At 64.2% G+C, this 51,055-nt stretch carries 52 protein-coding genes, 1 tRNA gene and 1 pseudogene; 13 read left to right on the forward strand and 41 right to left on the reverse strand.

Features of this window, described 5'->3' with window-relative positions:
* Positions 1-265: ATP-binding protein (locus AX756_RS21315; RefSeq protein ID WP_197431106.1), on the forward strand; the 265-nt coding region annotated here is incomplete at its 5' end.
* Positions 266-710: 445 nt separating this feature from the next.
* Here the strand turns inward: AX756_RS21315 and AX756_RS21320 are convergent.
* The 7 genes from AX756_RS21320 to AX756_RS21345 all read right to left on the reverse strand — a co-directional run bounded on the left by AX756_RS21320 (position 711) and on the right by AX756_RS21345 (position 4,515).
* The gene (locus tag AX756_RS21320; protein WP_068316859.1) at positions 711-1,004 is read right to left on the reverse strand and encodes a transposase; all 294 of its coding nucleotides are present in this window, start codon (positions 1,002-1,004) and stop codon (positions 711-713) included.
* A 38-nt stretch (positions 1,005-1,042) separates the two neighbouring features.
* Complete coding sequence (locus tag AX756_RS25800; protein ID WP_156461602.1) at positions 1,043-1,228, reverse strand: hypothetical protein; 186 nt, start codon at positions 1,226-1,228, stop codon at positions 1,043-1,045.
* A gap of 27 nt (positions 1,229-1,255) precedes the next feature.
* Positions 1,256-1,510, reverse strand: a complete 255-nt coding sequence (locus AX756_RS21325) for a hypothetical protein (protein ID WP_068316861.1) — start codon at positions 1,508-1,510, stop codon at positions 1,256-1,258.
* Between the two features lie 27 nt (positions 1,511-1,537).
* Positions 1,538-2,383, reverse strand: coding sequence for an SDR family oxidoreductase (locus AX756_RS21330; protein WP_068316863.1), 846 nt, complete (start codon positions 2,381-2,383; stop codon positions 1,538-1,540).
* Between the two features lie 53 nt (positions 2,384-2,436).
* Positions 2,437-3,036 carry a protein-methionine-sulfoxide reductase heme-binding subunit MsrQ gene (locus AX756_RS21335; RefSeq protein ID WP_068316866.1) on the reverse strand — a complete coding sequence of 200 codons (600 nt, stop codon included), beginning with the start codon at positions 3,034-3,036 and terminating at the stop codon, positions 2,437-2,439.
* Between the two features lie 108 nt (positions 3,037-3,144).
* Positions 3,145-4,149 carry an MBL fold metallo-hydrolase gene (locus AX756_RS21340; protein ID WP_068316868.1) on the reverse strand — a complete coding sequence of 335 codons (1,005 nt, stop codon included), beginning with the start codon at positions 4,147-4,149 and terminating at the stop codon, positions 3,145-3,147.
* Between the two features lie 63 nt (positions 4,150-4,212).
* Positions 4,213-4,515: a DUF2218 domain-containing protein gene (locus AX756_RS21345; protein ID WP_068316871.1), complete on the reverse strand. Its 303-nt coding sequence runs from the start codon at positions 4,513-4,515 to the stop codon at positions 4,213-4,215.
* A 96-nt stretch (positions 4,516-4,611) separates the two neighbouring features.
* Here AX756_RS21345 and AX756_RS21350 point away from each other — a divergent pair, with 96 nt between their 5' ends.
* Complete coding sequence (locus AX756_RS21350) at positions 4,612-5,493, forward strand: LysR family transcriptional regulator (protein ID WP_068316874.1); 882 nt, start codon at positions 4,612-4,614, stop codon at positions 5,491-5,493.
* A 116-nt stretch (positions 5,494-5,609) separates the two neighbouring features.
* On the opposite strand, the gene AX756_RS21355 is transcribed toward AX756_RS21350, so the two are convergent.
* A complete protein-coding gene (locus tag AX756_RS21355) occupies positions 5,610-6,434 on the reverse strand; it encodes an IclR family transcriptional regulator (RefSeq protein ID WP_068316876.1) in 825 nt (274 codons plus the stop codon).
* A 250-nt stretch (positions 6,435-6,684) separates the two neighbouring features.
* Here AX756_RS21355 and AX756_RS21360 point away from each other — a divergent pair, with 250 nt between their 5' ends.
* The 6 genes from AX756_RS21360 (at position 6,685) to AX756_RS21385 (ending at position 12,345) form a co-directional block, all read left to right on the forward strand.
* A complete protein-coding gene (locus AX756_RS21360; protein WP_068316879.1) occupies positions 6,685-7,782 on the forward strand; it encodes a TRAP transporter substrate-binding protein in 1,098 nt (365 codons plus the stop codon).
* Between the two features lie 80 nt (positions 7,783-7,862).
* Positions 7,863-8,474 carry a TRAP transporter small permease subunit gene (locus AX756_RS21365; protein WP_068316882.1) on the forward strand — a complete coding sequence of 204 codons (612 nt, stop codon included), beginning with the start codon at positions 7,863-7,865 and terminating at the stop codon, positions 8,472-8,474.
* Positions 8,471-9,835, forward strand: coding sequence for a TRAP transporter large permease (locus AX756_RS21370; protein ID WP_068316885.1), 1,365 nt, complete (start codon positions 8,471-8,473; stop codon positions 9,833-9,835). The genes AX756_RS21365 and AX756_RS21370 overlap by 4 nt, the downstream gene beginning before the upstream one ends.
* Positions 9,832-11,184 (forward strand): amidase, encoded by a 1,353-nt coding sequence (locus tag AX756_RS21375; RefSeq protein WP_068316889.1) that lies wholly within the window; start codon positions 9,832-9,834, stop codon positions 11,182-11,184. The genes AX756_RS21370 and AX756_RS21375 overlap by 4 nt, the downstream gene beginning before the upstream one ends.
* Position 11,185: 1 nt before the next feature.
* Positions 11,186-11,386 carry a hypothetical protein gene (locus AX756_RS21380; protein ID WP_068316892.1) on the forward strand — a complete coding sequence of 67 codons (201 nt, stop codon included), beginning with the start codon at positions 11,186-11,188 and terminating at the stop codon, positions 11,384-11,386.
* A complete protein-coding gene (locus AX756_RS21385; protein WP_068316895.1) occupies positions 11,383-12,345 on the forward strand; it encodes a 2-hydroxyacid dehydrogenase in 963 nt (320 codons plus the stop codon). Before AX756_RS21380 ends, AX756_RS21385 begins: the two co-directional genes overlap by 4 nt.
* A 150-nt stretch (positions 12,346-12,495) precedes the next feature.
* On the opposite strand, the gene AX756_RS21390 is transcribed toward AX756_RS21385, so the two are convergent.
* Together AX756_RS21390 and AX756_RS21395 are read right to left on the reverse strand one after the other, a co-directional pair.
* Positions 12,496-12,918 carry a GlcG/HbpS family heme-binding protein gene (locus AX756_RS21390; RefSeq protein ID WP_068316898.1) on the reverse strand — a complete coding sequence of 141 codons (423 nt, stop codon included), beginning with the start codon at positions 12,916-12,918 and terminating at the stop codon, positions 12,496-12,498.
* Positions 12,919-12,921: 3 nt separating this feature from the next.
* The gene (locus tag AX756_RS21395) at positions 12,922-15,072 is read right to left on the reverse strand and encodes a malate synthase G (RefSeq protein ID WP_156461603.1); all 2,151 of its coding nucleotides are present in this window, start codon (positions 15,070-15,072) and stop codon (positions 12,922-12,924) included.
* 99 nt (positions 15,073-15,171) lie between these two features.
* Between AX756_RS21395 and AX756_RS21400 the strand changes: the two genes are divergently transcribed.
* From AX756_RS21400 to tspO, 3 genes are all read left to right on the forward strand, one after another.
* A complete protein-coding gene (locus tag AX756_RS21400; RefSeq protein ID WP_068316903.1) occupies positions 15,172-15,969 on the forward strand; it encodes an IclR family transcriptional regulator in 798 nt (265 codons plus the stop codon).
* A 148-nt stretch (positions 15,970-16,117) separates the two neighbouring features.
* Entirely contained in the window at positions 16,118-16,648 is a 531-nt protein-coding gene (locus tag AX756_RS21405) for a peroxiredoxin (protein WP_068316905.1), read from the forward strand.
* A gap of 348 nt (positions 16,649-16,996) precedes the next feature.
* Positions 16,997-17,473, forward strand: coding sequence for a tryptophan-rich sensory protein TspO (gene tspO / locus AX756_RS21415; protein WP_068316910.1), 477 nt, complete (start codon positions 16,997-16,999; stop codon positions 17,471-17,473).
* 86 nt (positions 17,474-17,559) lie between these two features.
* Here the strand turns inward: tspO and AX756_RS21420 are convergent, their stop codons facing one another.
* The gene (locus AX756_RS21420) at positions 17,560-18,447 is read right to left on the reverse strand and encodes a dienelactone hydrolase family protein (protein ID WP_068316913.1); all 888 of its coding nucleotides are present in this window, start codon (positions 18,445-18,447) and stop codon (positions 17,560-17,562) included.
* Positions 18,447-20,085: pseudogene (locus tag AX756_RS26470) on the reverse strand (alpha/beta hydrolase). Before AX756_RS26470 ends, AX756_RS21420 begins: the two are co-directional and overlap by 1 nt.
* 746 nt (positions 20,086-20,831) lie before the next feature.
* Between AX756_RS26470 and AX756_RS21440 the strand changes: the two are divergent.
* Positions 20,832-20,908: transfer RNA gene (locus AX756_RS21440), tRNA-Met, on the forward strand.
* Positions 20,909-21,557: 649 nt separating this feature from the next.
* Here AX756_RS21440 and AX756_RS21445 read toward each other — a convergent pair.
* Positions 21,558-22,586: an AraC family transcriptional regulator gene (locus AX756_RS21445; protein WP_068316923.1), complete on the reverse strand. Its 1,029-nt coding sequence runs from the start codon at positions 22,584-22,586 to the stop codon at positions 21,558-21,560.
* A 301-nt stretch (positions 22,587-22,887) separates the two neighbouring features.
* On the opposite strand from AX756_RS21445, the gene AX756_RS21450 reads away from it, so the two are divergent.
* Positions 22,888-24,246 carry an amidohydrolase family protein gene (locus tag AX756_RS21450; protein ID WP_068316925.1) on the forward strand — a complete coding sequence of 453 codons (1,359 nt, stop codon included), beginning with the start codon at positions 22,888-22,890 and terminating at the stop codon, positions 24,244-24,246.
* A 452-nt stretch (positions 24,247-24,698) separates the two neighbouring features.
* Here the strand turns inward: AX756_RS21450 and AX756_RS21455 are convergent, their stop codons facing one another.
* The 28 genes from AX756_RS21455 to AX756_RS21590 form a co-directional block, all read right to left on the reverse strand.
* Positions 24,699-26,087: a sialate O-acetylesterase gene (locus AX756_RS21455; protein ID WP_068316927.1), complete on the reverse strand. Its 1,389-nt coding sequence runs from the start codon at positions 26,085-26,087 to the stop codon at positions 24,699-24,701.
* A complete protein-coding gene (locus AX756_RS25805; RefSeq protein WP_068316930.1) occupies positions 26,084-26,311 on the reverse strand; it encodes a hypothetical protein in 228 nt (75 codons plus the stop codon). Before AX756_RS25805 ends, AX756_RS21455 begins: the two co-directional genes overlap by 4 nt.
* Complete coding sequence (locus tag AX756_RS25810) at positions 26,308-26,559, reverse strand: hypothetical protein (RefSeq protein ID WP_068316933.1); 252 nt, start codon at positions 26,557-26,559, stop codon at positions 26,308-26,310. Before AX756_RS25810 ends, AX756_RS25805 begins: the two co-directional genes overlap by 4 nt.
* A complete protein-coding gene (locus AX756_RS21470) occupies positions 26,556-27,635 on the reverse strand; it encodes a DNA cytosine methyltransferase (protein WP_068316936.1) in 1,080 nt (359 codons plus the stop codon). Before AX756_RS21470 ends, AX756_RS25810 begins: the two co-directional genes overlap by 4 nt.
* A 157-nt stretch (positions 27,636-27,792) precedes the next feature.
* Positions 27,793-28,869, reverse strand: coding sequence for a DUF2793 domain-containing protein (locus AX756_RS21475; RefSeq protein WP_068316940.1), 1,077 nt, complete (start codon positions 28,867-28,869; stop codon positions 27,793-27,795).
* 12 nt (positions 28,870-28,881) lie between these two features.
* Complete coding sequence (locus tag AX756_RS21480) at positions 28,882-32,850, reverse strand: baseplate multidomain protein megatron (RefSeq protein WP_068316944.1); 3,969 nt, start codon at positions 32,848-32,850, stop codon at positions 28,882-28,884.
* A 3-nt stretch (positions 32,851-32,853) separates the two neighbouring features.
* Complete coding sequence (locus AX756_RS21485) at positions 32,854-33,288, reverse strand: C40 family peptidase (RefSeq protein WP_438938419.1); 435 nt, start codon at positions 33,286-33,288, stop codon at positions 32,854-32,856.
* A complete protein-coding gene (locus AX756_RS21490; RefSeq protein ID WP_068316948.1) occupies positions 33,288-34,172 on the reverse strand; it encodes a phage/gene transfer agent baseplate hub protein in 885 nt (294 codons plus the stop codon). The genes AX756_RS21485 and AX756_RS21490 overlap by 1 nt, the downstream gene beginning before the upstream one ends.
* Positions 34,169-34,375 (reverse strand): hypothetical protein, encoded by a 207-nt coding sequence (locus AX756_RS21495; RefSeq protein ID WP_068316949.1) that lies wholly within the window; start codon positions 34,373-34,375, stop codon positions 34,169-34,171. Before AX756_RS21495 ends, AX756_RS21490 begins: the two co-directional genes overlap by 4 nt.
* Entirely contained in the window at positions 34,372-35,001 is a 630-nt protein-coding gene (locus AX756_RS21500; RefSeq protein WP_082739256.1) for a lysozyme, read from the reverse strand. Before AX756_RS21500 ends, AX756_RS21495 begins: the two co-directional genes overlap by 4 nt.
* Before the next feature lie 130 nt (positions 35,002-35,131).
* Positions 35,132-35,491, reverse strand: coding sequence for a hypothetical protein (locus tag AX756_RS21505; protein WP_068316951.1), 360 nt, complete (start codon positions 35,489-35,491; stop codon positions 35,132-35,134).
* Positions 35,488-36,114 carry a DUF2460 domain-containing protein gene (locus AX756_RS21510; RefSeq protein WP_068316954.1) on the reverse strand — a complete coding sequence of 209 codons (627 nt, stop codon included), beginning with the start codon at positions 36,112-36,114 and terminating at the stop codon, positions 35,488-35,490. The genes AX756_RS21505 and AX756_RS21510 overlap by 4 nt, the downstream gene beginning before the upstream one ends.
* On the reverse strand, positions 36,114-38,132 hold the full coding sequence (locus tag AX756_RS21515) for a phage tail tape measure C-terminal domain-containing protein (protein WP_068316956.1): 2,019 nt from the start codon (positions 38,130-38,132) through the stop codon (positions 36,114-36,116). Before AX756_RS21515 ends, AX756_RS21510 begins: the two co-directional genes overlap by 1 nt.
* Positions 38,125-38,331, reverse strand: a complete 207-nt coding sequence (locus tag AX756_RS21520; RefSeq protein WP_082739258.1) for a DUF7697 family protein — start codon at positions 38,329-38,331, stop codon at positions 38,125-38,127. The genes AX756_RS21515 and AX756_RS21520 overlap by 8 nt, the downstream gene beginning before the upstream one ends.
* 11 nt (positions 38,332-38,342) lie before the next feature.
* A complete protein-coding gene (locus AX756_RS21525; RefSeq protein ID WP_068316959.1) occupies positions 38,343-38,798 on the reverse strand; it encodes a hypothetical protein in 456 nt (151 codons plus the stop codon).
* An 8-nt stretch (positions 38,799-38,806) separates the two neighbouring features.
* Positions 38,807-39,760, reverse strand: coding sequence for a phage tail tube protein (locus AX756_RS21530; RefSeq protein ID WP_068316961.1), 954 nt, complete (start codon positions 39,758-39,760; stop codon positions 38,807-38,809).
* A gap of 22 nt (positions 39,761-39,782) precedes the next feature.
* Positions 39,783-40,220, reverse strand: coding sequence for an acyl-CoA transferase (locus tag AX756_RS21535; protein WP_068316963.1), 438 nt, complete (start codon positions 40,218-40,220; stop codon positions 39,783-39,785).
* Positions 40,220-40,879: a DUF6441 family protein gene (locus AX756_RS21540; protein ID WP_068316966.1), complete on the reverse strand. Its 660-nt coding sequence runs from the start codon at positions 40,877-40,879 to the stop codon at positions 40,220-40,222. Before AX756_RS21540 ends, AX756_RS21535 begins: the two co-directional genes overlap by 1 nt.
* Positions 40,876-41,190, reverse strand: coding sequence for a head-tail joining protein (locus tag AX756_RS21545; protein WP_068316968.1), 315 nt, complete (start codon positions 41,188-41,190; stop codon positions 40,876-40,878). The genes AX756_RS21540 and AX756_RS21545 overlap by 4 nt, the downstream gene beginning before the upstream one ends.
* Complete coding sequence (locus AX756_RS21550; protein ID WP_068316970.1) at positions 41,190-41,528, reverse strand: DUF2190 family protein; 339 nt, start codon at positions 41,526-41,528, stop codon at positions 41,190-41,192. The genes AX756_RS21545 and AX756_RS21550 overlap by 1 nt, the downstream gene beginning before the upstream one ends.
* Before the next feature lie 91 nt (positions 41,529-41,619).
* Positions 41,620-43,668, reverse strand: coding sequence for a prohead protease/major capsid protein fusion protein (locus AX756_RS21555; protein ID WP_068316972.1), 2,049 nt, complete (start codon positions 43,666-43,668; stop codon positions 41,620-41,622).
* A 4-nt stretch (positions 43,669-43,672) separates the two neighbouring features.
* A complete protein-coding gene (locus AX756_RS21560; protein ID WP_231701132.1) occupies positions 43,673-45,190 on the reverse strand; it encodes a phage portal protein in 1,518 nt (505 codons plus the stop codon).
* A gap of 26 nt (positions 45,191-45,216) precedes the next feature.
* The gene (locus AX756_RS21565) at positions 45,217-45,426 is read right to left on the reverse strand and encodes a phage head-tail joining protein (protein ID WP_068316977.1); all 210 of its coding nucleotides are present in this window, start codon (positions 45,424-45,426) and stop codon (positions 45,217-45,219) included.
* Position 45,427: 1 nt separating this feature from the next.
* Entirely contained in the window at positions 45,428-47,413 is a 1,986-nt protein-coding gene (locus AX756_RS21570; RefSeq protein WP_068316980.1) for a phage terminase large subunit family protein, read from the reverse strand.
* A complete protein-coding gene (locus tag AX756_RS21575) occupies positions 47,400-47,999 on the reverse strand; it encodes an elements of external origin (protein WP_068316983.1) in 600 nt (199 codons plus the stop codon). The genes AX756_RS21570 and AX756_RS21575 overlap by 14 nt, the downstream gene beginning before the upstream one ends.
* A gap of 1 nt (position 48,000) precedes the next feature.
* Positions 48,001-48,732 (reverse strand): phospholipase D-like domain-containing protein, encoded by a 732-nt coding sequence (locus tag AX756_RS21580; RefSeq protein WP_068316985.1) that lies wholly within the window; start codon positions 48,730-48,732, stop codon positions 48,001-48,003.
* On the reverse strand, positions 48,729-49,298 hold the full coding sequence (locus AX756_RS21585; RefSeq protein ID WP_068316987.1) for a hypothetical protein: 570 nt from the start codon (positions 49,296-49,298) through the stop codon (positions 48,729-48,731). The genes AX756_RS21580 and AX756_RS21585 overlap by 4 nt, the downstream gene beginning before the upstream one ends.
* Positions 49,298-50,665 carry a site-specific DNA-methyltransferase gene (locus AX756_RS21590; protein WP_197431107.1) on the reverse strand — a complete coding sequence of 456 codons (1,368 nt, stop codon included), beginning with the start codon at positions 50,663-50,665 and terminating at the stop codon, positions 49,298-49,300. Before AX756_RS21590 ends, AX756_RS21585 begins: the two co-directional genes overlap by 1 nt.
* Positions 50,666-51,055 lie beyond the last annotated feature (390 nt).

The raw sequence follows: 51,055 nt of genomic DNA on the forward strand, positions 1-51,055 counted from the left end.
TCCAATCCGAAAAACGCTCAAGCGTCCCAAATTATCTGACGACGGACACGGAGCCGAGTTGCTGTTCGAACTGATCTCCCAGCGATACGAACGCGGCTCCATCCTGATTACATCGAACCTACCGTTCGATGAATGGACCGAAACCTTCGGATCGGAGCGCCTCACAGGGGCCTTGCTCGACCGCCTGACCCATCATGTCTCAATCCTGGAGATGAACGGCGACAGCTATCGCCTCGCTCAGAGCAGGGCCCAGCAGAACTCCTGAACCGCGCTCGGATTGGTCCTTGCGGACCAAGGCGCCTTGGCAACCGTCAGCTATATGAGGAGCACGTTTGCCAAGGCGCCAGTCACGCCCAGACTGGCCGAATTTTGCTCCGCCCCGTGGCCGGATTTTGCACCGCCGTTGACACGTGTGCTGGTGTTCCCAAAACGACTGCGTTCGACTGCTGTGACGGTTAAACCAGGAGCCAACTCTCGGCAGAGACGGGCCACTTCTTCAAGACGCTCAGCTTGAGGTTTGGTTATAGAGAGCCGTTTTGGGCGCCCGTGGTTCTGGAGAACCGGGTAGGTCGTTCTGCCGGGAATACTGCCTTCTCCCACGCAGTGTCGTTGCCTCCTGGCAAGAAACGGTGCCAGCATGTCAGACAAATCCCGCCTCGCGGTGCGGGAAAGCGCTGTCGCTGCGGTATCGATGGCTGTCAGTTCGTCGGTTAGTGTGAACTCTGGCTCGGTTCAACCACAAGCGCCGCGAAGGCTGGCTCGGAAACCGCATCCTCCGACAAGGCCAGCTTGCCTGCCGCCAACTTCCTACGCCAGTCGTAAACCTGCCAACGCGTCAAACCGTGCCGCCGCGCCACATCCGCCACCTTCACGCCAGGTACATGGCTTTCAGCGGCAATACGCGCCCGTTCAGCCTCGCTCCGCCGCCGCCGCCCGCTGTGTCCTTCGATGACTTCCATGCTGCCCGCGAAACCATCGGTCGAGCCGTCCAAATAGCCGTCCATTTTGACGTCCCATGTTCTGTCTCATCGCGACAGGAATCTCACGTCAAACGCGGAAACGGCAGGAGGGGATCGGCGAAGCGCTTACGAATGAACTGCCCTTTCGGTTCAATGACATCGCCCACGAGATCAATTGAATCATCGCGATACAGCGATAAACGCGGCGGGCCTTTCGCCAATGCATTCATGCGCTTAGGCCAGCCCTTCAGAAAATCCGTCTCTGTCATCATGGTCAACTTGGCGGCTACGCTGCGTCACAATCCGAGTTCTGGATTCGAGATCCTCTTATCCATCATTCGCAAAAGGGCCGCGTGCATCCCCTGCTTTAAGTCCTCATCAGGGGCATGCTTCTTGTGGAGGCCGATCTCCCTTCGCCATCCCGTCCGCAATGCTTTCTCAAACAAGACCTCGCTCGCAATCTTCCTGTTCTCAGGATCTTGGTTCTCCACGACTTTCTCTCTGAATGCGGGATCATTCATCGCGTGTTTCAGAGTGTTGACGAGCTTCATCCGTTGTTCCTCGGGTGTGGTCAGGCCCTATCCTTTGAGCGAAGCGAAATAGTCGTCCCAACTTCTGTGCGGGCGACCGGCGGCTGTTTCGAAATCGCTGGGGGCATCGAGAGCACCATCGTGGATGCCCCGGTAGATCCCGGCGATAACCGTGCCGATGAACTCTCCCAGCTCGGCGATGCGGTCGGCCTTGTAGTCGTCGTGAGACATCGGACGATAGGTAAGGTCCGTGCCGAAAGTTCGGTTGAGATATTCCGCCAATTGCGCCTGTGTGAGCGCCTCGCCATGCAGCAGATAGGTCTGGCCGTTGTGCTCAGCCCCGATCAGCATCCGGGCATAGGCGAAGGCCAACTCGGGGCGGGTGGTGTATCCGCAACGGCCGTTACCGGCGGAGTTGGCGATCTCACCGGCCTTCCTGTAGGTCTCAATATATTCCACATCCGGCTCGATATAAATGCCGTTGCGGCCGATGACCCAGTCAAGACCACTGTCACGGATGTCCGCCTCGGTCTGACGATTGCTCTTGATGATGGGCGAGAAGCTCGTGCCTTCGTCTGCGCCCTGAACGGAGGTGTAGACGATCTTTGACACCCCGGCTGCCTTGGCGGCATCGATCACGTTGCGGTGCTGACCGATCCGGAGATCGGGAGCCGCCATGCCGGAAATCAGAAGCACGGTGTCCACCCCGGCCAGAGAGGCGCGCAACTGTTCCGCGTCGTCATAATCGCCGGGGCGAAGCTCGATCCCGAGATCTGGTGCCTTTTCGGGCGTGCGGGCGAGGCCGATGACGGGTTCGCCGGTATGCATTTCGACGAGGGCCCTGGCGATGGAGGTGCCGAGTTGGCCGGAAACGGCGGTGACAGCAATGGTCATGTTACGAATTCCTGTTTCTTGAGAGCTTGGCGCAACCGGATGCAGGTGCGATTTCAGGCGGCGTGTTGGGGCCTTGGGCGCAGGTACCAATACCAGACCCGGTAAGCCTCGAGCAGTCCCAGCGGCACGAAGTGAACGAGGGCGGCAGATGTTTCCGCCCAGTCATGCAGCGCCGCCCAGTGCAGCAGGGTCAGAACAGCGGCCACGTAGGTCGCGCGTTGCAACGGCTTCCAGGTTGTCCCGAGGGCCCGCACCCAACCGTCTGTCGAGGTGACCGCAAGCGGGATGAAGACAAGGAAGGCGATCCAGCCGGCCCAGATGTAGAATTTCGGCAGGTCGGAGACGACCTTCGGAAGCGCGCCGAGGTCGACGAGATAGAGGATCGTGTGGGCCAATGCGTAGAAAAAGGCCGCGACGCCGAAGTAGCGGCGGTTCTTCTGCAACCAGCGCGGACCGCGCCAGCCGCGAAACACGAGCGCCAGGGGCGAGGCCAGCATGGCGATGATCATGAACCGCGCGGCGAACTCACCGGTCGGGTGAAGGGCGTCGTACACGGCCTCGGCGTCCGTCGCGTTGAGCAGCCCCATCAGGGCGCCGAAGCCAGGCAGGGCGAGTAGCACCCAGAGCCAGTAGGGAGAAAATCGCGCGAGCATATTCGTGGTCCTTTGGTGATCTTTGCGCATGGCGCTAGGGGAAAGGCGCAGGTGGGCGTCACGAATGTCGCTTCCCGCGATGCCCGAGGGGCAGGTTTGGGCTGGGTCCTACGGATCGAGCACGATCTGGTGCATGAACATGGTCTGGCAGTTCTCAACCATGTTCAGCGGCGCATTGCGCAGCGTGCCGTCCCATTTTTCGATCATCTGTTCGGCGCAGGCATTGGACGCGGTCATGATTCCGGCCTTGTAGATGTAATGCGCCGCGCTTTCGTCGTAGCGCGTCTGCACCGCAGCCATCTCCTTGTGGTACCAGTCGCTCTGCACGATGCCACCGATGGTTTGCTTCATGTCCTTGATGAAGGCCGAATAGAGCTCCATGTGCTCCGGCGTGCCAACGATGCGCTCATGTCCGGTGATAACGAAGTTGAAGTCGTATTCGGCCAGCAACCGGTCCGGCAGGCCGAAGGCAAACCATGGATCGGTACTTTCGCCAAAGTGGATCCACGGCGCGGCATCGGGGTGGAACATGTCGATGGCCCAGAGGATCTTCTGCTCCGGCGCCCAGATCAGCATGTCGCTCTGCGAATGCCAGTTGCGCTCCAGGTCCCGCAGTTCCAACGTCAGCCCGCCGGTTTCCAGGGTGTATTCGGTCTCGAACACGACATCCGGCATCGGACGTTTGGGGTCGTTGGCCTCCGCCAGCAGATCGGCGGTTTCCTTCGAGGCGATCAGCACGGCCTCGTCGGGGAAGAGATGCGCGCCCTGGCTGTGATCGCGGTGGTGGTGGGAATAGATCACATGGGTGATCGGCTTGTCTGTCACCTGCGGGATCACCTCGAGCGCGAAGGGCGAGACGTCCGGTTTCGGATCGACCACGACGACGCCATCGTCTGTTTCGAAGAACACCATGTTTTCGAAGTCGTCATAGACGAACCAGGCATTCGCGGCGATCTTGTAATAGCCGTAGCCTTCCTCCGGGAGCGGTTCGTAGACGAAGTCGCGGGAGCTGTACCGGGCCTTGGTGGCCTCGTAGTCGAACGGCTCTTCTGCCAGTACGACGAGGGGCAAAAGGCTCAATGTGAGGGTCGTTGCTGCAAGTAGCTTGCGCATCTGTCTTTCCTCGTTGGTGGGTTGGAGTGGGGGCGTCGGCCTTTTGCCCGGCCGCCTCGGGGCTTAGCTGCCTGCGTCCTTGTCAGGGGCTGGTTGCCAGATGATCTCGGGGTTTTCACGGAAGGCGAAGCGTTCAAGGTGACTGCCGAGTACCTCTGCCGCCTTGTCCAGTTCCGCCCGGCTTTCAGCGGTAACGGCGAGTTCCAGAACGTCGTCCCGGGCCGTCAGCAGGCAGAGGCCGAATGGAAGCTCGATCCGGCCAGATTGGCGGCTGGTCTTCACCGGGACCTTGCGCCCGAAATGCTTGCACAACGACGCGATATATTGCGCGCCCTTGGCTGTGTGAAATTCAGCGCGTGTTTCCATATGACTGCTCCTTGATGTCTCGAAAGGACAGTATTTGCGGTGTATTGATTTGAGTATCTGGTGATATTGGAAGATATAGTTCCGTTAGGCAGAACAATGATTGATCATCTCAGGCACATGGCCATCTTCGCGCGGGTCGTGGATGAAGGCTCCTTTCGCGCTGCCGCGCATGCGATCGGCATTTCCCCGTCGCGGGTCAGCGAAACCGTGTCCGACCTCGAAAACTACCTCGGAATTACATTGCTCTACCGGACAACGCGCCGGATCGCGCTGACTAACGAGGGGCGGATCTTCTATGCCCGCGTGGCCGACATGCTGCGCAGCGCCGAGACCGGCCTGAACGAGCTGAACGCGCTTTCCCTCGAACCGGCGGGCGCGCTTCGGATCTCCATGCCGGCCTTCATGTCGTCCTCGGGGATCTCGACCGCCATCGCCAAGTTCATCCGCCTGCATCCGCATGTGGCGCTCTCGGTCTCCTACACGGACTATCCGGTGGGGCTGCTGGAAGACGGCTATGATGTGAATATCCGGGCCGGATGGCCGGAGGACAGCTCGATGATGTCCCGCAAGCTGGGAAACATGGAGCGCGTTGTTGTTGCCGGCACTCAATATGCTGCGTCGCGACCGACGCCACGCACCCCGGCCGATCTGGAAGACTGGGACTGGATCGGGTTCGAGCATCGCCCGGATGCCGTGGACCTCACCTCGGTCTCTGGTGAAACCGCAAAGGTCACCGGGCGGTCGCAACTCCAGGTCGACAGCGCTGAAGCGCTCGCCTATTTCACCCGGCTGAATGTCGGCGTGACGGTCCTTCCGTCCTATCTCGTGGAACGCGGAGAGGCATCGGGCGAGCTTGTCCGCCTGCTACCGGACTGGTGCCCGCGCCCGCTCGGCGTCCATGCGCTGTGGCCCGACACGTCCCGTCGAGAGAACCTGACGCTGTTGTTCGTCCGGTTCCTGGCCGACCATCACATTTAGTTTGCGCCGCCGCGACCTTGGCGGCCTATTTGGACTGTCCAGCTCAAATGCGGCCGGACGAAGAGATCTTCGGCTGGGCGCCTCGACCCCAGCACATGCTCCGGCACAGTCCAGCGCTATTCGATGAGCCGACCATTGAAGGCGTCGGTCACGCGCTGACAGGCCTCATTCACCAGCCGCCCCATACGCTCAAGCGAGTCATCGGGCAGTCTCAGGGTCAGGCCGGAAACCGAAACCCCGGCCACGGCCTCGTCGAAGGAATTGAAGACTGGAGCAGCGATGCAGCGCATTCCGATGAACCGCTCTTCATCGTCGAGTGCCCATCCGCGAGTTCGTACCACTTCGAGTTCTTTCCGGAATTTCTGCCTGTCCACGATCGTGTTGGGCGTGAAGGACGGAAGCCCTTTGGATTGCAGGATCGCATCGACCTGCGCCGGGCTCATATGCGCCATCAGGGTTTTTCCAATGCCGGACGCATGCATGAAACCGCGGGTGCCGGTCCGGAAAAAGACGCGGATCGGATTGTCCGATTCGACCTGGCAGAGAAACACCACGTCGCCGCTGTTCTCCACCGCGAGATTGCAGGTCTCGCCAGTCAGCTCGGAAAGCTCACGCATGATCGGGCGTGCCGCTTCCACGATATTCGACCTGTTCAGGTAAGCGTTGCCGATCCGGAACGCCTGTGTGCCAATAAACCATTTCTGGAGCGTGTCGGAAAACTCGACCATTCCGCGGAGTTTCATCGTCGCGAGGATGCGATGCATCGAAGCCGCCGGGATCCCCGTGGCTCGGGACAAATCTGACAGCGATGCGCCGCCGCTTGCGGCGATATGTTCGAGCACGCGCATTCCCCGATCGAGCGCTACGATCACGGTCTGGCCAGGTTCCGAGAACGCATTTGCAGGCCTGCCGCGCGGCCCGAAGTTCTTGCCATGCGTCATGTCCATCCTCCAGAATCCGCTTGGGTCGCTTGATACCGAACAAAGTTCGACCCTTCCATTCGAAAGTTGAAATCACATATATTCAATAAATTCAATTTATTACGTGGAAATTCCGTATATAGATGAATTTTTTCGGAAAAATTGAAAAACCTGTCGGATCCGTTAAGCTCAACGGGAGCCCACACAAGGCTCAGCGGTTTTCGGCCTTCGTGGTCGGACCGACAACAAACTATGATTCTGGGAGGAAATCATGACAAACCAAACCAGCCGCAGGAAATTCCTGCGCGGATCCGCAATTGCTGGTGCAGCCGCTCTCGCCGCTCCTTCGATCGCTCAGGCTCAGGGCACAACGACGCTGAAGATGCAGGCCGCCTGGGGGGGAGGCATCTGGCTCGAGAACGCAAAGACCTTCGCGCAGCGCGTGGCAGAGATGAGCGGCGGATCGCTGCAGATCGAGGTCCTTCCGGTGGATTCGGTCGTCAAGACAAGCCAGATGCAGGACGCGGTGCACCGCGGCGTGCTCGATGCGGCGCACTACGTCTGCGCCTACTGGTATTCCAAATCCAAGGCGGCGTCGCTGTTCGGCACGGGCCCGTGCTTTGGTTGGTCGAGCCAGGAAGTGCTCGGCTGGATCCATCACGGTGGCGGGCAGGAGCTGTTCGAAGAACTGATGGCCGAGCTCGGGCTCAACGTCGTGTCGTTCTTCAACTCGCCGATGCCGGCGCAACCGCTGGGGTGGTTCAAGGAAGAGATCACCGACGCAAGCCAGATGGAGGGCCTGAAATACCGCACCGTCGGTCTTGCCGCCGACGTTCTGCTTGAGATGGGCATGTCGGTCGTTCAATTGCCGGGCGGCGAGATCCAGCCGGCGATGAAGTCCGGCCTGATCGACGCGGCTGAGTTCAACAACCCGACTTCGGACCGTGAATTCGGCATGCAGGACGTCTCCAAGCACTACCACCTGGCCTCGTTCCACCAGAGCCAGGAATTCTTCGAGATCACCTTCAACAAGGACAAGTTCGAAGCCCTTTCCGACGCGCACAAGGCGATCATCAAGAACGCTTCGATGGCGGAGAACTCAAACTTCTGGTGGAACAACACCACCCAGTACGCCAAGGACCTCAGAACCCTGCGTGAAGAGCAAGGCGTGAATGTCTACCGGACGCCCGACAGTGTCATGGAAGCCCAGCTGGCGGCATGGGACAAGGTCGTGGATCGGATCTCCGCCGAGGAACCCTTCTTCGCCAAGGTCGTCGAGTCCCAGAAGGCCTATGCCAAGGACGTGATGTTCTACCTGGGGCTGAACCAGCCCGACTACCGGCTGGCCTACAACCACTACTTCGGCTGACACGGGTTCAGGCACGGACTGGAGCGAAGGCCGCCTGACCGCGGCCTTCGCGTCACGACTATTGCGGTGAGGGTGAGCCGTTGATCAAGACAATCCATGCCATCGAGGGGCTGAGCCAATGGGTCGGCAAGGCTTTCGGATGGTGCATTCTTATTTTGACCCTGTCGGTGTCATACGAAGTGTTCGTGCGCTACGTGCTGAACTCACCGACCGTCTGGGCCTTCGACATGATGGTGCAGATGTATGGAGCGCTATTCCTGATGGCGGGCGCTTATGCGCTGGCGCAGGACGCACATGTGCGCGGGGACGTCGTCTACCGGCTGTTCTCGGTCCGCTGGCAGGCGCGCATCGATTTCGTGCTCTACATCCTTTTCTTCTTCCCCGGCATGTTCGCGCTGTTCTGGTATGGCTGGGAAATCGCCTCCGACAGCTGGCGCTACAAGGAAGTGAGCTGGAACAGCCCTGCACGAATTCAGATCTACTTCTTCAAGACGCTGATCCCGATCGCCGGCGCGTTGTTGATGCTGCAGGGGGCAGCGGAAATGATGCGTTGCTGGCTGGCAATGCGCAGCGGTGAGTGGCTTGCCCGCATCGACGACGTCCGAGAGACCGAAGACATGCTGATGCACATGCAGGAAGATCACCCGGAAATCTATGGCAACGCCGACGAGACAAGAGACATAACAAAATGACGGATCCACATGTTGCTATCCTGATGCTGTGCCTGTTCATCCTACTGGTACTGCTTGGGTTTCCCATCGCCTTCACGCTTCTCGCGATGGGCGTCGGCTTCGGCTACTACGCCTATTACAACGGCCCGCCAGAGACGTTTTCGGACATCTTCAACAACAACATCTTCTACCTGCTGAACCAGAATACCTATTCGGTGATGGAGAACGATACGCTGGTGGCGATCCCGCTGTTCCTTTTCATGGGATACGTGGTCGAACGGGCCAACATCGTCGACCGGCTGTTCTTTTCGCTCTACATGGCGGCGCGCAACCTTCCGGGATCGCTGGCAATCGCGGCCCTGCTGACCTGTGCGGTGTTTTCGACGGCCTCGGGTATCGTGGGCGCGGTGGTGACGCTGATGGGGCTTCTGGCCTATCCGGCTATGGCGCAGGCCGGCTATAACCGCAGCTTCGCTTCCGGGGTGATTTGCGCGGGCGGCACGCTGGGGATCCTGATCCCGCCGTCGATCATGCTGATCGTCTATGCCGCCATCGCCGAACTGTCGCCCTTGCGGCTTTACGCGGCGGCGGTGTTCCCGGGGCTTTTGCTGGCTGGGCTCTATATCGTCTACGTGATCGTTCGGGTCATGCTGAACCCGTCTCTGGCCCCCAAGCCCTCCGACGAGGACGTTCCGCCCCCCTCGAAGATCTATCTCGATCTGCTGATTTCCTTTGTACCGTTGACGGTGCTGATCGCGCTGGTTCTGGGCTCGATCCTGGGCGGGCTGGCAACGCCGGCAGAGGCGGCGGCGATGGGCGCTCTTGGAGGCCTCGTGTTGGCAATGTTGTATCGATCCCTGACATGGGAGCGGGTGAAGGAAAGCGTCTTTCTGACGGCCAAGGCCACGGCCATGGTGTGCTGGCTTTTCGTCGGGTCGTGGACCTTCGCGTCGATCTTCTCCTATCTCGGCGGGCACGACGTGATCGAGCACTGGGTGGTCGGCATGGACCTGAAACCCTGGCAATTCCTGATCATGGCACAGCTCATCATCTTCCTCCTCGGCTGGCCGCTGGAATGGTCCGAGATCCTGATCATTTTCGTGCCGATCTTCCTGCCGATGCTCGATACCTTCGGGGTCAACCCCTACTTCTTCGCAATGCTGGTGGCGCTCAACCTCCAGACTTCGTTCCTGACACCGCCGATGGCGATGTCAGCCTATTACCTGAAGGGGGTTCTCAAGAACCAGATCGAGCTGATGGAGATCTTCCGCGGGATCATTCCGTATCTGGGCATCGTCATCCTTTGCATGGTGCTGATGTACCAGTTCCCGGGTATCGCGCTCTGGCTGCCTGATGCGCTGTTCGGAGTCTATGTACCGTGAACGGACGAGATCTGACCCAACTCCCGGCCGCACAAGCGGCCGCGGAGATCCGATCCGGCGTTCTGACCTCGGAGGCGCTGGTGCAGGCCTGTCTGGCACGCATCGCCGAAACTGACGGCACCATTCAGGCCTGGGAATATCTGGATCCCGAGGCGGCGCTGTCCCAGGCGCGAGAGATGGACGAGATCCGTCGAGCGGGGCGGGCGACCGGGCCGCTGCATGGCGTGCCGGTCGGGCTGAAGGATATCGTGGATACCGCTCACGCCCCGACGGCCTTCGGCTCTCCGATATTTGACGGCAACCGCCCAGCAGCGGATGCCTGCATCGTCGAGCGACTGCGCGAAGCCGGGGCGGTAATCCTCGGCAAGACCCGCACCACCGAATTCGCCTTCGCCCACCCGACCACCACGACAAATCCTTGGGATTCCAGTCGCAGCCCGGGCGGTTCCTCCAGCGGTTCCGCCGCGGCTGTCGCTGCGGGCCAGGTTCCGCTCGCGGTCGGCACGCAAACTGCCGGTTCGGTCATTCGTCCGGCCTCGTTCTGTGGCGTTTTCGGCTTCAAGCCGACACGTGGCACCATCTCGCGGCGGGGCGTGCTCCAGACATCCCAAACACTCGACCAGGTCGGGGTCTTTGGCCGAACGCTGGAAGATGTCGCGCTTCTGGCCGAGGTTCTCGGCAGTTATGATCCGAGCGACCCCCTGAGCCTGCCACGTCCGCGCCCTGCGATGGTAGCTGGCGTGGAGGCCGAGCCGCCCGTGGCCCCAGACATCGCCTGGTTCGACCTCGCCTTCCACGACCGGCTCGATCCGGATGCGCGGGAGGGGTACGAGCAGGTGATCGAGGCGCTTGGGCCGCGGGTGCAACGCTTCGACGTGGCGCCCCAACTGTCCGATCTCGGGCAGGTGCAGCAGACGATCCACGAGTATGAGTTCCTGCAGAATTTCCGGGAACTTATCGAACGGGATCAGGATCGGCTCAGCCCGACCCTGCGCGCCGTGATCGAACGTGCGCGCGCGATCAGCCAGGCGCAGTACGAGGATGCACTTGCGGTCAAGGCGTCGGCAGAGACGTTTTTTGCAGAACACTTCAAGGATTTCGACGCGATCCTGGCGCCGAGTGCCACGGGTGAGGCGCCACTCCTTTCCGCTGGAACTACCGGAGATCCGGCCTTCTCCAGGATCTGGACCCTGGCCGGGCTGCCCTGCGTGAGCCTACCGATCCTTGTCGGCGCGCAGGGTTTGCCGATCGGCACGCAACTGGTTGGCGCCTGTGAACTGGACGACCGGCTCCTGCGTACGGCGTCCTGGCTTTTGAAGAGCCTTTCCGAGAACGAGGAGGATATCTGACATGTCCCGACTGACCAATTTCACCATGGGCCTTATCGGCACATCGCTCTGGGCAATCTTCATCATCGGCCTCGCCCACAGCATTTCAACCGGCTTCGCCGGTTTCTGGGGCGGGCTGCCATTCACCATCATCGCCGGCTTCGTGATCTGTCTCGCCCTCTACAACTTCTGGGAGGAAACGATACGGAAGACGAAGAAATGAGCGCAAAGCCCGTTCTCTGGCTCCCACGGCGCGTATCGGATGCCACGATCGCGCGGGCGCGCGAAAGCTATGACGTGATCCTCAACGAGGCGGACGTTCCGGCGAGTGCCGACGAGATTGTCGCCATGAGCGCCCGTGCCGATGCGGTCATGCCCTGCCATTCGGAGAACTTCAGTGCCGAGGTCGTGGCGCGCCTCGATCCGCGGTTGAAGATCGTTGCCAATCATTCGGTCGGTGTCGACCATTGCGACCTGCCCGCGCTAAAGGAAAAGGGCATCGCGGTGACCAATACGCCCGATGTGCTCTCCGATGCGACGGCCGAGATCGCGATGCTGCTGATGCTCGGGGCCGCGCGCCATGCCGTGGCGGGCGATCACATGGTACGGACCGGATCCTGGAAGTTCTGGAGCCCCTCCTTCATGGTCGGCAAGCAGGTGACGGGTTCCCGGATCGGCATTGTCGGCATGGGACGGGTCGGTCGCGTCATGGCCGCCCGCGCGCGCGGGTTCGGGATGGATGTGCACTACTGCAACCGGACCCGGCTCCCCCCGGAGCTCGAAGCCGGGGCGACCTTTCACGCCGATCTCGACAGCCTGCTGGCAGTCTCGGAATTCCTGTCCCTGCATTGCCCCGCGACACCCGAGACAGAGAACCTGATGAACGCCGACCGGCTGGCGAAACTCCCGTCGGGCGCGATCCTGATCAATACCGCGCGCGGTGCTCTCGTTGACGAGGCGGCCCTGCTGGAGGCGCTGGACAGCGGCAGGCTGGCGGCGGCCGGGCTCGACTGCTTCCGCGTGGAGCCGGGCGGCAACCCGGCCTTCGCGGAGCATGAGAACATCTTCATGTTGCCGCACATTGGCAGTGCCACGACCCGCACCCGGGACGCGATGGGCTTCCGTGCTCTCGACAACCTGGATGCGTTTTTCGCTGGCGAAACGCCCGGCGATCTTCTCTGACCTGCCGCAGGTCCGAACAGGCGAGACCGGCGCGCTTGCGGCCCTGTCGCCCGTAAATGTTCGGTGGGCAGGCCGGAGCCGAGAATGGCCCAGTCGTGGTGATGCGCGGCTGCAAGTAACGGGCGGCCTCGCTGCCGCCCCCTTTTCGTTTCAGATCCCTGCGAGGAACGCGTCGATGCCGGCTTGCGCGACCTCGAGATCCTGAGACGGCAGGCCAGAGCTTACACCGATGCCGCCGACGACATTGCCATCGACCACCACCGGCAGCCCGCCCCCGACCACGACAAGCCGGCCACCAAGGGTGGACTCGATGCCCCATGCAGCGGCGCCGGGCTGGCTCGCGGCGCCGTATTCATGAGTGGCCTTGCGGGCGGCCGAGGCGGTGAAGCTCTTGTCGATGGCGATTGTCACGCTTGTGACCTTGCCGCCATCCATGCGCTCAAATGCAATCAGGTTGCCGCCCTCATCGGTGATCGCGATGCACATCGGCACGCCGATCTCTTCGGATTTATCCCGTGCGCCGGCGATCAACACGCGGGCATCGGCGATATCCAGTCTGGGAATTGTCAGCATGTCTCATGCTCCCTGCAATTTCTTGGCCTGCCGACGATACGCGTGCAGCAGGGGTTCGGTATAGCCCGAAGGTTGGTCGACGCCTTTCAGGATCAGGTCGCGCGACGCCGCAAAGGCCGGCCCGTCAAACTCCGGCGCCATCGGGCGATAGGCCGGGTCGCCGGCATTCTGACCGTCCACCTTCACCGCCATGCGCTTGAGACTGTCGATCACTTCGGCTTCCGAGATCACGCCATGAACCAGCCAGTTGGCGAGTATCTGTGAACTGATCCGGAGCGTTGCGCGGTCCTCCATCAGCGCCGCGTCGTTCAGGTCCGGCACCTTGGAGCAGCCGATGCCCTGGTCGACCCAACGCACGACATAGCCCAGGATCGACTGACAGTTGTTGTCGAGCCCATGGCGGATTTCCGCGGCCGAGAGGTTGCGCCCCGACAGGATCGGGGGGGTGAGCAGGTCGTCGAGGCTTGCCGTCTGCCGGCCGGCCAGTTCCTTGAGCCGGGCGAAGACGTCCACGTGGTGGTAATGCGTCGCGTGCAGCGTCGCGGCGGTGGGTGACGGCACCCAGGCCGTGGTGGCGCCGGCCTGCGGGTGAGCGATCTTGGCCGTGAGCATCTCCGCCATGTCGTCCGGCCTGGCCCACATGCCCTTGCCGATCTGGCCGCGCCCGACAAGGCCGGTCGTGATGCCGGCATCGACATTCCGGTCCTCGTAGGACAGCAGCCAAGGCGCGTTTTTCATGTCTTCCTTGGGGATCATTGGGCCGAGGAACATGCTGGTGCGAATCTCGTCCCCGGTGCGATCGAGAAAGCCAGTATTGATAAACACCAGCCGATTTCTCACCGCGCGAATGCATTCCACCAGGTTGGCCGAGGTCCGGCGTTCCTCGTCCATGATACCAAGCTTCACGGTATTGCGGGGCAGGCCGAGCACATCCTCGACCCGGCCATAGAGGCTGTCGGCCAATGCGGCTTCTTCCGGCCCGTGCATCTTGGGCATTACGACATAGACGGAGCCGGTAGCCGAGTTCGTGTTCTCGTTGCGGGCACGATCATGCATCGCCGCGGTCACGTTGAAGAACGCGTCCATCATGCTCTCGGGGATCTCGGCCCCGTCCAGCAGAACAGCGTCGGTGGTCATCAGGTGACCGACATTGCGCACCAGCGCCAGCGAGCGTCCCTTGAGCGTGATCGGCGTGCCATCGGGTGCGGTCAGCGCGCGGTCGGGAGCGAGGCTGCGTTCGACCGTCTTGCCGCCCTTCTCGAAGGTTGCCGTCAGCGTCCCGTCCATCAGCCCGAGCCAGTTGGAATAGACCAGAACCTTGTCCTCGGCATCCACCGCGGCGACCGAATCCTCGCAGTCGTGGATCGCCGTCATTGCGCTTTCCAAAACAACATCGCGTAAGCCCGCAGCACTCGCAGCCCCCACAGGAGTGTCGGGGTCGATCGCCAGTTCTATGTACAGATCGTTGTTGCGCAGAACGTAGGAGGCTTTCTTCTCCGCCTCGGAATACCCGACGAACGCCTTCGGATCGGCGAACCCGACAGGCTCCCCGGCAATATCCGCCACAAGTTCGGTCCCGTCGCGGAAATACCGCGCAACGTCCTTGTGCGATCCGCGCGCCAGAGGCACCGCGCTGTCCAGAAAATCGGCGGCCCAGGCAACCGCCTGCGCACCCCGTTCAGGGTCGTACCCGCGCCCGGAAGGCGCGCCCGGCAAGGCATCGGTGCCGTAAAGCGCATCGTAAAGCGACCGCCACCGCGCGTTTGCGGCATTCAACGCGTAACGCGCATTCATCACGGGAACGACAAGCTGCGGCCCGGCGATCGTGGCGATTTCCGGGTCGACGTTTTCCGTCCCGATCCGGAACGGCGCACCCTCCGGCACGAGGTAGCCGATTTCCTCGAGGAAGGATCGATACTCGGGGAGATCGAATACCTGCCCCTTGTGAGCGCGCGCCCAGCCGTCGAGTTTCGCCTGAAGTTCCGCTCGGTGGGCAATCAACTGACGGTTTCTAGGCGCCAGGTCCCGCAACAAGGTTGCGAACCCGGTCCAGAAACTCTCCACCGACACGCCGGTTCCCGGCAACAGCCGGGTCTCAGCAAATTCCACCAGAACGTCGGTGACCTGCAATCCTGCGCGTTCGAGATAGGCCATGTCGATGTCTCCCATGAGTTTCGGAAAAGGTAGATTTCCTCGAAGTATTCGTCCAAAATTCGGAAAATGTTTTCCACGATACGGAAATGACCTCCGCTGATGCCGAAAACTGCGCCGACAATCGACACACCCAGATCGGGCACGGTACAGGCCGTGGACCGGGCGCTCAGACTGCTGGAGGTTCTGGCCGATGGCCCGGGTGGTGCTGGTCTTTCGGAGCTTGCCGGGCATGTTGGCCTGGCGCCATCTACCGCGCACCGTCTTCTCACCACGTTGCAACAGCGCGGTTTTGTCCAGCACGACACAAGGAGCGGTCGCTGGCTTGTCGGGCACCGGGCGTTTTCGGTAGGCGAGGCCTTTTCGCTTCGTCGCAATCTCGTGGCGCCGGCATATCCCTTCCTGCGACAGCTGCGCGACCGGACGCGGGAAACCGCCAATCTCGGGGTGATCGAGGCGGAGGAGGCGGTGACCATCGCCCAGGTGGAGAGCCGTGAAATCATGCGTGCCATCGCGCCGCCCGGCGGGAGCGTTCCGGTTTTGAACTCCGGCATGGGAAAGGCCATCGTCGCAACCTGGCCCGATGCCGCCATCGCAAGACTGGTTGAACGGCAGGGCTTGCGCCCGATGACGTCGAAGAGTCTCGGCAGCCGGGAAGCGGTGATGAGGGAAATCCAGCGGATCCGCTCCCAGGGATTTGCCGTCGACAACGAGGAATACGTGGTCGGAATGCGCTGCGTCGCGGCCGTGGTCTGGTCGGCAACGGCTGAACCGATTGCCGCGATTTCCGTGTCGGGTCTTGCAGCGCGGCTGACCGCAGATGCCACCGACGACATTGCCAAGGAAGTGCGATCCGCGGCAGACCAGTTGACGCGGGCGATCGGAGGGACCCCGCAGTGACCGGTTGATACACAGGCCGTTCCACCGGGGGGGCGGGGAGGCTTCGGCACGTCACACCGATCGGGCCGAAAAGAGGAAATCGGTCAGGCTTACGGGACCAACATGACGGGCGCTGCTTCGACAGTCGTTCATTGGATAGGAGAAATCGATGTATCCCAAACGTGTACCGGAGGTAGTCTTCCACACTCGCGTTCGCAACGACGCTCTGGCGGGGCCGAACCCGTTCGAATGGAGGCAGGTTTCATCCCGGGAGATATTCGCGAACCGTCGTGTCGTCCTGTTCGCGCTTCCAGGAGCCTTTACGCCCGCCTGTTCCGAGAGCCACCTTCCCGGGTTCGAGGCCCATTACGACGACTTCATGGCTCTTGGCATCGACGACGTGGTCTGCCTGGCCGTGAACGACGCATTCGTCTTGCATCAGTGGGCAAGGCACCTGGGCATCGAGAAAGTGTCGATGCTTCCGGACGGTAACGGTGATTTCAGCATGGGAATGGGAATGCTGGTAAACCGGACCAATCAGGGCATGGGGAGCCGTAGCTGGCGGTATTCCATGTATGTCCAGAACGGAGAGATCCGGAAGGTCTTTGCGGAACCCGATTTTCAGGACAATCCCACGGGCGTTCCGGTGCAGGTATCTGACGCGGACACGATGCTGGCCTACTTGCGATCCCGCCAATAGCATTCGTGGGTTCGGTGGCCGGTTCAACGAGAGAAGGTCAGGGGCGCCGCGTTTTTTGTCCAGTGCCTCTCCTGTTGGAGCGAGAGCGTTGTCGAATTCCTGCAAAACGAATGCCCCGATCAATGAGCCTTGCGACAATCTCAGGCAGAATTTTACGCTCCAGACTCCTTGGCGGACCCATGTTGTCTGCGCCGTGAAGGGCGGGGTGTCGCCGCAAATGGTCTGCGCAATTGGGTATGTTGGCTATGGCCGGAATCACAGCGCGGATGTTTCAATGCCCGAGATTGGCGTCTTCCGTGACGATGCCGTTGCGCGACCGCTGTCCGGTCAAATCTAGGATACGAGACCATGACGTTGCTTTTATTCGCGATCTTTTTGGCAGCCTGCTTCGCGGCAGGTTCGACCGGTGCCCTGTTCGCGCCGGGAGATTGGTATCGAGACCTGCGAAAGCCCACGTGGACCCCACCGGGGTGGATGTTCTCGGTGGTGTGGACGGTCCTGTACCTATTGATGTCCTGGGCGGCCGCACGTGTTGCAGTCTCCGAAGGAGGCGGTCTCGCATTGGCGCTTTGGGCGCTCCAGATCGCGCTAAACACGTTGTGGACGCCGGTTTTCTTCGGGCTGCACCGTGCGCGCGTCGGGATGGTCATCATCATTCTGCTCTGGGTCTCGGTCGCCGCGACGAGCGTGGCGTTCTATCTCGTCGACAGTTTGGCGGGCGTGTTGATGGTCCCGTATATCGCGTGGGTCTCGGTCGCCGCCTGCCTGAACTATTCGATCCTGAGGCTGAACCCCGAACTTTCCGCGGCGAACCCGGCCCCTTGATCGACCTCGGTTGCCCGGAAGGCGCGTCATCAGCCCAGGGATGCGGCCTCACGGCTACTGAGATTTGAAGAAGGCAACCCTGCGCATCAGCGCTTCGTGACCTTGCCAAGAAAGCGCAGCATGATTTCTGCCGCTTCCCTTGTCGCTTCCGGCGAGAACTCCAGGTTGCTCAGCGCATTCTTGTCCGCCTGATCGAAGCCGTGCGTCGTTCCCTTGAACAGATGCGCTTCTACCGGTCGCCCGGCTTCCTTCATCCGTTCGATCACCCCGATGCAGGAATCCTCGTTGACGATGCTGTCATCCTCGACCAGCAGGAACAGCCCCGGCACGTCGTCCCGCCAACCGTGGCTGTAGACCTGGCTCGCCCCCCCGCAATAGGGATAGAGCAGGACCATCCCGACAATCCCCTCCAGACCGTTTTTCCGGATCGATTCCGGCCAACGGGTCAGGTTGTGAGGCGGCTTTCCCTGTCCGTGCAGCGAGAGCATGTCGAGCACGGACCAGCCGCCATGAGATGCGCCGATCAGAACGATCCTGTTCGGATCCACGAAATCCATCGCGCGGGCATCCTCGACCGCGACCGCGACATCGCCGGCCCGTTCGGGACCGGGCATCAACTGTCCGATACAGACAATGCGCCATAGCTGGGCATCGTCATAACCCCGCGGACCGTGGCTATCGACGATCAGTACGGCATAGCCCTCGGCGGTCAACTCCTTTGCCCAACGTTCCATGTTGTCCTTGGGGCCATCGCACCCCGAGAACAGCAGCGCCGTGGGCCAGGGGCCGTTCCCTTGTGGCGAATAACTGCGATAGGCCGGTTTGAGGCGCGCGGAGAGAGCTTCTGGCCGCATTTCGGAGGCCCCAAAGCCGTGATAGCGCGCCAGCACATTACAGCCAATCAGCCCGACGGAGATGAAGGCGACGAGCGCCCCCCAGAGAACCCATTTGCTGATCTTTGCGACCATGATCATCAGAACGGCGCCGGATGGCGTTCGAAGATCGCCTTCAACGCGGCGGCGCGCTCCGCGTTCCAATTCTCCGGTTGCACGACCTCGGCCCAGGCGTCGATATAGTCCGGCGCTATGTAGAAATGCCCGTAGCGCGGTACCTGAAGCGATATCGCCATATCGAGTGCCAGTTGGAACATCGTCACCACCGGAAACCATCGAAACTCCTCCGAGACGTCAAAGGCGCGCTCCTCCCGCATCCAGTCCGGCTTACGGAAGGCGGATCCGAAGGTGAACGCCACGATCGGATCGGAAGCGTAATGCAGGAAGACAAGGCGGATCGGCCCCCAGGGCGCAGCGGCAATGCCTGCGGTATTCTCCTGGTTGGTCACCCGGGCGAGGGAGCCGTTGCCAAAGATCGGGCGCCAGGCCGGGCTGCCCGGCTGGCGTTCGTCCCGCACATGCTGCCACATCAGGCTCAGGAAGGGAGAGCCGGCCCAGAGGGCGCCGTTGATCGGATCGCCCAGCACATCGAGCAAGGGAATGGTGCTCTGGGAGTTAAATGCCCCCTGGCTCAACCCGTGCACATAGAGTTCGGGACGGCCCTGCTTGGGCAGTTCGGTCCAGTACTTATAGACCACTTCGAATAGCTCGCGCGCTGGTCCGATAGGAATACTGCACCGCCACGGTGGCCACATCGCCTCCGAGCATGAAATCAAGCGTGTCATGCCCGCCGGGGTCCATCCAACCGGAGCCGACAGGGACCACGACCACGACAGCCGAGCGCTCGAAGCCGCCGGCCCGGATCAGTTCTCGCAGAGCCAGTTCAGCCTTGGCACGCGCGGTCCGCGCGGAGCGACGCCCGACACAAACCCGCACCGGATCCATCGCCCTCTCGCCGGCGAATTCCGAGATCTCTTCGGCCGTTGGCGCGCGCGCAACGAAGGAACGCCCCCAACGTCCCATTTCCTGCCAATCCACCAGGGATTGCGGGCCGCCGGTCTTCTCCGCCACCTGGGGTTGGGGGATGTCGGGTTCAATCAGCATGTCGGCTGCCTCGAAGGACGCATCCGCGGCCTGGAAGGCTTTTCGAATGAGCACACCGTCAACAAGGGCCCAGAACAGGTAAAGGACCAACAGGAAAACGGTGACCATGCCAATCCGAGGCGGCAGAATCCGGTTCAGATGGCGTGCAAGGCGCCACATCACGAAGCCGAAGATTCGCCCGGCCAGTAGCAGGACAAGGAAGCTCGCACTCGCAACGGCCGCGATCGTCATCGGGTAAGACGTCTCGACTGGATCGAGTTCCATGACCGCGCGGGTCGCGTTCTGCCAATCCGCAGTCTTCCAGAGAAACGCCGCCGAGATGCCGATAGCGATCAGAAAGGTGATAACGCGGAAGCGCGGCCGGTGCCTCTCCGATGGCATGGGAAGTTGCAGGAACCGCCAAAACCACAGCCCGTACATGCCGAGCCAATAGCCGAGGATGGCCACGATCCCGCCAAGCCCGCCTTGCATCACTGGATCGCGTGGGATCAGCGAAGGGGTAAGCGAGACTCCAAAGAACACGGCTGCGAGCAGCATGCCGGGCACGTGCAGGCCCCAGCCGTGCTCTGGTGGCTCGAGAGTGCCCAAAATCTTTCTCTCGCCTTCCATGGTCATCTTCCGAACGATTCATGATTTCAGTGCGATGGAACAAGAGGGACCATAGCCAACCGCGTCTTGCCTGTCGTCGGAGAATACCAACCAACCCGCCTCTGACAGACTCGGCGCGGTTCAAGCCTTCAATCCGCAACGCCTCGGCGACTTTGCACTAGCCATTCCTTCCATAGCGCGTTGCCATGCAGATCATGGTAAGCCGAAGGGCATCGTCGTTCCTCTCTACGGCCTGTTACTGCATGGAACAGCGCAAGAGCCCGATTACCTTGCAGATTGGGCGCTCCAACGCGACAAGCTTCTGGCAGTTGCGAGTGGCGGCCCGACGAAACCGACTCGTCGCCAAGCCCTCGGATAACTCAGGTTATGCTTGAGGATCTGCCTGTCGAGTTCCAAAGGTGCCATGATCCTCTTGAGCGGGGCGTTATATTTCTCAAGACTGCGCAACTCCGATAGCTGCGACCTGAACACTCCACCGAACCGACACCAACTGCTGCAGGTCGCATCGTGGACACCGACTGAGCAACAGGCCGCCCGAATTTCAGGGCCATCCGCAAGCTCCAACTTGATCTCACGCAGCAACTTCAGACTGCCTTCGTCCGAATGCCGCTGGTGAACCATTTCCCAACCCTCATTGCTTGCCAAACTGGTGACTTGGTTATGGTGAGCAATGACGTGTGAAGTTTTTTGATTTTTCCGGCGTTTTTGCTCTTGCGGCCCATGTGGTTCAGGCCTAGATAGTCACCTCTTGGCGCGGGGTGGAGCAGCCCGGTAGCTCGTCAGGCTCATAACCTGAAGGTCGTAGGTTCAAATCCTACCCCCGCAACCAGAATTCTACGGAAAAACAAACACTTACGGACGCGCCCGCAACGGCGCTCGTAAGTTGTTTTTTCTTGCTCACCACTTGCTCACCAAATCGCCCGTTCTCCAGTCGAGGCGCTGGCGATCGTGCCACGTGTCTCGGAAAGTAGGCGAATCGGTCGTGACGAGACGCGTGTGAGACTTGGTGAAGCTCGAAGCACTTGGCCGGGTGAATGCTCGGCCTTCGATAGCCGCAAACTGCGCATTCCTGCCGTTGGGCCATTCGAGCCACTTCGCAGATGCAGCATCATCCTGCAAACTGGAAGCTGCCATTCGTGGTCGGCGCGGCGAGGGACCGTGAAGAGCCCAGAGCGGAAGTGCTCCGTTGCTGATTCTCGCAGATGCAACAAAGCACTCGATTGGAAGCATCAGTTGCAATGCAGAGAGAAAAACGGCCGTTTATGCAAGACGCGCAGATATTTCAGGCATGTGTGACCGCCTATGCCATAGATGGAGCCTCACAGGTCGCAGCGTTGGATTGGTTTCCTGAGATTTCGGCGTGCAACGCCGTCGATCCGCTACGATCGGATCCAAATCAGCTACCCACGGTCCCGAGGTACTGTCTGAGATCCGTCACCGATGCGCTGCATAGGTGATGTCTCCGTGCAGGACGGCCATCACTTTGGTGGGACATCCGAGCCCGGGTCGTCGGAATTCGAAGCCCGGCGATATTCGGAGGGGGACATGCCAAACGCCGCTCGAAACGATTTGGACAAGGCTTGGGAGGAGGAAAAACCGCAGGCCTCTGCAATCTCCCGAATAGATTGCCGAGTCGTCCTCAGTAGTCTGGAGGAATGGCGCAATCGCTCCTCTTGTAGCAACTTGCTGAAGCTTGTGTCATGGGTGGAGATTAGGCGCTGGAGCTTGCGCTTCGACATGCCAAGCCTGGACGCCACGGTGCCCAGGTTGGCATCGCCACGAGAAATAGCGTTGAAGACAATACGGCGAATGGGTTCGATACCACGGTTCTTCATCGATCCACTGCTGGCGTCCTGCAAAACAGTGCTTTCCACAAACCATCCGCTCTTGATGTCGGCGACGAGCCAATCTGCCGGATAGGACAACTTCATACGCCCGTCCATCGACCGGACGCACTGTCGGCGGGGTAGAATGTCGTCCGGCATGGCATTTGGCTCCGGCAGGGTAGCCGTTAAGTCCGTAAGATCCGCCTCACCGACCGCGTCGCGAAAAATCGTGATCCATGCGGCAGCGTTCATGGTTTCCACCTTCGAGATGTCCGCCTTGAGGCTGGGCCACCTTCGGATCTCCAGGGTCGCGCGCGCGCCATCGCATTGCGTGACATACCACCCGTTGTCCTGCATCGACTTGAAAATGATCTGGCACCGAACGAGGAACTCTCCGACTGTCCGCGACGCCCTGCGGGCTTCGACGAGGGCGGGCACTCCCTGTCGCGCAGCGGTTCGACCGACGCGCGCGGCGAAGCACGGATCGCCAATCTGTGCCGTCATGTGGTTGAACAAAGCATGGTAGAGTTCGGCAGAGATGACGTCGCCCGCGTCAAGCGACGCCGGCGGCGGCAATCCAACGGCGAGGCACGCCGCATGGCCGTCCCCGCCCTCTTCTTCAAAGCAACGCAGCAGATTCTGGATGACGAAGCCGCGTGTGGTCGGGATCTTCGCGGACATGGAACCTCCAATGCCGATGAGGCGTCAAGTGCGAGTGGGCGGCGTGTCCTGAAGCGACAAAAATCACATCCAACCGGTACATCGGGACACTCATCACTGACACACTTTCGTCCATAATAGAAGACGAGCTAACGGAATATTCATCGATGTGGCGTGCGCTCGCTGATTCGGTTTGTGAGCACGCTGCTTGCACCGCAGCTTGTTTCCCCGTTGGGAACAAATGGCTTCTGATCAGCGTCGTGCAATTCGCTTGCAGCCGACCGGCAGGAACGTACGGCTGATCACGAAAGGACCAATAACCATGAAGAGACGTCACTTCCTCAAAGGCGCCACAAGCGTCGGCGCCCTTGCCTTGGGAGCTTCCGCCGGCCTTCTGCCGGCCCGTGCCCGCGCGCAGGCCAGCACTCAGACGCTGATCACGAATGTCCGCGTCTTCGACGGCAAGTCCGACGCCCTTACCGAAGCGACCTCGGTCCTGATCGAGGGCAACAAGATCAAGAGCATCGCGCCAAACCTCGACGCGCCCGCAGATGCGGCCCGGATCGACGGCGGCGGCCGCGTGCTGATGCCGGGCCTGACGGATTTGCATACGCATCTGGTCTGGAACGTCGGCCCGGCCGCACTTCTGGGGGGGCGCCCCGACTACCTGGCCGCTCTGGCGCTGCAGGAAGCCGAAGCCACGCTGATGCGCGGATACACCAGTATCCGGGACACCGGCGGCGGTATTCAGGGGGTTGCCCAGGCGATAGACGAAGGTCATTTCCCGGGGCCACGCATCCAGTCTTCCCACGCGGCGATTACCATGACAGCAGGACATGGTGATTTCCGCAATCGCAACGTAATGGTGCGCGCGTTCGGCGGCCCGACGGAGACCGAGTTGCAGCGTATGGGATTTGTTTTCCACGCCGACGGTGTTCCGGAAATGCTCTCGGCGTCGCGGGAAAACATGCGGCAGGGCGCCAACTTCCTCAAGGTCTTCGTGGGAGGGGCGGTCTCCGGCATCTACGATCCGCTAGACATCGCCGAATACTCGCCGGAAGAGATTGCCGCCGCCGCTGGTGAGGCAAAGCGTTGGAACACGTACCTTGCGGTGCACACCTACACGGATTTCGCGACCAAGACCGCACTTGAGCAGGGCGCCATGTCAATCGAGCATGGCAACTTGATGTCGGAGGCGACGATGGAGCTTCTGGTTCAGAAAGGTGCCTGGCTGTCGACGCAAACCGGTGTCTTCCTGACCCCGCTTCCCGATGGTTTCTCCGATGCGCAACGGGCACGGGCGAAACAGGCGGCGGACGGGCTCGACCAGATGATGACGCTGGCCAAGCAATACGGCGCAAAGATCGCGCTTGGCAGCGACATGGTTGGATCGCCTGAGGTGAAGATCCAGCAGACGAGCGAATTCACCGCCCGTACGAACTGGTTCTCGAAACTCGAGATCCTGAAGCAGACGACATCGCAGAACGGCGCGCTTTGGGCCATGTCCGGCCCGCGCAACCCCTATGGCGACACGCCGATCGGGGTGATCGAACCCGATGCCTACGCGGACCTGCTGATCATGGAGGGAAATCCGCTCGAGGACACCTCGGTGCTGACCCGGCCGGAAACCAACCTGAGCGTGATCATGAAGGACGGGCAGATCTATAAGAACACCCTGTGATAAGCCGCGCGCGCGATGCGCCGATGGCGAGAGAAGGGATCGTGACGGTCGCTGAACGCGACTGTCTCGGAAACTTGATGACAGGGCAGAGGCAAATTTCGCTGCATCCGCATCAGGCAGAAATGTCCCGCACGTGAGACATCCGAAACCAACGCAGCGAACGCCTGTTTTCAATTTTGGCCTACTCCACAGCGCTCAATTTCCGCTCTCTGGAAATCACGCTGCGGTGCTGCGATACGCACCCAAAAGAGGCGATCTCTCGGAGACTGATTTCGCTGCGCCAGCATCAGGCGGCTCCGTCCGCTGAGTCGCCCTTGATGTGTGGCGCGGCGAACGTCCGCTCCTTGATTGCCGTGCTGGATACCAGGCGACCGCGCCGGGGATCTCTGCACTGCCGAGAATGACCGCTCAGTCGGCAAACTTACCGCGCATGCGATGCTCTTTCTGGCCAATCATCGCGGCGGAACCGCCAGCAGAGCAATCTGTCGGAAATTCCCATCCGTGGCCATTTCGACGGCATGCCTCGCGATCGCTCCACCAAACACTGCATCTGCCGCGCCGGACCCGAAGGTGTCGCCGTAGTCGTTCCACTCGATCCTCTCCGACAGCCCACTCCAGTCGATGTTCTGGCTTGCCGGGTTGATGGATGCGCCGATGGCGAGCACGGCACCGCCGGCGGGAGCATCAATGGACGCCGAGGTTCCATTGACAGCAACGGAAACAGCTCCGGTCGCATCGGCCCCGTCGATCGTCCAGGTGTGGATGCCAAGACGCGAGGCAACAGCGGAACAGGTTACGGTGATTTCAACTGTTCCGGCCGGAACTCCTTTGGCGATGGCGAAGCGCACTTGCGAGTTGCTGTTGTCGAGGTAGTCGAACAGGGTCGCGGAAACCCCGCCCAGCGTCACGCTGGTGGCGATCTCACCGCCATTGCCGAACCGGCCAACGACGCCGACCGCGACCGTGCCGCCGGCGCCGACATCGACCGTGAAAGTATACTCGGACAGATCCACGGTGGACGCCGCGAAGCCCGTCGACAGGATCGAGACCGTGGTCGGAATCTCCGTAAGCGCTTTCGCTGCCGCCAGGGCTACGAAATACCGGCTGCCGAGTACCCGCAGCGAGGCCGCATCGAAGTGCAGATCATCCCCGCCATCCGTCAGATCGGCCGCAGCGACGAAGGCGGTGTAGGGCGCCAGTGCCTGAATGCCGGAGAGAACATCGCGCACCGTGGCTTGGAAGGCGTAGCTCGTTGGCGAGAGGTCAGGCACCATATCTCCCACTATGAAGGGCGTGCTCTCGTCCGCGGCGGAGATCTCGCTGCGCAGCCCTTCGATCAACGCCAGAAGCTCCGTGGCGTAGTCATTGGCCGCCGTCTCGGAAGTGCTGTCGCTCTCGCCCTGATGCCAGAGGATACCGCCGAGCCGGAACTCCGGATGTGCCGCGAAGAGCGTATTGGCCCGGCTGACCAGACTGGCGTATAGGCTCTCGCCCACGCCCCAATGTCCGGTCGCGAACCCGGTTCCGCCGTCCGCCGCCGGAAGCAGGACGAGCTGCCGCGCGGGATGCGCCGTCGCATAGTCGATGGCGAATTGCAGCGCGAGGCCCATGTCGCCGGCCTCCTCATCGTGATGGTCGAGCGGCGATGTGGCTGGGATGAGCGCCCCGGTCATGTCGTATTGCAGCACGCCCTCGGGATAGGCTGTCCCGCCGTCGAAGGCCGGGCGCCCGATCATGTTGCTCTGCCCCGCCAGGATGAACACTTCCGTGACGGGCAACCGGGCGCCGCGCGCCCGTCCGCCACCCTGATAGGGGAGAAACGGAAACAGCGCGACACTCACGCTACGGGTTCCCGAGCGATCACGGCCGATCCGCCGACCGAGCGATAATAGATCGTGGCCTCGGCCGGGAACGGCCATGCCTGGCCCTTTTCCACCCGGACGCCGCGATCCTCCGCCCCGGTGGCCTCCGTCGAGAGATAGGCCACGCCGCTGCGCACCTGCCAGCCTTCGGCCGCGACCAGGGTCGTGGAACTCCATTCCGGGGTGCAATTGATCATCGTCATCTGGTGGTCCTTTCGGTTTCACGGTCGTTCTGGTCCGGGGATCGTGCAGCCGACAGGCGCCGCCCGAGCGCCTCGAGCGCGGCGACATCGTCTGCGTATGAGGCTCGGTATTTCCCGCCCTTGCGGTCACGCAGGCGCCTGTAAAAGGCGATCCAGCGAGGGAGATCGGCGACCGGGAAACGGCCCTGCCAGTTGTCGCTCTCATGGATCACGGTCGAACCGTCCGCCGACAGGCGCGCGAAGGTCATGCCCCCAGCTCCGACAGTTCCCGCCGCACATGGTCGATCCGGGCGCCGATCCACTCCATCGCATTGACGGCCATGGAATTTCCCAGCGCCCTGTAGCGCGGTCCGTCAGGCGTCGCGTTGCGGCCCCGGTAGGGCACATCGGTCCAGCCATCGGGAAAGCCCTGCAGGCGTTCGCATTCGAGCGGTGTGAGGCGACGGACCGCCCAGCGCGTCTCGCCGCCCGCGTGGTGCGACGGCGCCAGCGCGACCATGTTGTAGCACTCGTCGCCGGCCGGCCCGCCCGAGCCCTTTGCCCATTTGCTGCTTACGGTTCCGGAGATGCGACCGCCGTCAGGGCCTCCGCCCACAAGGCCGGGGGTTTCCTTCCCCGCTTCCCGGCGCGGCGGAGGATCCCCGCGCAGGCTCGCGCCGTCAAAAAGAACCGCTCCGGCGGGTCGCCAGTCTCCAGAATATCCGACAACGAACAGACGGCGGCGTCGCTGCGGGACAGCGAAGGGGAGGCCGCATGTTCGCACGTGCTGAGCGTCCAGCACTCGCCAGGCGAACCCATACCCGAGTTTCGCCAGCGCCCCGAGGAAGGCACCAAAGTCCCCTCCGCGTCCGCTGGACAGGACGCCGGGCACGTTTTCCCAGACCAGCCACTCGGGCCGATAGCGTGCAGCAATGGCAAGATAGACAAGGGCCAGGTTGCCGCGCGGATCGTCCAGGCCCTTTCGGAGTCCGGCGACGCTGAAGCTCTGGCAGGGGGGTCCTCCGACCAGAAGGTCAATTGCTGCATCCGGCCACTCCCTGAACGCCATCATGTCCCCGAAATTCGGAATGCGGCCTGTCTCGGGAACGGTGGACATGGCCCTGATGGCGTTCGCTCGGGCGCGGCTCTCCTTCGGCGACAGGCCTGCGGCCTCCGGGAAAGGCATGTGGAGCGGCCGTCCCGCGCCCAGCCGGTGGGAGAGGACGTGGCAGGGAAACGGGTCGATTTCCGACACCGCGATCGCGCGCCATCCGAACGAATGCCAGGCGACCGACGCCGCCTCGATACCGCTGCAGACGGAAAGGAATCTGACTGGCTCGAACATGCAGGCAGGCTGCAGATCCGGCAGGGGTGGCGCATGGCAACGTCCCCGGAAATCTGTGCCACCCGTGGCAAATCAATGGGTTGGAACAAGCAGGCGGGTGCGATTTGCGGGAATCCGGCAACCGCAGAAATGCCCGCCCCGACGCCGGCCGTGATTGTCACCCGATCTTCGCGCCCCAGAACGACGTGTGATCCGCCGCGAAATACCCGTCCGCCGCCCGGAAATACCCCTGCAACTGGACGGTATCTCCGGCGCCCAGCGCCACCATGGTCTGCAGCCAGAGCGAAGTGGCCTCGGAGACATGGGCGCCGGAATTCTCGCCGAAGGAGCCCCTGATCTCGGTCGAGCCGTTCAGCACCAGCCGCCCGCGCATCCGGGAGGCTGTGCTGCCATTCGTCTTGAACAGGAGCGTGGCACCGAAGAGATACGTGCCGTCGGCGGGCGCGACGAAGAGGTTGTTCCCGGCATCGAAGGCGGACTGGTCGTTGTAGTCGGTGTTGTTGATCGCGAGTTTCGTCCAGGTGTCGACGCCGACATAGTTGTCGTAGTTGGTGTAGCCCTTGAAGCGCGGCAGGCGCGGCTGCTCGATGATGCCGCTCAGCCGGTCCACGCTGAAGGCATCGAAGAAAGTGCTGCCATCGTCGGAGACCGCCAGACGGAAATCATCGGAGCCAAACAGACCTAGAAGGGCCTTCGTCACGTAGCCCGTCTGGAGGGTGAGTCCGAGATCGTCCGCCGCGGCCTCCTTGTTCATGGTGTAGGTGAGATCGCCGGTTCCGCCCTCGGCTGCGGACTTTGCCGTCCAGAGCGCCGCGTTCAGCTTGGCCGAGAACGGGTTGGAAGCATCCGCCGCGGTTCCGATCCCAAGCAGCGCCATGTTCTGCAGCGCCGTGGGCAGGACGCTGACCCAGGCCGCGCCATCCCAGACCAGCAGAACTCCCTCGTCTTCGATCCACGCCCTCCAACCGACCCGCGGTGCAAGGCGGGTCCAGACACCGTCGACATGGAGCACCACGCTGAGGTCCCAGCCCTCCCAATCCCCGGTGGCGCCGGCGCCGACGATGTATCGGTCCCCGTCCGCGGGCGATACCGGCGGCGCGGTCAGAACCCGGTCGATCACCGCCATCTGCACCAGCCCGTCCAGAAGCCGGAGGGACTCGTTCAGGGTGACATGCTTCTGCGCCTGGCTGGCCAAAAGGTAGGGCAGAAGGAGGTTCGTGGTGGCATCGGACATGGGAGTGCTCCCCTAGAAATAGAGCGTTTCAGTCTTGGGCGCTCCCCGGCCGACCAGGGCGGAGAGCTGGAAGATGCGGATGGCGAGACTGCCGCCCGGTCCGAACAACGCGCCCCAATCCGCCATCTGCTGGGCAGAGGTGTAGGCGACGCTGGTGGTGTTGGCCGATAGTGTCCGCTTCACGTTCACGCCTTCGAGGATCTCCACCTCATAGGCCTCGCTCTCTTCCGTCATCGGCACCTCGAGCGCGGCCCAGCTGTCGGCCGAGAGCGCCCGCGATCGTCGTACCCAGCGGATGGTCAGATCACCGGGCGCGCGCGGCGTCCGCCATGGCTGCTCGACATGGGCGACAGAGAATGGGCGAAGCCCAGCGCCGGAGGGCGTGAAGCTTGCCGCGACATAGGTGTCACCGGAAACGGGATGGCTCGCGGGTCCGATGCGCCAGTTCCAGGCGATGCCCAGTTCCGCCTCCGAGACCGGCAGGGCCGCAAGGCTCGCATCCAGCACCACCACCCGCGCCCCGGCCGGTGCCGGATCGCCGATGGCGTGTTCGGTGCCGCGCTGCCCCCGCAGGAGCCGCGTGAGCCGATACCGCCCCTCCGCCAGAAGCTCGGCCGTTCCCGCCTGGACGATCTCCCAGGCGCCCGCCGCGGACTCCACGGCAAAGGCATTCGCCCCGGCAAAGAGGGCAAGGTCCGTGACCGAGCCGAGCGTGCCGGAGGACAGATCCACGATGAGCTCATTGCCATGGTCGAAACGCGAGACCGGTCCGGACCACAGATCGGATACCAGAACGCCCATCCGCGCAGCCTGCGTGACGCCGGTCAGCCATTCGAACACATCCTGCGACGGGGATCGCCAGACCGCGATCTCCCCCGGCCATGGGGCAGAAAAAGCGGCAATGAGTGGGCGATGCGCGGCGACATCCTCGGAGACCTGCGGCAGATCGAGCAGGGCCACCTCCGGCTCGCCAAACACCACCGGAGACTCTGGTGTCGATTTCCGTGGCGTGCCGGGCGCAAGCGTTCCGGTCGCGCGGTCTTGCCGGATCACTTCGACATTGCGCGCCTCGCCATCGGCGACGGAGGTCAGGCGATACTCGGTCAGCCGACCGTCATGCTCGAGCGCGACCACGTCTGTCGGATCCAGCGCGAGTCGTGATGGTGGAAGCCGGAAGCTCGCGGTTTCGCGGCCGACCCAGGCCTCCATCAGTGCGCGCCGACAGCGCCGTTCCGCCTCCTCGGCGGGCACCGCCATGGGGAAAGACTCGCTGCTGATCCGCGAGGATTCAACCGTGATGCGACGCGCCTCGACCACCACCGCATCGTAATCCTCATCGGCCCGCGTGACGCTCCATTTCAGGGCCTGCGGCAGTTCCGTCTCCTGGGCGCGGGTCAGTTCGATCGGCTCGCCGCTCTCCGCGGCCGCCAGATCGTCGAGGGAGAGCGTCTGAATTGCCGCCCGCCCACGCATGAAGAAGCGGATGACGCCCTCGCTCTCGACGGCATCGAAGCCGAAATGCCGCCCCAGCGTGGTGAGCGCATTGCGCGGCGCCTCGATCCCGGTGATCGCATATCCTTCGACTGCGCCCCAGAGGCCGGAGACATCGATCTGCTCCGCCGTCAGCCCCGCCCGAAGACACAGATCCCGAACCAGAGCGGCCAGCGAGGCTGAGCCGATCCGGCCGGTCAGCCAGTGCCCCAGCCGCCAGTTCTCGCCGTCGCTCCAGACATCGGTCAGTTCGGGAAAGAACGGGTATGGCCGCGCGTCCCAGGTCCAGGCCGCGCAGTCCGCCACCTCGACCATGCGCCCGCCATAGACGGAGGATGTCGGATTGTTCGCGGCGTCGCCCCAGAAGAGATACGTCGCCTCCAGATAGGCCCGCTGAATCGCGTCATCGCGCCATCCACGGGAAAAGAACGGCCGTTCGCTCTCCGAAGATTTCGGATCGTAGAAGACGTTCGGCTGATTGGTGCCGTGGTCGATCGCCGGGCATCCGAGTTCTGTAAACCGGATCGGCTTCGATTCCGGCACCCAGGCCGTTGCCGTCCCGGACTCGATGCCACCCGGCCGATTGTGATGCTGGTTCGACCACCAGCTCCTCAGATCCTTGTAGCGGAATGCCCAGTGCTTTCCCGCCACGCCGTCGGTAATCGGGGTTCGAACCTGCGCCGAGCGGTCTGCGGCGCTGGCATAGAACCAGTCGAAACCCTCGCCGCCGGCGATGTTGGATTGCAGATAGGCACGATCGTAGATGGTCGCCCAGCCCGCCTGCGCGTCGAGATGCTCGAACCCGTCGCGCCAGTCGGAGAGCGGCATGTAATTGTCGATCCCGATGAAGTCGATATTCGCATCCGACCAGAGCGGATCGAGATGGAAGTACACATCGCCGGAGCCGTCGCCCGGATGGTGGCCGAAATACTCCGACCAGTCGGCTGCGTAGCTGATCTTCGTCGAGGCGCCGAGGATGGCCCGAACATCCGCCGCAAGCTGTCGCAGCGCCTCCACGGCCGGGTAGCTGGCGGCGCCATCGCGGATGGTGGTCAGCCCGCGCATCTCCGAGCCGATGATGAAGGCATCGACCCCGCCCGCCGACGCGCAGAGATGGGCGTAGTGCAGCACCATGCGGCGGAAACCCCAGTCCAGCGCGGATCCCGTCCAGATCACCGACGTGCCGGTGACCCAGAAATCCGATGCCTCCGCCGTCCCGAAGAAATCCGCAACTTGCGTTGCAGCCGCCGCGCTCAGATCGACGCTCCCGGCATAGCCCGCGGCAGGAGAACAGGTGATCCGCCCGCGCCAGGGGAAGGCCGGCTGACCCGTTCTTGCGGCATTGTCCGAATACGGGTCCGGAAGCGTATTGTCGGCCGGAACATCCATCATCAGGAAGGGGTAGAAGGTCACCCGTTTGCCGCGCGCCTTCAGTTCCTGGATCGCCTGCACCACCGAGAAATCCGCAGGCGTCCCGCCATAGACCGGACGGCCCTCGTCGTCGCGGCTCACCAGATGCGCCGCCTCGCGCCCGACACCGTTGACGCTCCATGTCTCCGGCTTGGTCGATTTCGAGCTGAGTTCGACACCCGGCCGGATCCGGCATTCCCCGCAGCGGAGATCATCCCCGAACCATGACGCTACCAGGCTGACGCTCTCGACATTCGGCGCCGAGGCCTCGAGCCGGTCGAGCGCCTCGATCATGTCGGGTGTGCCGGCGGATGCGTTGAGGTTCTCCGCGCCATTGGTCTTGCGGATCGCCTCGGTCGCATAGACGAACTCGCCCGAGGCCGGGATCAGCGTGATCGCCCGCACCAGCCCCTCGGCCGTGTCCGCCTCGGCCAGCGGACGGAAGACCTCGACATTGATCTGCGGAATGCGGTTGCCGAACCCCGTAAGCTCCAGGTCCTCGAACACCAGGTAGGCGGTGCCGCGATAGGCCGGTGTGTTTGCCGCGCCCGACTTCGCGGCGATGAAGGGATCCGGTTGCTGGCTCTCGTCACCGGGATACCAGCGCCAGGTGACGCCGGAGAGATCCATCAGCGCCCCATCCGCCCAGATGCGCCCCACGCCGGTGATCGGCCCCTCGCAGATCGCCAGCGCGAAGGAGGCGAAGTAGAAATACTCGGTGGTCTTCACCTTGTTGCCACCGCCACCGCCACCCTTGCCGCCACCGCCCTGGGTGGTGGTCTCCTTCTTCTCGCGGAAATCCGTGGCCCAGATAATGTTGGTGCCCATCCGCAGCCGACCCCAGACACGCGGCAGAACCGCGCCCTCGGTGGCGGAGGTCACATGAAGCGTATCGAGACGCTGCCCCTCGAAGCTCGAGTTTGATCCCGGCGTGAGCGAGGAAATGATCCAGTTGTCGACATAGGAGCCGATGGTCGAGCCGATGAAGCCGCCGATCGTGGCGGCGCTGACACCGAGGATTGCGCCGCCGATGGAACCGCCGATGGCGGCGCCGGCCGCGCCAAGCACGAGGGTGGCCATGGATCAGCTCCGATCCGGAAACAGGAAGGCGAAGGCGATACGCCGCCGCCAGGATGCTGAGAGCGGCTCTTCGATCACGCCGAGCCGCTCATAGGAATGGATGAAGGCGGCTGGCGTGGTCAGGATGCCGACATGCTTCGCGATGGCACCGGTCCGCATGCGAAAGAGAACCAGCGCGCCCGGACCGGCCTCCAGCGGCGAGGTCTCCGGCATCATGGTCCGCGCTCCCTCGGCAAGCACTTCGATCGAGCCGGTCTCACCCCAGTCCCGGGAATAGGGCGGCATCGGGAACGGCTCGGGCCCCACCACCTCTCGCCAGATGCCGCGTGCCAGCCCGAGGCAGTCGCAGCCCGCGCCCTTGACGCTCGCCTGGTCGTGATAGGGCGTGCCGAGCCAGGACCGCGCCACGACGATGACGCGCACCGGATCGACAGAGATCACAACACGCCTCCGTCGTTCGCGCCGCTGCGCCTCGCGTAACGCAGCACAGTGTCCTGACCGGGAATGTCCGGAAAGCCCCGGAAATTCGCGATGTTGCCGAACTTCGCCGAACAGGTCTCCGCACACTTGTCGCAGCCTGCGCGGATGGTGAAGGCATCTCCCGTCGCCACCGGAAGAACCGGCGCCTCGAGCAGGGTCACGGTGGTGATGCCGCCGTCCCGCCCGTGGGCGGAGATTTCCGCCTGCCGTCCGGAATTCATGCCGGTGGCCCATTCTATGGTGCCGAAGCTGAACCAGCCTGAGGCGAAGTTATCAAGGCCCGACGCGGTGAAGCACCGATCGCCCGACAGGCCCGTCACCACGCCGCTGCCCCGGAAGGCAGCGGCTTCGAGATCGGCGCCGCAACGGGCATCGCCGACGACGGCGTCGCAGGTCGCCTGAAAGCTCCGTCCGGCATTCTGCCCGAGCAGATGCGCGAGCGAGCGCATCTCGGCGACGAAGGCAAGCCGGCCGCGCCGGATCTGGCCGATCGCCCCGCGCCGCATCAGTACCCGCTGCGAGGTATCGGCCCAGTTCACCCGCCAGAGCTCGACCTGTGCATTGTCCCAGCGACCGTCGCGGATATCCGTTTCCGAGATCCGATCCGAGGTGAGCACGCCCTCGGCATCCTGCGCATCGACCGACAGATCCGAGCCCGAGCGAACTTCGGATGCCGTGAAACCGCTCTCCGGCTCGAAGTCGGTGCCCGCGAAGGCAAGCACCCGGTCATGGTCGGTGAAACCCAGGACCACGCCATCCGCCCGCGTGATGCGCCAGCACCAGGCGAGCGTCGTCGTGCCCTCGTCGAGATGGGCCTGCAGGTCCGGTGAGAGCGACTTCATCGCTTGTCGAGCGGCGCGAAGCGCGAGGCGAGGAAGGTCAGCCCGAAGCCACCCCAACCCGCGATGGAGCTTAGCGCGGTGGCGAGCCCGTTCATGTCGATCGACAGCACGCCCGAACCAGACGCCCAGGTGATAAAGCCAAAGGTCGAGCCTGCGCCCGCGCCCAGCGCATAGAGGATCATGCGGATAAGAAGGATGTTCATGCAGATTGTGTCCTGATGAGAGTGGAAAGAAGGGTGCAGAGCCGGGCGAGCCACCCGGCCGGCTCGGGCATGGGCTGCAGGAGGGCGAGCGCCTCATCCTCGGAAAGACGGCGCACGGCGCGGGCAAAGCTGACCCGGCCCTTCGCATCGACTGGCCAGACGGGAATGGTGCCCTCGGGGTAGCGCCCATGCCGGAACAGATCCCGCTCGGCTTCGCGGCGCGGCCGGATCGCGCCCGGCTTCAGCCAGCCCATGAAGGCCTCCGCCGCGGCGTCGCGCAGCCCGGCATTCAGCAGCCGGGTCAGGCGGGCGGAAAGGATGGCGCCGGTGTTGTAGTGAAACGAGACCAGCGCATCGAACTCGTGCGGCTCGACCGGCACCGCGATGGCATTGCAGACATCGCGCTCGTAGCGGGCGATATCGGCCCGGAAGGTTTCAAATGCCGCGCGAATGCCCTGATCGAGATCGGCCGGCATTCCGCGCTTCATGTGCGAAGGGTTCGGGTCACCCGCCGCGCCGGTATGACCGATGCCGAAGGTCCAGACGTCGCGGACATCAAGGTAGGGAGCCGGAACGATACCCTCGTGCCGGATGAGGGCGACAAGCCCCCGATCCGTCATTTTCATGGTGAGCTATCCCAGCAGTGAGAAGATGAGAATGAATGCGGCCACGGTCAGACCGACCCGCATGCGATGTGCGAAAAGATCGAAAGGCGCCCCGGAGGCACGGCGCAGATGGCGGACGAAGGGATGACGTTCACGCATCGCTGGAACCATCGTCGGACCCGTTCCCGCCACGCACGCGCTCCAGCATCACCTCGATGAAGGCGGGACCGAAGACCCCGACCAGATAGGCGGCGGAACCGGCCGCGCCGCCGGAAGGGATCGCCGCCGGCGGCAGTCCCATCCAGCTGGTGATGACGGCCATTGAGAGACTGCCCATGCCAGCCGCGATGATGCCGCCGAGCAGGATGTGTCGCACCGCATCCCGCAGATGCATCTTCGTCGTCAGTGCGTTGGTCGCGCCGCCCAGTGCACCCCATGCGGCGAGGATCACAGCGGTGGACGTGGCCAGATCCCGCAGGACGGTTGCGATGAATCCGGGTTCCTCGTTCATCGCCGGATCTCCACGAGCGGAATGGAGGTGATCGATCCCAGCCGTTCGATATCGAGGGAGACATCGAGCGTGTCGCTGTCGAAGCGCACCGGAACATCGAACTCGAAGCCCGCGGTGACCAGCACCCCCGCGCCGGGCGCCGCAGTGAAGGTGACCAGGCCGGTGGTGGTGTCGACCGACCAGCCGGACACCTGCTCGACGCCATCGAGAGCGATCCGGACGGAACCGGAGACGGGTTTGCTGATGGAGCGGCTCCAGGAATGCGCCCCGGAGAGGTAGGTCTTCAGCAGTTGGAACGTGGTCGTGGTGCCGTCCCCAGTCCCCAGCCCCTGATCGGTGGGCGTTGGCTGCTGCGAAGGCAGGCAGGATTTGTAATCCGCCCAGTCCTTGTAGCGGAAACCGTAGAGCCGGCCGTTCCGCGCCTCGAAAAAGGCCACGACCGTGGCGAGATCATCGGCCCGCCGCACCCCATAGGCGACGTCATAGCGCCGCCGGGAATTCGCCCAGCTCGCATTGCGCTCCTCGTCGCCGGAGGTCAGCTCGACGATCTGCGTCCGTCGCTCCGGACCGCCGCGGGCGCCCCGGCTGATATTGTCGGGGAAGCGCACCTCGTGAAAAGCCATCAGAGAACCCTCCTGCCCATGGCGACGGCGCGCTGGATATCCGCCGCGACCTGTGTCCGCGATTGCCGGAAGGAAGGCGCGTCGCGCGTGGCGATATTGACCGTGACCGGCGCCATCGCTGCCTGCTTCCCGCCGCCGCCCCGGAATTCATCCGTCACCCGTTCCTGTGGATGGAGCATGGCGAGGAAACCGCCGCGGCCATCGAGACCGCCGGATCGGGCCCCGAAACCGGTGTGACCGCCGCCCGCGAAATTGGTCGGACGCGCCGCCGGCCGGATGCTGGTGGTGAGAGCGCTGCCGAAAGCGTTGCCGAGAATGCCGGAAATCCCGCTCGCCAGTGGCCCAAGGATGTATTGCCGCGCGGCGAGTTTCGCGAGATCGGCAATCATCGACGTCACCAGGTCAGTGAAATTGACCTTGCCGGTCTTAACGAACTGGCCGACCGCCTCCTCGGCAGAGGCGAAGGCGCCCACCAGCCGATCGGCGATGGCGTCGCCGGTATTTCTCGCCTCTTTCGCATACTCGGCCAGCTTGTCGCGCAGCGACTCCCACACCGAGATTCCGACATTGCCGGTCGACACCATCTGCTCGGCTGCCGCACGCCCCGCGCCGCCGGTCTTCTCCGCTTCCTCCGCCGTGCGCTTGAGCGCGTTCTGGACCGCCCGCTGTTTCACCGCGTCGAAGAAATCCCCGAGCGGACTGCTCGCATCGATCTCCTCGGCTCTGGTTCGGGCGTCCTCCCATCGCCCGCTCAACCGATCCCGCGCCGCCGTCGCTGCGCGGGCATAATTGCCACTTGCCTCGCTCAGCCTGTCGATGGTTCCCGAGAGCGTGCCGGTGGAGAGATCGGTCCCGAAGGTCTCGTTGAGCTTCTGGGCGATCCCGTCGATCGCGTGGCCCACATACCAGACCATGTCGTGCAACTTGGTCAGCACATGCGAGACCGCGCCATTGAAGGCCGCACGGAATAGATCGGGGATCGACCCGACCGAGGTGCGGATCCCGAGCACAGCAAGTTGGATGCCCTTGATGATCGAGTTTGCCGCATCGACCGTGGTCGTCATCACCTGCTCCCAGGCCGAGGCAAACCAGGGCGCGATGGCATCGACCACCGGCTTCAGAAGGCTCTTCAGCCCGTCCGCCGCAACCTGCGAGACCGCGAGCGCGGTGTCCCCGAAACTCACCGTGACCTCCGAGACCTGATTGATCTCGTGGCTCATCGCCGCGATGGCGGCAGATGCCACTCCGACGACTGCGAGCAGCGGCCAGAAGCGGGTGACGACGCCGCCGATCAGCTTGCCGAGATCGCGGAAGATGGCGGAGACGCCGCCATTGCCGAAGCCGTAGATCTGCGCGATCTGCGTGCCTTGCTGCGCCATGACCACGAAGGGGTTCATACCGCCCGCGAGCGAGACACCGATATCGTTGACCTGGTAGAACATCTGCTGCGTCCGGAAGGCGGCATTGCGCGAGGCGCCCGCCATCCGGGTGATCGCATTGGTCCGCCCCTTGAGCGCGGCGACGCTCTCGAGCGAGGCGCGGCGTTCGCGGGCGATGGCCGCAGTCATCTCGTCGGTCGAGATCGCCCCCTGCAGATGCGCCGCCTTCAGTTCGGAGACTGCGCTGCGGTAGCGGCGGATCTCGCCATAGACCGGATTGTATTTCGCGCGGAGGTCATCAAGCGCCTGACCCTGCCGCAGGAACTCGGCCGTGGTCTGACCGATGGCCGGGGTGACTCCGGTCAGCCGGTTGATCTGCGCCACCATGGGCGTGGCGGCAGCGGCCGTGGTGTTGAGCGACCGCGCCGCCTCTGCCGCCTTTGCGGAAAGCATCTCCAGCTCGGCGCGCGCGCGAGCGGTGGAATTGCCCACATTGTCCAGACCCGACCCAGCCGGAGCGGCTCCCGTCTTGATGCCTTCGAGCGCAGCGCGGCCCTCGGTACCGAGCGAACGAAGCTCCGCCTTGACCTGTTGACCGCCCACCGCCGCGAGACGGACCGATACCCGTTTTTCAGCCATTCTCCCGCATCCTCTCATTCGCCTTCAGGCAGGCGATGGCCTCGATTTCCGGCAGCAGCTCGGCCGCGGCGAGCAGATCGCAGCCCAGCGCCTCGGCGAGCCGCAGACCTGCGCCAAGGTCCCAGCCGAGCACCGCGTAGCCGTTCATCCCCGACACCGCGCGGACCTGACCGCCCATCCGCAGTGCCAGATCCCACACCTGCGCACCCTCTAGGCTTTCCGGCTGGTGCCGGTCCTGCGGGCAGGCTTCGCAGCGGGTGGGGCAGGCTCCGCAATATTCGGCGCCCCCGCCGAAGTGCCATTCGGCAAGGGCGCGGAGGCGTTTTTTTCCTGTTCCAGCCCCAGCCAGCGCGCCATGTATTCGAGCTGCCATCCCTCGAAGATCCGGTAATTGTCCAGAAGCGCATCGATGTGCTCGCGCGTGACCTCGGCCAGCCCACCATCCTTGCCCTCGATGCCCTCCCACTCGGAAATCACCTGGAAGGCGACGGCCTTGGCAAAGCGCAGCGCCGCCTCGTCCTGATCGGTGGTCTCGTCCACCCCCTCGAGGATGGGATCGCGGCGCGCGGCCCCCATGATGGCGGTGGTTGCCGGCGCCGCCAGGACGCGGACGCCGGGCAGGAGCGCGACCCATTGCGGCTCCCGGTTGAGATTGAGACGGATCATGGATGACCTCACGGATTGTCGTAGGTTTCCTGATCATTGATCAGGGTTGCGGTGGCCATTCGGCCGGTGACGGTGTCGAGCGCGGACTGCCATTCGAAAGTGGCCTGCACACCGCCGGGTCCTTCGAGCGGCAGGCGGGCCTTTGGCAGGTAGACGGCATGGGCCTTGAGCTCGAAGCGGCGATCGGCGTCGATCTCGTAGGCGAAACTCAGTTCGCAGGGATCGCCGGCAATGGCCTGATCGAGCAGCACCGTGTCGGCGAAGCGCACGTTGATGGAGCCGGTGAGGGCTGCCACGGAGGGATCGGCCCCGTCGATCATGCCGTCCGAGCGGATGGTCTCGATCCGGTCGAGATTGTTCGAATAGGTGATCTCGCCCGAGACGATGCTGCCGAGCTGCGAGCCGTCGCGGGAAACAGAGCCGTTGAAGGCGCCGAAGCGCTGCAGCTCGAGCCCGGTCAGCGTGCCGGCCGAGGACGCCGCGCCCGTGGTTTCACCTTGAGCGATCACATTGACCGTCGCGGTCACGAGCCCCGAGCGCTGCATGGTCCAGCTGATCGAATTGGCAACGCAGCCCGCGTTCATCGCATAGTGGGGCACGTCCGGCATGCCGATCTCGATCGACATCGAGGGCAGCACCCAGCCCCCCGAGGCGAACTCATGGGTGAAGGGTGCGACCGCGCCGGTGGTGGTGGGTGCCCCGAACAGCGCCTTCAGCCAGATCCCGAGGAAGCGCAGATCGATCGGCACCGAGACATCGCCATCGGCGGTGATCGCATCCCTGACCGGTGGCAGCGGATCGCGGCCATAGCCGAGAAGTTCGGAGTTGAGCAGCGGCTGCTCGCTGCCGAGGCTGGAGCTGGCGAAGGGCATCCGCCAGTAGCTGTCCGCGGCCGGCGGCGTTCCGTAGACGGATTCGAAGGCGAGCGCCATCTGCGCCCGCGCGCCCTGTGCGCGTGCCATGTATCAAAGTCCTTTCGGTTTGTCAGTTCAGCGGATCGTCGGTGGCGTAGGTGAGAACGACGCCAACGGTTGCCGCCTTCAGCCCCTCGGCCCCCTCGACAGGCAGATCGAGCGGCGCCGGTGCCTCGCCCAGCACGTAGTCGCAGAGACCGCCCAGGGTGCGATCGGCGGCGATGGCGGCGCCCAGCGCCAGCTTCAGCGTATCGAAGGCGGCATCCCGCTCGGCATCGGTGCCGGTCTCGACAATCAAGTCCACCTCGGCCCGGTGCTCGAACACATAGAGCGGTGGGGAGAACAGGAACTCGGGCTCGCCGGGATCGCCATCGCGCAGGATCATCATACCCGCCGCCGGCACCCGCGCCGGAAGCCCGGCATTGCGCAAGAGCGTAGCGCCTACCGGCCGGGATGCCGCGAGCGCCGTATGCAGTGCCTGAAGCACCTGCTCGGATCTGCTTGCCATCAGGTGCGGTCCTTCCAGCGATCGACGATCATGCCCGCGAGCCGGTTGCCCCATTTCTCCGCATCGCGGCCGAGATCGGTGCGCTTCGGCAGCTTCACCTGCGGCACCAGCAGAAAGGCGATGACCGTCTGCTCGCCGGTGAGGATGCCATCCTTGCGGCGGCGCCCGCCCTTTTTCGCCACGCGGCCCTTCCGGTTGATCCGCGCCTGATCCACGACCAGCAGGCTGGGCTTGCCCCGCCGATAGACGAAGCGCAGCGGCAGGCCGGTCTTGCGCTCGAAGCCGAGCGGCGTGATCCGCTTGTTGCCAGAGCCCCGAAGCTTTGCGGTGGCGGCGGTCGGAATTGCCAGCCAGAAACCGTCGCGGGATCGGATGAGCGCACCGCGATCATGGGCATCGATCACTTCCGGCGTGTGCCGCCCTTTCACATGAATGAGCGCGGCCGCGCCGATGCTCTCGCCCCTCGCGGGATAGGTGTTTGCCCGGATGGCGCGCGGGAGCCGGTCTCCGAGACCGCCGCCGCGCAACTGCGCCCGCCAGTCGTTCTTCAGGCCTGTGCCCGCCGCGCGGATGCCGCCGGTGACCGCCCGCTCGGCCGCGAGGATTTCCCGCTCCATGCGCTCGCGAAGATCGCCCTCGATGCGAATGTCGAACCTCATGCCGCCCGCGCCTCCGCCTGCCACACGAACCGCTCGCGATCCCGCACCGGCTCACCCGCGATCTCGAAGACCTCGCCCGCAACCTCGAGCGTGTCGCCCGCTGCCAGCTCCGGCGCCTCCGAGACCCGGAGATCGAACAGCACCGTATCGACCACGAACCGCCCGCCATTGAAGGACGCGGTGTCGTCGGTCGCGCGGCGCATGACCCGGATGGCAACGCCGCCGCCCCCGCCGCCGGCCCGCCAGAGCGCATCCTGCGCCATGTGCGGATCGGCGAAAAGCGCATCGATGGCAGCGGCGAAGATACTCATCAGGCAGCAGTTCCATTGAGGCGAACGGCCCCGAGAATCTCGGTCGCCCCGGATCCCACCGCCGCCGCGGCAACGCCGATCAGGGTGTTGTCGGTATCGACCGTGGTCGCCTCCGAGCCGTCCCAGTAGATTTTCGCGCCGACCGCCCAGGCCTGGGATGCAGCCTTCGGCAACTCGTAGGTGCCGGTGAGGTTCAGGGTGCCTTCGGCGCCATTTGCGACCGCATCTGCGCAGACGCCGAAAATGGCGCCCTGCAGATGGCCGGCGCCGGAGGCGAGATCGGAGCCCGAGCCGTTGGTGAAGGTCAGCGTGTGACCGTGGGAAAGGAAGTTTTTCATGGGGGAGAACCCTTTTCAGGAGAAAGAGAAACCGGCGCCCGCCCAACAGGGAGGAAAAAGCGGGCGCCGGCCGATCACGGCCGGAGCCGGATCATTCCGGTGCCGCGCCGGCGTTCTTGTAGAGGCCGCGCCAGTCGATCGCCTTGGCCGCGAAATCGTGCCGGGCCTTGATCTCGATGCCGTCGACCTCGAAGCCCATGCGCGTCTCGGTGAAGACACCCTCCTGACCGTCGAGATAGGCATATTCGACCGTGTCGATCCGCGAGGGATCGGCGGCGAGGAACCACGGATCCTCACCGGCATCGGGAATGAGCCGCGCCTCCTCGATGACCTGCAGCCGGCCGGCGAAGGTGTTGACGTCCGAGGTGCTGACCGGGGTGGTGGCCGTGATCTGCTTGCGCGCCTCGAGCGACCGGCGCCCCGGCGGCACGATGATCTGCGAAGGCAGGATCGAGATCTTGCGCCCCTCGATGCCGGTCTGCTCGGCAAAGGCGCGCCAGGCCGCCGAAAGTGCCGCTTCGTCGATGACCGAGGCGGTGCCGAGATTGCCATGATCTGCATGGAAGAGTGCGGTGCCATCGCCCATCGCCGGGTTCTGCATCAGGATCGCGTAGACGATATCCGACTCAAGATCCGCGGCCGATGCCCCGAAGGCGGCAGGAATGCGGGTGAAGGCGTCGAGATCGTCGTTGATCAGCGTCTGGCGGGTGATGCCGATGATCCGGCCATAGGTCGCCAGCGCATAGACCTCCTTCGCCTCGCCCATGGTCCCGTACTGGAACTCGCCCGATTCCAGCACCTTTTCCAGATCAGGCGCGCCGCCGAGCTGCGTGCGCTGGACCGGCTTGAAATCTGTGATGGTCGCACGCCGCGCCCAGGACCCGAAGGTGCGCGGGGTGGAGGAATAGGCGCCCCGCAGGGTCTTGTTCGCCACATTGGCGAGGATCGCCGTGAAATCCCCCGTGGCATGCAGGCCGGCGGCTCGCTGCTGGAACACCGCCCCGGCAAGCTCCATCCGCGACATGCCACGCGTGGAGATGCCCGAGCGTTCGAGCGCGTGGCGCGACATCTCCAATAGTGTCATGCCTCGGAACTCGCGCGCCGACGCGGTCAGCTCATTCCGGCCCGGATCGTGTCGATGCAGCAGTGCCTCTGAGACCGCGTCGCGATAGGCGGCGTCACGCCCGCCATCGCCGCGTGCCTGTGCGGGCGCCGGCTCGTGCACGCGACCCTCGAGCGGATCGGCCTCGGCAATGGCGTCGAGAATGGCGGTGCGCGCCTCGTCGAGCGAGACACCGCGCGAAATCAGCCCATCGGCGACAGCGCCCTCGAGGCCATGCCGGCGGCAGAGCGCGGTGATGGTGGCAACGCGGGTGCGCTCTTCGGCACGAATGGCATCCCCGTCGATGACCAGTTCCTGCGGATGGCTACGCGTTTCCTCGGCGGTGGCCGCCGGGGCGGTACCGGTGGTGGGGGTCTGTTCACCTTGTTGCGCGGCGCGGGTTTCATCGCCGGCCGCCGCCTGGTTCCGCTCACTCATGCTCTGTCCTTTCCGATGTTCCTGCGTCTGAGCCAGCACGCAGGGTGTGAGAGATCCCGCGGGCGCCTCCGCGGCGCGGGTCTGTGCTCCATGGTCCGCGGGGATCGCCACGGCCGAGACCTCGAAGGGTTCCCAGTCGACGGCGCGCCAGTGCTCGCGCTCGCCGTCGCGTTTGGTGATCTCGTAGCGATGGACCCGGTAGCCCACGGAGACGTTGCGAACGGTCCGTTCGAGGATGCGCTGCACGATCCCGGCCGCATCCGGCGCATCCGTGAGCTGGATGGTGGCATAGCCATGCCCGCCCTCAATCCGGACCGAGCCCGGCACCACCGAGCCCAGCACATTCTCCAGCCGCCAGGCATTGTGGCTGTTGAGGAAGGGTGCGCCGGCGTTCATCCGCTCGAGCCGCACCGCCTCCGGGGAGACGAGCAGTTCCTCGTCGAACTCGATGCGATCGTCCCAGCCCTCCCAGCGGACGCGCTGCACCGTCGCCCCGGTGGTCCAGACGATCTCGACCGTCCGCGCCTCCCGGTCGATCGAGTCCGGGCGCAGCTCCGCCGCCCGCCCGATCAGGGGCAGGTCCCGTGTTTGCCGTTCCATGGTTTCAGTCCTTCTGATTGCCGCCGGCGGGCGGGTCCGGCTCCTCCTCGCCCGGCGCATTGGCCTGCGCGAGACCGGCCCGCGTCACCCGGCGCGGATCGCTGTCGAGCACCAGGTCCAGCTCATCGGCCAGCGCCAGAACGCTCGCCTGCTCCTGCAGGATCGACCGCGGATCGTAGCCGCGCTTCGCGATCTGCTGCGACAGCGAGGTGAAGCCCGCGCGGGTCTCCAGCAGGTCGGTCTGCGCATCCTGCCAGGGGTTCACGCTCTCGAAGCGCGGCGGCGCCCATTCGACCGGGATATCCGGGGAAGCAATGAGGCCCGCCGACCAGGCCGCCTCGCAGAACCATTCCCAGACCCGTTCGCAGAACATCGGAATGACCGTGTGCCATTGCTGCTGTTCGATCATCCGCCGGAATTCGTTGATGCCGACCCGGCTGCTCGAGAAATTGGTCTGGCTCAGATCGCCGGTCATCAAAGCGTAGGGCACCCGGAAGCCCGCCGCGATGACGTGCATCTGCACCATGTTCCACTCGCGGATCCCGGCGCTGGAGCCGGGCTGGTTGAACTTGATGTCCTTGCCGCCCCGCGCATAGGCGATGAGGCCCGGCTCGAACTGCTCAATGCGGTTGCCGTCCGAATCCTCGACACTCGGCGCGATGCTCTGCTGCCCTTCGTCCTCCGCCCCGAAGACGATGCCGACCATGCAGGCCTCGGTCTTCTTCCGGACCAGCTCCGCATTCTGCCAGTCGCCCAGATCGCGCAGGCTCAGCATGGCCGGCGCGCCCCAGGGAACGCCGCGCGACTGCACCCGCTGCCGCTCGAAGAGATGGGCGACCATGGAAGCCGGCACACGCACCGACTCCAGAGTGCGCTGGAAGACCGGCGATCGGTTGCCCGGATGGTCGGGAAACATCCAGAAAGCAGCGCGCCGGCCGTTGCGATCGTACTCGATCCCCTGGGAGATGCGCCCGCCGCCCGGCCGATCCTCGAACCGTGCCGCGTCGAGATGATCGGCCTCGCGCAGCTCGATCTCGAGCGGCACCTCTCCGCCGCGCCGCCGCCGGGCCCGTTTCACCGCAAAGACCTCGCCGCCCTCGATCATCTCGCGTACCGCGAGCCCGAGCACCCCCTGAAAATCCGTGTGGCCATGCGCGTCGCAACGCTTCGCCCATCCGGCCCAGAGCGCATCGATCCGCCTGTCGGTCTCCTCGTCGCCGGTCACGGCGCGCGGCTCGATGCCGGGCCCCACAATGTTGTTGACCAGAACCTGCACCGCCTGCGCCGCGAGCGGATTGTTCCGCACCAGCTCCCGCATCCGGTCCCGCAGCACAGGCCCGGCCGTGGCGATTTCCGCATCCGCCGCCGTGCCGGAGGCCCGCCAGCCATCGGTGCCGCGCCCGCGCGCCGCCGCCTCGTAGCCGCGCCGCAGATTGGCGATGGTTACGCGAGCCGCATAGCGCCGCGCCGCGATCCTCGGCGCGACCGAGGCAAGCCCGGCATCGAGCCAGCCCCAGCGCACCTCCGGAGCAGATCCTGTCTGACGTTTCATCGGGCGCACCGCCGGAAGGAGGCGAAGCCCGCAACCGGCGGCGCCTTGCCCGAGGCGGCGCGCACCTCCGCCTCGATGGTGCGGATCCGCGCCAGCAACCCGGCCTGGCTGTCATACTCGACGGTCTTGCCGTCATAGCTGACCCGCGTGGTGCCCGACGCGTAAGCTGTCTTCAGAGCGTCGAGCTCAGCTTCTGTCCATGCCATCTCAGAACCACTTTCCCCTCTGGCGCGGCCCCATCCAGTCGGATGACCGCTTCCTCGTCTGTTGCCTTGCTCTGTTCGGGCGCCCCGCGGGCGGTGCCTCGTCGAGACCGGTATTCAGCTGCGCCTCCATGTCCTGCCAGCGCGCTTCGTCCCATCGATCGACACCCATGAGCCAGGCCGCCGCGCGGGCATAGACCCGGCAGTCGAGCGCCTCGTTGCGTTCCCGCATCTGCTGCCATTCGAGCTTCTGCCCGCCGGTGCGGGTCTTCAGCGTCATCAGCTGCTCGGCCGTCAGCTGCTTGTGCCATTCCGCCGTTGTACCCAAGGGCAAATGGACAAAGCCCGCCGGCCAGTCCGCGCCCTCGGCGATCTCCTCGTCGGTGGGCGCATTGAGCCGCAGCCAGCGATAGGTCTCCGACTTGAAGACCGCGCCCGCGACCTTCCAGAGCTGCACCCCGCGCCGGATCTTCCGGCCGGCTTCCGTGGTCTCGACATAGGTCGGCCCGTCGACCGGCATCGACCGGTCGAAGCCGCCAACGCCCTTGATCGCGATCACCTGACCGCGCCCCATCGCCCGGCACCAGGCATAGACCGCATCGGTGGTCTGACCGTCGCCGGTGTCGATCGCGAGCCGCGCCAGCGCCATGCGTTCGCCCGAGGCCAGCGGCCAGGTCTCCGACAGAAGTCCCGTCAGATCGTCCCAGAGCTCCTGTCGGGCCGGATCGCCGTCGAGGACGACGTGATCCACGAGCCATGACTGCATGCCGCGGCCCCAGCCCCAGATATCGATCTCGATCCGGTCCCGCTGCACATCCGCGCCGGCCGTGAGCACCAGCGCCCCCTCGGGCACCATGCCGAGATGCCAGGCCTCGCGCCGCTCGTAGAGCCGCTGCCAGTCCGGCGCCTCGCCGCGCTCCTGCCAGGTCTCGCCCAGAATCGTGTTCCGGACCGTCTTCAGCGCCGCATCGTTGCCCTGCGCCTCCTCCCAGGACCGCGCGATATCTTCCCAGGAGAGCCAGCCGAGCGGCGAATAGAGCCCCGAGATATGGAAACCCACGACCCGCGCCTCGCGCGCCCGCTCGATCTGCTCGGGATCGGCCGTGGGTCGCCACTCGGCACCGTTCTCCTCGTCCATCATCCAGGTCTTGTGCCGCTCCTGGATGGGAGCGTCGCAATGCTCACAGACATAGACCGCCGTTCCCGGCCGGCCTGCCTCCCAGCGGAGCCGCTCGAACTGCAGCCATTGCGGCTCAAGGCAGTGCGGACACGGCACGAAATACCGCCGCCGGTCGCTCGCCTCGTATTCCCGCTCGATGCGGGACATTCCCGCGATGGTGGGCGTCGACGCCATGAATACCTTGCTCCGATGCCCGAAGGAGTTGGTACGGGCCTCCGCCAGCGCGACCGGATCGCCCTCGCCATCGAGATCGCCCGGATAGGCATCGACCTCGTCGAGAAACACCCAGCGCGCCGGCATCGAGCGCAAGCCCACGGCGCTGTTCGCCCCGGCCAGAATGAGCTGCCCGCCGGGAAACCGCTTTGCCAGCACCGTGTTTCCCGAATCCCGCGCGCGGTTCGGCGAAACCAGCGCGCGCAGCGTGGGCGAATCCTCGATCAGCGGATCGATCCGCTGCTGCGAGAGCCGCTTTGCCAGATCCACGGTGGGCTGCACCGCGAGGAAGGGACCGGGTGCTGCATGCATGCAAAACCCGATCCAGTTGTTGCCCGCCTCGGTCGCGCCGACCTGGGCCGACTTGGCGAAGATGACCTTCTGCGCCGGATCGCGCGGCGAGAGCGCATCCATGATGGCGCGCATGAAAGGCGTTCGCGCCGTCCGGTAGCGCCCGGCCTCGGAGGCCGCCCGCGAGGACAGGATCCGATGCCGGTCGGCCCACTGCGAGACCGTGAGCGGCGGATCGGGCGCGAGACCTCCCAGCCAGGCACGGCGGATATCCTCGGCACCCTCGAATGCCTCACCGGAGCTCAATCCGTATCTCCGCAAGCTCGGCCAGATGCTCGCGAATATGACGATCCAGCACCTGTTCCATCAGATGCGCCTCAACATCCAGCTCCGCCGCCATGTTGGCGGAGACACGCGGCGGCCAGTTGATCCAGGCGTCCCGCTCGCGTCGCGCCAGATCGAAGACCGTGGTCGTGGCACGTGTCCGGTCGACCAACTCGCCTTTCATCTTCTGCAGCCGGACCCGTGCGGTCTGCGCCTTCAGAACCTCGTTCGCCATCCGTGCCCGGATGTAGGAGACCTGACCGCCATCGCCCTCCGGCGCGGCTTCGCCCGCATCCCGCAGCGTGTCCTGCACCGCGTCGATCGCCGCCTGCGGCACGGGTTTCTTCGCGGCAGGTTCCGGCGCGCCAGCCGGAGCGACCTCGGTGCGCTGCTTTGCCGGATCCGTCTGCATGGCCCATTGCGCATCGGCGCGTTCGGGGTCGATGGTGCCATCCGGCCCCACCTCGATCCGGCCCGAGGCGATGGCATTGCGCACCGCCTTCTCCGAACCGCCCGGAAGCCTGCGCTCCTTGCGATGGGCGGCATATGCGCGGCGCGAAAGTCCCATTTCAGTCCCCGATGAAGCGCATCAGCTCATCCACCGAGAAGGAGGCATCCTCGATGCGCGGCGCCTGTGCGTCCTTCCCGCCGGCCACGGGGTTCCTGCGCCGTGGCCTTACGTTCTCCTCGGCCGGGTCCGCGAGATAGCGGTCATAGACGGCCCTGATGATCGCCCGGTTGTCCTGGCTGCGCCCGGACTCGTCCCAGAGCGCATCGAACCAGCCGGAATAGAGGCCGACCACCTCGCCATCCGGCGCCTCGCAGTCGATATCGAACTGCTCCGTCCGCAGGTTCTTGTTCAGGTTCATCGAGGACCGCATAACCGCCGCGCCGCGTTCACCCGTCACGATGATGATCTTCGCATGCACCGACAGACAGCGGAACGCATCGACGCCCAGCATCTCGATCAGCGGCCCGGCATATTTGGGCGATTTCTCGAAAGTGCCCCGATCCAGCAGCATCCGGATATCGGTGATCCGGCCCTGTACCCGGATGGCCCGCGTCCGCTCGACATCGTAGACACCCGTGGTCCAGGTCGAGACGCGGACAGCGGCCGGTCCCAGCTCGTCCACCATGTGCTCCATGGCATCGACGGCCGAGAACTGGCCCGCCGTCAGACCGGTCACCCGCACGCCGGGCGAAAGCGGTCCGATCACCTGCGCAGCCGTGCCGGTGCGATGCACAACGCGGCGGATCCGGCCGGTGGCATAGCGCAGGGCGCGCGGCCGAGACTGTTTCATCCCGCGACCCCCATCTTCAGGAACTCGCGTCCCTCCCGGATTTCCTCCCAGCGATCATCGGTCAGCACCGCCTCGACGAGGATCCGGGAGGCCCGGCCGAGCGGCCCGCCTTCAACCTCGATCCCCAGCTCGTCGAGCTTCCGCCCGAGACAGATCATCCACTCCACGCCGAGCGCGATCCGGTCGACCTCTGCCACCTCGGCGCGCACGGTGCCGGTCGGTTCCCGAAGCCCGAGCCGCCGAGCGATGGCGACATCCCAGCGCTGCTGGACCGCCGACAGTTGCTCCGCACCGATGGCACGCTGCAGTGGCGAAACCAGATCGCCCGTCGCGAATTCGTGGTCATCGTGATGGCCGGCCCATTCCACCGCTGGCTCGGACATCCCCATGTCATCGGCCAGCAGGGCACAGAAGGTCTGGTGCTCCGCCACGGTCAGCGCGGCCGGATTGCCCGAGAAGCGCCGCATCTCCGCCAGGCGGAGGATCAGGAAGCGAGGATCCACATCCTGCGGCCGGGGATGGGCGATATCCGGCACCAGGATCGATCCGAGCAGGCAGGCCGACATCACGCCGCCCTCGCGCGCGAGGATGCGATGTCCTCGAAGCTGCGGCCGTCGCCCTCGAGGATGGCCTCGCCGCCGGTAAACTGCTGCCAGCGGTTGACGATCACGTCGCAGAACTTCTCGTCGAGTTCCATCAGCCGCGCCCGCCGGCCCATCTCCTGACAGGCGATGAGCGTGGAACCGGATCCGCCGAAGGGATCGAGAACCCGGTGCCCGCGCGACGTGCTGTTGCCCAGCATGTCGGAAATCAGCCGAACCGGCTTCATGGTCGGATGCTCGCCATTCCGCGCCGGCTTGTCGAAGCGCAGAACCGAGCCGTCATGGGTCTCCATCGTCAGGTTCTCGCCCGCGATGGTGACCACCTGGTCGCCGACATCGACCTGCACGGTCCCATCCGCCATGAGGCGCAAGGGCTCGCGTCCATCCTCGAACACCGTGGTCTTCGCGCGGCCCCCGAACCATTTATGCGCCGCGCCCGGCTTCCACCCGTAAAGGATCGGCTCGTGCCGCCACTGGTAGTCCGAGCGCCCCAGCACCAGCGACGGCTTCACCCAGACCAGGCAGCCGGAGAGCTTGAACCCGGCATCGCGGAACGCGCCGCGGAAGTTGAAGCCTTCCGTATCCGCATGCGCGACGTAGATCGGACCACCCCTCTTCATCACCGCGAAGGCACAGCAGAAGGCATCCGTCAGGAACCGCCGGAACTCCGTGTCGCCCATGTTGTCGTTCCGGATCGAACCGGCCGTACCCTCGTAGTTCACGTTGTAGGGCGGATCGGTCCAGCAGGCGTCGACCGGCCCGTCCGGGCAGAGCGCCTCGAGATCTCCCCGTTTCGTGCTGTCGCCACACATCAGGCGATGATCGCCCAGGAGCCAGATGTTGCCCCGCACCGAGACCGGCGCTCGCGGCGGTTCCGGCAGGAAGTCCGGATCGCCGGGCAAAACCGATGCCCCGTCCTCGTCCTCGATCGGCGCGCCGGCCAGAAGTTCCTCCAGTTCGGCATCAGAGAAGCCCATGAGATCGAGATCGAAAGACTCCTTCTGCAGCGCGGCCAGCTCGCGGCGCAGCAGATCCTCGTCCCAGCCGGCGTTTTCCGCGATCTTGTTGTCGGCGATGATCAGTGCCCGGCGCTGCGCGTCCGACAGATGGTCCAGCACGATGACCGGGACCTCGGCCAGTTCCATCCGTTGCGCTGCCAGAAGGCGTCCGTGACCGGCGATGATCTCGCCATTTCCGGCCGCGAGAATGGGGTTCGTGAACCCGAACTCGGCGATGGAGGCGCAGATCTGCGCGATCTGCCACTCGGGATGCGTGCGGGCATTGCGTGCATAGGGCACGAGCCGCTCCGTCGCCATCATCTCGATCTGCAAGCCGGTATTCCTTCCCGCCAGTTGTTCATGACCATCCCCCCAGACGCACCGGAGCGCGGCGATCACGAGGACAGCCGCGCTCCGAAGACTTTCTCGAAACGATTTGATGCAGGACCGGGCGCCGAACTTCCCGGTCCCGCTCGACATCTCAGCCGCTGAACAGGGCGAGAAGCCGAATGGTGCGGACCCGCGGACCCAAAGTGCGGACCCTGGGTGCGGACCCAAATAAAATCCCTGTCGCCAGAGAACTTCCGGGCAAATGCCCCCCCGCATAGCGTTGCCGGCCGCGAAGGACCCGAGCACGGGGAGGGGATCGGGCGCCGGGGGCCTCCCAACGGCCTCTGACCTGCCCCCCGGAAAGTCCCTCACCGTAATGTAGAGTCTGCCCAA

Source organism: Aliiruegeria sabulilitoris (assembly GCF_001558155.1).
GTDB classification, from domain to species: domain Bacteria; phylum Pseudomonadota; class Alphaproteobacteria; order Rhodobacterales; family Rhodobacteraceae; genus Tropicimonas; species Tropicimonas sabulilitoris.

Excerpts from the sequence above, each read along its gene's own strand:
- AX756_RS21320 (WP_068316859.1), bottom strand. The coding sequence starts at position 1,004 with ATGGACGGCTATTTGGACGGCTCGACCGATGGTTTCGCGGGCAGCATG.
- AX756_RS25800 (WP_156461602.1), bottom strand. The coding sequence starts at position 1,228 with ATGACAGAGACGGATTTTCTGAAGGGCTGGCCTAAGCGCATGAATGCA.
- AX756_RS21325 (WP_068316861.1), bottom strand. The coding sequence starts at position 1,510 with ATGAAGCTCGTCAACACTCTGAAACACGCGATGAATGATCCCGCATTC.
- AX756_RS21330 (WP_068316863.1), bottom strand. The coding sequence starts at position 2,383 with ATGACCATTGCTGTCACCGCCGTTTCCGGCCAACTCGGCACCTCCATC.
- AX756_RS21335 (WP_068316866.1), bottom strand. The coding sequence starts at position 3,036 with ATGCTCGCGCGATTTTCTCCCTACTGGCTCTGGGTGCTACTCGCCCTG.
- AX756_RS21340 (WP_068316868.1), bottom strand. The coding sequence starts at position 4,149 with ATGCGCAAGCTACTTGCAGCAACGACCCTCACATTGAGCCTTTTGCCC.
- AX756_RS21345 (WP_068316871.1), bottom strand. The coding sequence starts at position 4,515 with ATGGAAACACGCGCTGAATTTCACACAGCCAAGGGCGCGCAATATATC.
- AX756_RS21350 (WP_068316874.1), top strand. The coding sequence starts at position 4,612 with ATGATTGATCATCTCAGGCACATGGCCATCTTCGCGCGGGTCGTGGAT.
- AX756_RS21355 (WP_068316876.1), bottom strand. The coding sequence starts at position 6,434 with ATGACGCATGGCAAGAACTTCGGGCCGCGCGGCAGGCCTGCAAATGCG.
- AX756_RS21360 (WP_068316879.1), top strand. The coding sequence starts at position 6,685 with ATGACAAACCAAACCAGCCGCAGGAAATTCCTGCGCGGATCCGCAATT.
- AX756_RS21370 (WP_068316885.1), top strand. The coding sequence starts at position 8,471 with ATGACGGATCCACATGTTGCTATCCTGATGCTGTGCCTGTTCATCCTA.
- AX756_RS21380 (WP_068316892.1), top strand. The coding sequence starts at position 11,186 with ATGTCCCGACTGACCAATTTCACCATGGGCCTTATCGGCACATCGCTC.
- AX756_RS21385 (WP_068316895.1), top strand. The coding sequence starts at position 11,383 with ATGAGCGCAAAGCCCGTTCTCTGGCTCCCACGGCGCGTATCGGATGCC.
- AX756_RS21390 (WP_068316898.1), bottom strand. The coding sequence starts at position 12,918 with ATGCTGACAATTCCCAGACTGGATATCGCCGATGCCCGCGTGTTGATC.
- AX756_RS21395 (WP_156461603.1), bottom strand. The coding sequence starts at position 15,072 with ATGGCCTATCTCGAACGCGCAGGATTGCAGGTCACCGACGTTCTGGTG.
- AX756_RS21400 (WP_068316903.1), top strand. The coding sequence starts at position 15,172 with ATGCCGAAAACTGCGCCGACAATCGACACACCCAGATCGGGCACGGTA.
- AX756_RS21405 (WP_068316905.1), top strand. The coding sequence starts at position 16,118 with ATGTATCCCAAACGTGTACCGGAGGTAGTCTTCCACACTCGCGTTCGC.
- tspO (WP_068316910.1), top strand. The coding sequence starts at position 16,997 with ATGACGTTGCTTTTATTCGCGATCTTTTTGGCAGCCTGCTTCGCGGCA.
- AX756_RS21420 (WP_068316913.1), bottom strand. The coding sequence starts at position 18,447 with ATGATCATGGTCGCAAAGATCAGCAAATGGGTTCTCTGGGGGGCGCTC.
- AX756_RS21445 (WP_068316923.1), bottom strand. The coding sequence starts at position 22,586 with ATGTCCGCGAAGATCCCGACCACACGCGGCTTCGTCATCCAGAATCTG.
- AX756_RS21450 (WP_068316925.1), top strand. The coding sequence starts at position 22,888 with ATGAAGAGACGTCACTTCCTCAAAGGCGCCACAAGCGTCGGCGCCCTT.
- AX756_RS25805 (WP_068316930.1), bottom strand. The coding sequence starts at position 26,311 with ATGACGATGATCAATTGCACCCCGGAATGGAGTTCCACGACCCTGGTC.
- AX756_RS25810 (WP_068316933.1), bottom strand. The coding sequence starts at position 26,559 with ATGACCTTCGCGCGCCTGTCGGCGGACGGTTCGACCGTGATCCATGAG.
- AX756_RS21470 (WP_068316936.1), bottom strand. The coding sequence starts at position 27,635 with ATGTTCGAGCCAGTCAGATTCCTTTCCGTCTGCAGCGGTATCGAGGCG.
- AX756_RS21475 (WP_068316940.1), bottom strand. The coding sequence starts at position 28,869 with ATGTCCGATGCCACCACGAACCTCCTTCTGCCCTACCTTTTGGCCAGC.
- AX756_RS21480 (WP_068316944.1), bottom strand. The coding sequence starts at position 32,850 with ATGGCCACCCTCGTGCTTGGCGCGGCCGGCGCCGCCATCGGCGGTTCC.
- AX756_RS21490 (WP_068316948.1), bottom strand. The coding sequence starts at position 34,172 with ATGAAGTCGCTCTCACCGGACCTGCAGGCCCATCTCGACGAGGGCACG.
- AX756_RS21495 (WP_068316949.1), bottom strand. The coding sequence starts at position 34,375 with ATGAACATCCTTCTTATCCGCATGATCCTCTATGCGCTGGGCGCGGGC.
- AX756_RS21500 (WP_082739256.1), bottom strand. The coding sequence starts at position 35,001 with ATGAAAATGACGGATCGGGGGCTTGTCGCCCTCATCCGGCACGAGGGT.
- AX756_RS21505 (WP_068316951.1), bottom strand. The coding sequence starts at position 35,491 with ATGAACGAGGAACCCGGATTCATCGCAACCGTCCTGCGGGATCTGGCC.
- AX756_RS21510 (WP_068316954.1), bottom strand. The coding sequence starts at position 36,114 with ATGGCTTTTCACGAGGTGCGCTTCCCCGACAATATCAGCCGGGGCGCC.
- AX756_RS21515 (WP_068316956.1), bottom strand. The coding sequence starts at position 38,132 with ATGGCTGAAAAACGGGTATCGGTCCGTCTCGCGGCGGTGGGCGGTCAA.
- AX756_RS21525 (WP_068316959.1), bottom strand. The coding sequence starts at position 38,798 with ATGATCCGTCTCAATCTCAACCGGGAGCCGCAATGGGTCGCGCTCCTG.
- AX756_RS21530 (WP_068316961.1), bottom strand. The coding sequence starts at position 39,760 with ATGGCACGCGCACAGGGCGCGCGGGCGCAGATGGCGCTCGCCTTCGAA.
- AX756_RS21535 (WP_068316963.1), bottom strand. The coding sequence starts at position 40,220 with ATGGCAAGCAGATCCGAGCAGGTGCTTCAGGCACTGCATACGGCGCTC.
- AX756_RS21540 (WP_068316966.1), bottom strand. The coding sequence starts at position 40,879 with ATGAGGTTCGACATTCGCATCGAGGGCGATCTTCGCGAGCGCATGGAG.
- AX756_RS21545 (WP_068316968.1), bottom strand. The coding sequence starts at position 41,190 with ATGAGTATCTTCGCCGCTGCCATCGATGCGCTTTTCGCCGATCCGCAC.
- AX756_RS21550 (WP_068316970.1), bottom strand. The coding sequence starts at position 41,528 with ATGAAAAACTTCCTTTCCCACGGTCACACGCTGACCTTCACCAACGGC.
- AX756_RS21555 (WP_068316972.1), bottom strand. The coding sequence starts at position 43,668 with ATGGAACGGCAAACACGGGACCTGCCCCTGATCGGGCGGGCGGCGGAG.
- AX756_RS21565 (WP_068316977.1), bottom strand. The coding sequence starts at position 45,426 with ATGGCATGGACAGAAGCTGAGCTCGACGCTCTGAAGACAGCTTACGCG.
- AX756_RS21575 (WP_068316983.1), bottom strand. The coding sequence starts at position 47,999 with ATGGGACTTTCGCGCCGCGCATATGCCGCCCATCGCAAGGAGCGCAGG.
- AX756_RS21580 (WP_068316985.1), bottom strand. The coding sequence starts at position 48,732 with ATGAAACAGTCTCGGCCGCGCGCCCTGCGCTATGCCACCGGCCGGATC.
- AX756_RS21585 (WP_068316987.1), bottom strand. The coding sequence starts at position 49,298 with ATGTCGGCCTGCCTGCTCGGATCGATCCTGGTGCCGGATATCGCCCAT.